This is a genomic window from Streptomyces sp. NPDC008086 (genome assembly GCF_042957325.1).
Classification (GTDB): Bacteria; Actinomycetota; Actinomycetes; order Streptomycetales; family Streptomycetaceae; genus Streptomyces.
The window spans coordinates 857,104-900,787 of sequence record NZ_JBIBIA010000003.1 but is presented as its reverse complement, the minus strand read 5'-3'; the positions used below and the strand labels follow the sequence as shown (position 1 = coordinate 900,787).

Below are 43,684 nucleotides of genomic sequence, written 5' to 3'. Positions count from 1 at the left end.
CGTGACCGAACTTCTCGTCGAAGGCCCGCTTCAGGTCGTAGCCGTGGCGCGGGCCGGTTTCCAGGAGCCCCAGGAGGGTGTGACCGATGGACATGCGCCGCACTCTACACGCCGTGTATACGTGATGTGTATACGTGGCGTGTATACGTGAAGTGCGCAGGGCGTGGCGGGGTGTGCGGCGGTGCAGGTGAGGGGGCCTGGCCGGCGAGGTGATGTTCCTCATAATCCATGGGCGAGGCGTGTCGGGGTAAGGTGACGGACGCCCTTGACCTGCACAAAGCAGGCAGGGAGCCGTCTTCCAGGAGTCCAGAATGCTGCGTACCCTGTTCAAGTCCAAGATCTAACGCTTGGTCATCTCTGCAAGTCAGAGGCGTGATAGCCGGGTTGAGGTCAGCGAATGGTCAGCATCGGGCGCAGTGGCGTCCTGGCGTTGCTGACTTTCATGATGGGCCGTCAGTTGGATGCGCGTGGTCGCATGCCTCTGATGTCAGGCTCTTCCGGCTAGTCCGGCGCGCTACGGCCGCGTCGAGGTTTGGCTGACGGCCTTTGCTCGATGGAACGCGGGTATGACTTCCTGGATGCACTTTCAGAGCCGCCCCACGACCACCCCCTGAATGTGCGAGGCTGGTTTTCTGATCACGAGGAAGAAGCTTTTCCGTGTCACGGCGTCGAGGCCACGACGTCAGCCGGGTGCACGCCCCCGGAGGCCCGATCTGTGTCGCGCCCGGTGACGCCCTGCCGTCGGCGCCGTTCCGAAGCTGGGAGCGGTGAGTGCAGATGAGCTTCGACGCCCCGAACCCCAAGCCGACCGGTGCCGACAACGGGCCGGCCGTCTCCCGCCGGGAGTTCGACGCGCTCTTCGACGCGGTTCGCGCATGGGGTCGCTGGTCCCCGGCCGACCGTGGCGCCTGGAACCGTGTCACCGCGGACCTTGTGCGGGAGGCCGCGGCTGGCGTGCGGTCAGGGATCGTCGTCCCGCTGGCGCTGCCCTGGAACACCCGACCCGGTCCCGGCAACCGCAAGCCCGCCCTGCACCACATGACCGACCTCGGTGACGTGGAGGCGCCGGAACCCTCCACCCACAAGGACTTCATCGCCGCCGACTACCACGGCAAGGGCATCACGCATCTCGACGCACTGTGTCACATCGCCTACCGGGGGCAGCTCTACGACGGGCGCCCGGCACACGAGCTCGTCGATGCCGCAGGCGCCCGCTTCGGTGCGGTGTCGACGCTCGGGCCCCTCGTCACGAGAGGCGTACTCCTCGACCTCCCCGCCGTGCTCGGGATCCCCTGGCTGGAGCCGGGGCAAGCGGTGCACGCCAAGGACATCGTTGCTGCGGAGAAGGCGCTCGATGTGACGATCGACGAGGGCGACGCAGTACTGCTGCGCTCCGGGCACGTCCGCCGCCGCGAGGAGCTCGGTGCCTGGGACCCCGACACGGCGAGCGCGGGATTTCACGTGGACGCCGTGCCGCTGCTGGCCGAACGTGGCATCGCGCTGCTCGGCGGAGACGGCGACAGCGATGTACGACCCTCGCCCGTGGACGGTGTGCACTCGCCGGTCCACGCCCTGGCCTTGGCCGCGATGGGGGTGCCGCTGCTGGACAACTTGGACCTGGAGGAGCTCTCCGCCGCCACTGCCGAGGCGGGGCGGCATGAGTTCCTGCTCGTCGTGGCGCCGCTGAACGTGCCGGGAGGGACGGGCTCGCCCGTCAACCCGGTCGCGGTCCTGTGACAGACCCGGTCCGGTTACCGTGCGTGAGGTAGCTTGCGAATCATGATTAGTGTCCTTGGTGCCACTAATGCCCGTATCCTCGTCAATGCCAGATATTTCCGAAGAGTGGATTGTCGAAGGCGTGAGACGAAGCGTGGATCGGTCCGGCGGCGAACCGAACCCGGCGGGGCGTGCGACAGGCGGCACTGGGCCCGCCCGTTTCCGCGAGCGGTTTCTGCAGGGTGATCCGGTCGGGGCGGGTGTGCGAACCTCGATCCTTAATTCCTGGCAGCGCTGCCGGACCCTGGGGCTGTCGCCGGACCAGACCGACCTTCCCTACCGGGCGGATTTCGATCCGTACGGACGGCTAGTCCACGCAGCCGGACCGGTGCTCGACCGCCTGCAGTCCACATTCGCCGGCAGCGCGATGAACATCTCCGTCGCTGATGCGAGCGGGACGGTGCTCCTGCGCCGTTTCGGAGAGGCGTCGCTGGCCAGAACTCTGCCGGCCATCCAGAGCGTCCCGGGGTTCGTGTTCGCCGAGCAGGTCGCCGGTACCAACGGCATCGGTCTCGCCCTGGCGGAGCGGCAGCTCATCCGGGTCTATGGTGCTGAGCACTTCGCCGAGCGCTCCCAAGGCAGCGCCTGCCGCGCGCTTCCCGTCCGCGACCCCCTCAGCGGCCGCATCGAGGGCGCTCTGTGCTTCGGCTATCCCCGCAGCGCCGATGACCCGGCGCTGGACGCCGTGATACGCACGGCGGCCGAAGCTATCGAGCGGCGGCTGCTGGCACAGAGTTCCGCACGTGAGCGCGCTCTGCTTCGAGCCTACTGGGCCACCGGAGCCGAGGCCGATGCGAGCCTCCAGCACCGCATCGGGGTGGAGGAACTGGCCCTGGAGCTGCACCCATGCGACCGGGCGATCCTCATGGAGAAGGCCGCCGAGTTGATCTCCCGCGCACAGCGGGCCGCCGTCGACGTGCCCCTGCCCGACGGCCGACGGGTCACGCTCGTGAGCCGCCTGATGACGAGTGTCTCCGGAGTGGAGGGCATCGCCGTCGAGGCCGTTCTCCCCGGCCCCGCACCGCGCGTGCCTCTCGCCATCCCGCACCGGGTCGACGAGCCGCTGGGCTGCCCCGCCGAGCCTGCCGTCGCCTCTGTCCTCCCACTCTCCGGGGCCGTTCCCATCGCCGTGGCATCCGGGCATCTCTCCCTCATCCCACCGTCCGGGCAGCATCCTCCCGAGACGGCACCCGGCCGGCCCGCCGCGGCCCGCGAGGGCCTCACCACCGCCGCCATCGACGGCGTGACGGACGATCAGCCCGACTCCCCGCCCTCCGCCAAAGGACTCGTGATGGTGGGGGAGCCGCACGTGGGGACGTACGCCCTGGCCGCGCGGCGTCGCCTGGAGCTGCTGTCCGAGGCCAGCGTCCACATCGGCACCACCCTGGACGTGCGCCGCACGGCCCGGGAACTCGCCGAGACCGCGGTGCCGCGACTGGCCGACTTCGTCACCATCGACCTGCCCGAGGCCGTACTGCGCGGCGAGGAGTCCGCCGATCCCCACAGTGACCTGCGCCGTGCGGTGGTTCACGGCATTCGCGACGGCTGTCCCTTCAGCCCGGTGGGCAAGCGCATCGACTACGGCCCGACGGCGCCGCAGATGCGGTGTCTGACGAGTGGGCAGGCAGTGCTGGAACCGGACCTGCAGGCCGCCGCGGGCTGGCTCGCACAGGACCCAGAGCACTCCGGACAACTGCTGAGTCACGTCCACTCCCTCATCGCGGTGCCCTTGGTCGCCCGCGGCGTCGTGCTGGGGGTCGCCGGTTTCTATCGGTCGGAGGATCCCGCCCCTTTCGGAGACGACGACCGCTCGCTGGCGCAGGAGCTCGCCACCCGCGCCGCGCTGTCCATCGACAACGCCCGCCGCTACACGCGCGAACGCACCATGGTCCTGGCCCTGCAGCGCAGCCTGCTCCCGCACGGACAGCCCGACCAGGACGCCGTCGAGGTCGCCCATCGCTACCTGCCCGCCGAATCCGATGTCGGGGGAGACTGGTACGACGTCATCCCCCTGTCCGGCACCCGCGTCGGCCTCTTCGTCGGTGACGTCGTCGGCCACGGTTTGTTGTCCGCCGCCACCATGGGCCGGGTGCGAACCGCCGCACGCAGCTTCGCCGAGCTCGACTTCCCCCCGGACGAGGTCCTCACCCACCTCGACAACCTCGTGGGACGCCTGGACCGGGAGGCGTCCGCTGCCGAGGGCGCCGGCATCATCGGCGCGACCTGTCTGTACGCGATCTACGACCCGACCTCGCAGCAGTGCACCATGGCCCGCGCCGGCCACCCCCCGCCCGCTCTGGTCCGTCCCGACGGCACGGTGTCGTTCCCCGACCTGCCCGCCGGGCCCCCGCTCGGCCTCGGAGGTCTGCCCTTCGAAGCAGCCGAGATCCACCTCCCCGAAGGCAGTCAGCTGGTCCTCTACACCGACGGACTCATCGAGGACCGGCACCGCGACGTCGACATGGTCCTCGACCAGCTGCGCGAGGTCCTGGCCCACTCGGAGCGCGGACCCGACGAGACCTGCCAGGCGGTCCTCGACACCGTGGCGCCGGCCCACCCCTACGACGACATAGCCCTTCTCGTGGCCCGCACCCACGCCCTGGACCCGGGGCGGATCGCCACCTGGGATCTGCCCGCGGATCCGGCCCTCGTCAGCGAGGTCCGCTCCTCCGCCACCCGGCAACTGGCCGACTGGGGGCTCGACGAGGTCGCGTTCGCCGCTGAACTCATGCTCAGTGAGCTGGTCACGAACGCCATCCGCCACGGCGCGGGGCCCATCCGGGTACGGCTGCTCCACGACCGCAGCCTGGTCTGCGAGGTCTCCGACACCAGCAACACCGCCCCACATCTGCGCAGGGCAGCCACCACCGATGAGGGCGGTCGCGGCCTGTTCCTCGTCGCCCAGCTGGCAGAGAGCTGGGGCACGCGCTACACACCGGAGGGCAAGGTCATCTGGGCCGAATGCGGGCTCGACGCCGTCTGAGGGACGGAAGTGCAGGGTGGCCCACTGGCCCGTTGGAGCCACAGAAAGCAGCAAAATGCCTGAAATGCCGTGATATTCCCGGCTAGGATCGCTGACGCAAGTCGGGAAGAACTCACCAGTCCGACCCCCGGAGATGTCCGTGCACGACGCTCACGACACCTCTGCGCGGGCGGTCCCACCCATCGGGGCGGAGCCCCTGGTCCGTATCCGCGGGCTCTCCAAGCGGTTCGGCGGGACCCTCGCGCTGGCCGGGGTCGACCTCGACGTCCACACCGGTAGCGTCCTCGCCCTCCTCGGTCCCAACGGAGCCGGAAAGTCCACGCTCATCAAGGTCCTCGCCGGCGTCCACCACGCCGACGCCGGGCAGATCACCGTGGCCGGGGAGCCGCTGGGCAGCCATGCCGCCGCCCGGAGCATGTCCTTCATCCACCAGGACCTCGGCCTCGTGGAATGGATGACGGTCGCCGAGAACATCGCCCTGAGCACCGGGTATCCGCGCCGCGCCGGACTGATCTCCTGGCGGCGGACCCGAGAGCGGTGCACCGAGACACTGGCGATCGTCGCCGGTCATCTCGATCCCGACGCCCCGATCGCCGGCCTTCCCCCGGCCGAGCGTTCCCTGGTCGCCATCGCACGAGCCCTGGCGGCACGGGCGCAGCTCATCGTCCTCGACGAACCGACCGCCCGCCTCCCGGCCGCCGACTGTGCCCGGCTGTTCCGCGTCCTGCACACCCTGCGCGACCGGGGGCACGGCATCCTCTACGTCAGCCACCGTCTGGACGAGGTGTACGAGGTCGCCGACACCTTCGCCGTCCTGCGCGACGGCCACCTCGTCAGCCACGGCTCGCTGGTGGACCGCACCCCGGCCCGCCTGGTGCACGACATCATCGGCGAGGAACTGCCCGACCTCCCCCACTCTCGGCTTCGCTCGAGCGGGGGGACCCCCATCCCTGCCCCGGCCGGCGGCCCGGCCGTCCTGACCCTCGACGGCGTACGGACAGCCGGTACAGGACCGGTGGACCTGGAGCTCAGGGTCGGAGAAGTCCTCGGTCTGGTCGGCCTCTCGGGCGCCGGACACTGGGCCCTGGGGCGAGCCCTCGCGGGTTGCCGGCCCCTTCTCGGCGGACGTGCCGTCCTCGGCGGCCGCCCGTACAGTCCGCGTACGGTCGCCGACGCCGTCGGGCTCGGTGTCGCCTTCGTGCCCGGCGACAGGCTACGTGAGGGCTGCCTCGCCGAGCTGACCGTACGGGAGAACCTCCTGGCCAACCTCCGCGCGGGAGGCCGGTCTGCGCCGCACTGGATCGGTCCCCGCCGCGAACGCGGCGAGGCCACCACTCTGATCGAACGGTTCACGGTGCGTCCCCGCGACAGCGAGGCGCCCATCGCCACCCTGTCGGGCGGAAACCAGCAGAAGGTCATGATCGGCCGGTGGCTCCGGGTGGAGCTGCGCCTGCTGATCCTCGAGGAACCGACGGCGAGCGTGGACATCGGTGCCAAGGCCGCGATCCACCGCCTGCTCGACGAGGCGCTGGCCGCCGGCCTCGCCGTCCTCCTCATCTCCACCGACTTCGAGGAGGTCGCGGGCATGTGCCGACGTGCCCTCGTCTTCATCCGCGGGTCCGTGACGGCCGAGCTGAGCGGTCCGGCCCTCACGGTTGCGGGGCTCACCCGGGCGGCCTCGGCCATGCCCCCCTCCGGAACTGCGACGAACCCGTGACCCCGCCCTCCCCGTCCTCGCCCCGGAGGCAACCACGCAGACCGGGCCTGCTGAGCCGACTCGGCCGACGGGCCGGGCCGGGCCGACCCGGCGGGCACCTCATCGGCGCATACGGCCTCCTGGCCCTCACCGCCCTGCTCTTCCTGATCTTCTCCCTCACTCTGCCGCGTACCTTTCCCACCCTGGACACCGTCGACTCGATCCTGTCCAACCAGTCGATCCCGGCCGTTCTCGCGCTCGCCGCCATGGTCCCCATCGTGACCGGCGCGTTCGACCTCTCCATCGGCTACGGCCTCGGCCTGGCGCACGTCATGGTGATGCAACTCGTCGCGCACAGCGGGTGGCCCTGGCCGCTCGCCTGCCTCGCGGTGATCGTCGGAGGGGGTGTCGTGGGTGTCCTCAACGGTGTCATCGTCGAGTTCGGGCGGATCGACTCGTTCATCGCCACGCTCGGGACCGGCAGCATGCTGTACGCGCTGACCGGCTGGATCACCGACGGCGGCCGGATCGTTCCCGGCCCGGGGGGCCTCCCGGCCGCCTTCACCGACATCTACGACTCCACGTTCCTCGGCCTTCCGGTCCCCGCCTTCTACGTGCTCGCGCTCGCGGTCGCCCTCTGGCTGATGCTGGAGCGGCTGCCGCTCGGCCGGTACCTGTACGTCATCGGGTCCAACCCGCGCGCCGCCGACCTCGTCGGCATCCCGATCCGCAAGTACACCGTCTACGCCTTCGCCGTATCGGGGCTGATCGTCGGCTTCGCCGGCGTGCTCCTCGCGGCCCAGCAGCAGATCGGCAATCCGAGCGTCGGCCTCGACTACCTGCTGCCCGCCTTCCTCGGCGCCCTCCTCGGCTCCACCACGATCAAACCCGGCCGTCCCAACGCCATGGGCACTGTGGTCGCCGTCGCTGTCCTCGCCGTCGGCCTCACCGGCATCGTGCAGATGGGCGCCGACTTCTGGACGATCCCGTTGTTCCACGGCGGCACCCTGCTCCTCGCCGTCGGCCTGGCCGGCTACGCCGCTCGCCGCCGGCTGCGCACCGGCGTCGTCACGGCCCGCGACGCGTCCGCAACGCCGCAGCCGCCGTCCTCCCCGACGCGGGACGACGGCACGTCGGGCAGCACTCCATGACCATGCCGCGGCGGCCGTCACGACCGCACCCGACCGCGTCCTCCCTCCTGCCCGTCCCCACGCGAGGAGCTTCCGTGCACGACCACCGCAAGGCCCGGTCCGGCGGCTTCAGGGCGAGGTCCGCCGCCACCGCCCTGCTGGCCGCGGTAACCCTCCTGGTCGGGTGCGAACGCGGCTCGTCGAAGGAACCCGGGGGCCCCACCTCGGGCCCGAGCGGCTGCCCCTCGGTCCAGGCCAGGGCCCAGGCGGCCGTGCAGCGGGCGGAGCAGACCGACGTTCCCTGGCACGGACCGACCAGCGGCCCCACGGCGGTGGCCGGCCACACCATCGTCTACGTCGCCCAGACCATGACCAACCCCGGAGTCGCGGGCGTCGCCGACGGCGTGCGCAGAGCAGCGCGGGTCATCGGCTGGAACGTCCGGGTGATCGACGGTGGCGGTACCCCCGCCGGCATCCAGGCGGCGATGAGCGATGCCGTGGCCCTCAGGCCCGCAGGCATCGTCATCGGAGGCTTCGACCCCAACTCGACCTCGCAGCAGGTGGCCCGGGCGAACACGGCACGCATCCCGCTCATCGGCTGGCACGCGGTCGCCACCCCCGGCCCCAGCCGACGGCCGGAGCTCTTCACCAACGTCACCACCAAAGTCGAGGACGTGGCCAGAGTCAGCGCGCAATGGGTCATCTCGCACTCCAACGGCACCGCCGGGGTCGTGGTCTTCACCGACGCCTCGATCCCCTTCGCCAAGAACAAGTCCGAGCTGATCCGGAAGGAACTCGCCACCTGCTCGGGCGTGAAGCTGCTGGCATACCAGAACATCCCCATTCCGGACGCGAGCAGCCGCACGCCCCGGGAAGTCTCCTCACTTCTCTCCCGCTTCCAGGACCGGTGGACGTACTCCGTCGCCATCAACGACCTCTACTTCGCCGATGCCGCCCCTGCATTCCGTGCGGCCGGCAGGAAAGGTTCCGGCCCGCCGTTCAACATCGGCGCCGGCGACGGTGACCCGTCCGCCTTCCAGCGCATCAACGGCGAGCAGTACCAGTCGGCCACCGTGCCCGAGCCGCTGTCCCAGCAGGGCTGGCAGATCGTCGACGAGTTCAACCGAGCCTTCTCCAGTCGTCCGGCCAGCGGTTATGTGGCCCCCGTCCACATCACCACGGCCGACAACAGCGACGGTGCCACGACCTGGGATCCCTCGGGTTACCAGGAGGCGTACCGGAAGATCTGGGGTAAGTGACAGCGGTGTCGGGGGCTAACGAGTTGGTGCGTGATAGCGGGTGAGGCGTCGTGCCTGGCTGGTGGCATGATCCGTCTGTGGCGATCATGGTCAATCGGGTGGTACTGGCGCATCGGCTGTTCACGGGGATCTCTCGACGTCATCTCGTGCTCTTGGGCGCGGAGTTGGCGGCGCCGTGGCAAGCCGGGGTCGAGGGTCGTCGCCATGCTGCACGAGGGGGGGCCAGGAAGCGGGCCGCGGGAGCCGGCGCCCGCCATCAACTGGTGTTCGTCGACCGGCTGGTGGCCACGTTGATCCATCTGCGGCACGACCTGCCGCATTCGGTGCTGGGGCTGCTGTTCGGTGTCGACCGCTCCACCATCACCCGTGCGATCGCAGAGATACGCACACTCCTGGCCGAGCGGGGGTGCGCGGTTCCCGACCGTCCCGGCCTGCGATTACGGACTCTGCCCGACGTGTTCGCCTACGCCCAGGCCGAAGGCATCGAGCTGCGGCTGGACGCCACCGAGATCCAGGTCCGCCGACCGCCGGCTGGCCGCGGCGGACGACGGGCGTTTGTTTCCGGGAAGAAGAAGCAGAACACGATGAAGGCCACCGTCATCGCTGACTGGCGGGGCCGCACGTTATGGACCGATGCCCTGCGACCTGGTCGTATGCACGATGCCACGGCCGCCCGCAACGAAGGCATCGCCGTCTGCTTCCAGCACTCCCCCGACGTCGAGGTCCTCCTGGACGACGGCTACCTCGGCCTGAGCCGCGACCACCGCGGGCAAGCGATCACACCGCCCAGGAAACCGCGTCCGGGAGCACTGCCCGGCAGAGTCCAACAGTGGGAACGCGACCGCCACGAACACTCCTCCGACCGCATCACCGTCGAACACGCCCTCGCCGACCACAAACGCTGGAAGCAGCTGACACGCTGGACCCACCGCCGCGACCGCCTGCCCGACACCTACCGCGCCATCGCCAGCCTCGTCTCCGACCGCACCACCACCTGAAAACAGACCACGACCAGGCCAAACACGCCTCACCCGCTATCACGCACCAACTCGTAAGAGGCTCCCTTGGCGGCCGTCTGCGGCGGGGCGTACTCGATGAGCAGGAGTGCGATGTCGTCGGCCCTGTCGGGGGAGGACCGACAGGCGTCCCTCAGCAGCCCGTCGGCCAGGTCCTCCAGTCGGCTCCCGCCCATGTGCGCCAGCGAGGCCCGGAGCCGGTCGATGTCGGAACCGATGTCCGAGTCGCGCCTCTCGATCAGCCCGTCCGTGTACAGGGCCAGGACCGATCCGGGTACGAGGCTCAGTTCCGACTCCGGAAAGCGTGCCGCCGCGTCGATGCCGAGCAGAGGGCCGCCGGGCACATCCAGGACTTCGGCCTGCCCGTCGGGCAGGCGCAGCAAGGGCGGGAGGTGGCCGGCACGGACGATGCGGACGATCCCCGAGCGGGGATGGAAGCAGGCGTAGCAGCAGCTGAAGCCCCGGGCTGCCGGGCGCGTTGAACGACTTCCAGGTCGATGCGGAGGGTGGCTCCGTGCTCGACGAAGCGCGTACCTGGCGCATCGTCAGGTAAGTCAGCATCTGGTCAGCATCAGTTCCCGAACATCCTGAAAAGGCTGTCCGAACAGGCGCCTGGTCGGTGGCGCTACAACAGCCTGGTTGGCGCGGAAGCCCAGGCAGGGGGCCTTGTCCTCGATGAGAAGCGATGTTCCTCACAATCGTCGACTCCGACGCGTGCCCGTGTAAAGTGAAGACCGCCCTTGACCTGCACAAAGCAGGCAGGGAGCCGTCTTCCAGGAGTCCAGAATGCTGCGTACCCTGTTCAAGTCCAAGATCCACCGTGCCACCGTCACCCAGGCCGACCTGCACTACGTGGGATCGGTGACCATCGACGCGGACCTCCTCGACGCCGCCGACCTGCTCCCCGGTGAGCTCGTCCACATCGTCGACATCACCAACGGCGCCCGTCTGGAGACGTACGTCATCGAGGGTGAGCGCGGCTCGGGGGTCGTGGGGATCAACGGTGCCGCCGCCCATCTCGTCCACCCCGGTGACCTGGTGATCATCATCAGCTACGCTCAGCTGACCGACGCCGAGGCGCGGGCGTTCGAGCCGCGGGTCGTGCACGTGGACGGCGCGAACCGGATCGTGGCCCTGGGCGCCGACCCGTCCGAGCCGGTGCCGGGCTCCGACCAGGAGCGCAGCCCACAGGCCGTGCCGGTGACCTGAGCGCACTCGTCGTCCCACCGAAGCCGGACCAGGAGCGTGCCATGAGCGACATCGAGATCCGCGACGACCGGGCGGCGGGCCGCCTGGAGGCCCTGCTGGGCGACGAAGTCACCGGCCGTATCGAGTACTTCGTCCTCGATTCCCCGGCACGCGCCCTCGTGCCCGTCCACACCGTCGTGGAACCGGCCCACGAGGGGAAGGGCATCGCCGGCTCCCTGGCACGCGAGCTGTACGGCATGGCGGCGCGCGAGGGAGTCGTCGTCGCGCCGCTGTGCCCGTACGTCGTGAAGTGGGCCGAGCGCCACCCCGACGAGGCCCCGGCGGCCGACCCCGAACTGGTGGAGGCGGCGAAGAGCTGGCTTCGGGAGCACCCCGAGCGGTTCTGACGAGGGGCGGCACCACAGGGGCGGTTCCGTCGGCCGCCCGCGACGGGCCACTTGGGCGCCCGCATTGACGCGGGTGAGTGACTGGTGGAGCGGCCATCGGGTACGCGGGGGAGTAGTCCAGAGCCGATGTCACGGACTGGCTGGAGGACGCCATGACCAACCCGTATACGGACCCGGTCCATCCGGGACCGACACCGGGCCCCGACCCGTCGGGCCCGGAGCCGCACCCGGTCCCGCCCCCGGAGCCCCCGCCGACCCCCGAGCCTCCCGCACCCGGACCGCCCCCGCCCCCGGGCCCCCTGCCCGGCCCGGAACCGACACCGCCAGCGCCGGTACCCCCGACCCCGCCGTCGCCCCCGGATCCCTCACCGTCACCGATCCCCCCGGGACCCGAGCCGGTACCGAACCCCGAGCCCGGCCCGCCGCTCAGCTGAGCACCCGACGCCCGCGGGCGGCGGTGGGCGGCCGGGCGGCGCCGCCCACTCCAGGTCCCCGTCCCCGGTTCGTCCCTACGCGCGATCCCGAACCGGGGGACGGCGGACAGCCCGGCCCGCTGACCTCTGCCGCCAGTTCTGGACACGAGTCCGCCCCGCGCCCGGGCCGACGGCCGGGCACGGGGCGGTCACATGACGACCGGACAGGTGTCAGCCCGCGACCTCCGAGCGGTCCCCGCCCCACAGCGTGTGGAACGAGCCGTCCCGGTCGGTGCGCCGGTACGTGTGCGCGCCGAAGAAGTCGCGCTGTCCCTGCGTCAGCGCCGCGGGCAGCCGCTCGGCGCGCAGGGCGTCGTAGTAGGCGAGGGCCGCCGCGAAGCCCGGCGTCGGCACACCCTGCCGGGTCGCCGCGACAATCACCTCACGCCAGTCGTCCTGCGCCGCGGCGATCTCCTGCGCGAAGGTGTCGTCGGACAGCAGGCTCGGCAGGTCGGCGCGGGCGTCGTAGGCCGCGCGGATCCGGTCCAGGAACGCCGCGCGGATGATGCAGCCGCCGCGCCAGATGGCCGAGACGGCACCCAGGTCGATGTCCCAGTCGTACTCGGCGCGCGCCGCGTCGATCTCGTGGAAGCCCTGCGTGTACGACACGATCTTCGACGCGTACAGCGCCTGCTCCACCTGGTCGGCGAACGCCCCCGCCTCCGCCTCGCTCAGCGGCGACGCCTTGGGGCCCGCCAGCCCGCGCGAGGCCTCGCGCAGTGCCGCGTGCCCGGACAGGGAGCGGGCGAAGACCGCCTCCGCGATGCCGGAGACCGGCACGCCCAGGTCCAGGGCGATCTGGACCGTCCAGCGGCCCGTGCCCTTCTGCTCGGCCTGGTCGACGACCACGTCCACGAACGGCTTGCCCGTCGCCGCGTCCACGTGCGACAGCACCTCGGCGGTGATCTCGATCAGGTAGGAGTCCAGCCGACCTGTGTTCCAGGTCCGGAAGATCTCCGCGATCTGCGCGGGCTCGTACCCGGCGACATCGCGCAGCAGCTGGTACGCCTCGCCGATGAGCTGCATGTCGGCGTACTCGATGCCGTTGTGCACCATCTTCACGAAGTGCCCGGCACCGTCCGGACCGACGTGGGTCACACAGGGCGCCCCGTCCGCCGCCTTCGCGGAGATCTTCTCCAGCATCGGGCCCAGCGAGTCGTACGACTCCTTCGGGCCACCCGGCATGATGCTCGGCCCGTGCAGCGCGCCCTCCTCGCCGCCCGAGACGCCCATGCCCACGAAGTGGATGCCCTGTTCGCGCAGGTCGCGCTCGCGGCGCCGGGTGTCGGCGAAGTGCGCGTTGCCACCGTCGATGATCATGTCGCCGGGCTCCAGGAGCGGCGCGAACTCCTGGATCACCGCGTCGGTCGGCTCACCGGCCTTCACCATGATGACCAGCCGCCGCGGCCGCTCCAGCGCCGCCACGAAGTCCTTGGCGGACTCGGCCGCGATGAACTCGCCCTCGCTCCCGAACTCCTCCACCAGCGCCCGCGTGCGCGCCGGCGTCCGGTTGTGGACCGCGACCGTGTAGCCGTTGCGGGCGAAGTTGCGGGCGAGATTGCGGCCCATGACCGCGAGACCCGTGACGCCGATCTGCGCCGAAGTGCTCATGCGTTGGCTCCTAGTGACCTCGATATATCAGCGGTGCCGGTCATGCCCGCCAGTATTGCCCCATCGTCCATCCTGACGTGCCGGTATCCCGACCGCACATCCGGGGTGGCGCGATGTCGCGCAGGCAGATACGCACGAAAGGCCCCCGCGCACTCAGCCGTCCCGAGCGCCGTCCGGGCGCCGTCCGGAGGTCGGGCAACGTGCGCCGGTTCCGCGCCACTTGGCGTGAAGAGGCGGCTGAATTGCCGTCTTGTCATGGCCTGTTCGCAGCGCTTACTTTTGCCCCTCCTGACGCATGTCAATGGGGGGCTCCGTCATGGCCGTACGCGGTCGGCACCGCCGGTACCAGCCGAACAGGATCAACCGCGCCTCGCTCACCGTCACCGCGGGCGGCGCCGGGATGGCGCTCCCCTTCATCGGCACCGGCACCGCGCAGGCGGCCGACGTGAGCACCTGGAACAAGGTCGCCGCGTGCGAGTCGACCAGCCGCTGGGACGTCAACACCGGCAACGGCTACTACGGCGGACTCCAGTTCGCCCAGTCGACGTGGGAGGCCTACGGCGGCCCGCGCTACGCGGCGCGCGCGGATCTGGCCACCAAGGACCAGCAGATAGCCGTGGCCGAGAAGGTCCTCGACGGCCAGGGCCCCGCTGCCTGGCCGGTGTGCTCGGTGAAGGCCGGGCTGACACGGGGCGGGGACACTCCCGACATCCACCCGGCGGGCACCCGCGACACCGGCCCCACGGGTCGCAGGACCTCCGTCCAGGACGTCCAGCCGCAGACCACGCCCCAGTCACGGGCGGGCACCGCCGAGATGTACACCGTGGTCCACGGCGACACCCTCTCCGGGATCGCCGAGTCGCAGCGGGTCCGGGGCGGTTGGCGGGGCCTGTACGCCGCGAACCGGAAGGCCGTCGGAGCCGACCCCGACCTGATCCTGCCGGGACAGCGGCTCGCGCTGCGCGGCAAGGCGCCCACGACGACGGACAGTCCGACGGCCACCCCGAAGCCGAAGTCCCAGCCCAAGCCCCAACCCAAGGCCAAGCCCCGGCCCAGGACGGCCCCCGAGAAGCCCTCTTCCGACCGTCAGGAACAGGCGACCACGAGCAGCCGCTCGCTGGTCTCCCCGGTGAGCGCGTCCACGGGCACCCCGTACCGCAAGGCCGGTGCCCTGTGGTCGAAGGGCTATCACACGGGCGTCGACTTCGCCGTGCCGACCGGCACCTCCGTGCGGGCCGTCGGCGCCGGGCGGGTCGTGAGCGCCGGGTGGGAGGGGTCGTTCGGCTACCAGGTGGTGATCCGGCACGCCGACGGCCGCTACAGCCAGTACGCCCATCTCTCGGCGATCTCCGTGAAGGACGGGCAGTCCGTGGGCGCCGGTCAGCGCATCGGCCGCTCCGGCTCCACGGGCAACAGCACGGGCCCGCATCTGCACTTCGAGGTGCGGACGGGGCCCGGTTTCGGTTCCGACATCGACCCGGTGGCCTACCTCCGGGCCGGCGGTGTCAGGATTTGACCCGCATCCGGTGCCGGTCGGAGACCGGCATCATCGGGACGTAAGGGCCGCCGTAGAAGGGGCCGTAGAGGTTCGGGGACTCCTGGAGGTCGTGGAGGCCGGGAACAGGCTGCTCCGCCTCCTCGTACGGCTCCTGCGCGACCTGCGCCGGAATGAGGATCCCCTCGATCCCGTCGGGTACGACGACGTCCTCGGGCTCCGTGGCCAAGGCCGGCTCGACCAGGGCCTCCTCGGTGTGCGCCGTCTCGGGCGGCGCCACCCCGGTCTCGGCCTCCGTACGCGCGATCCGCTCCGTCGTCAGCAGGATCAGGCCACCCGCAGCGACCACGCCGCAGCCCAGGGCGAGCAGGGTGCCCGTGGTGCCGTACCGGAAGGTCTCGCCGAACATCGTGATGCCGACCGCGGCCGCCACCACCGGGTTCACGACCGTCAGCGTGGCCAGCGGCGCCGCGAGCCCCGCGCCCCGGTAGGCGGCCTGGGACAGCAGCATGCCGGCCGTCGCGAAGACGCCTATCGTCGCCAGGGCGGGCACGTCGGCCGCCGACACCCCGCCGTTCCAGTCCACCGCGGCGACCTTCGTGAACACCGAGGACATGCCGAAGGCTATGCCGGAACCGGTCGCGAGCAGCATGCTGCGCACCGCCGGGTGACGGTGGGCCGCCCGGCCCGCGATCATCAGCGCCACGACGACGCCGCCCGTCACCAGGGCCACGCTCACCCGCTCGGCGGTGACCAGCGACTGCGACTGGGAGGAGCCGACCAGGGACAGCAGCGCGGCAAGGCCCACGGTCGCCATGATCGCGCCCCGCCAGGCCGTCGACCCGGCCCTGCGGCCCACGAACAGCGCCGCCATCGGCAGCGCGAACACGATCGTCAGCGCACCCAGCGGCTGCACCAGGCTCAGCGGACCGAAGGCCAGCGCCACCACGTGCAGCAGACCACCGAGGCCGTTCAGCGCGACCGCCGCCCACCAGCCCGCCCGACGCATCGGCGCGAACTGCTGCCCCGGGGAGGACACCGCGACACGCTCCTGCACGATCGCCCCGCCCGCGTACGCGACGGCGGAGACGAGCGACAGCAGCACGGACAACGCGAGGGCACTCATGAGCTGCTCCTCTGCGTGAGGCACGGGCGGTGACCCCGGCGCGGCGAACGGTCGGCTCTCATAGCCAACACGATGCCTCGAAAACCTCTTCCCGTCGTCGTACCAGAGCAGTCACTGTCTCCTACTGCCGATGGAGTACTGGGGCCCCGGCCTCATCCCCAAGGCGGGTGCCCCCGGACGGAACCCCGAGGTGATGTCCCCGCGCGGCCTTGGTACTACTGCTCTTCGTGGACCTCGACCCCGATCTCGCCGCCCTCCGGCCGCTCGGCGGCTTCTTCGTACTACACACGGCAGGGGAAACGCTTCGGCCACTGCCGACCCTGGCGGACACCTACGGAGCACCCCCGTCGGACCCTCAGGGGGATCCCCTGGGACTCCGCGTTCGGAAAGTCGCGAACGCCCTGCATGCCCCCGAGCCGCGGATCGCCGCGTCCATCGCCCAGCAGGGCCTCGCGGCGCGACTGTGGTCGGTGACGCTCGGCTGCGCCGCCCTGTACGGCCGCGTCCCCGACCTCGACCCGGCTCTGCTGCGCTGGGACCCGGAGGGCAGCGCCCCGGACGACCTGTGGCTCACCGACGTGCGCCCGCTCCCGGCCGACGCGGCCGCCCCGACGGGCCTCGCTGACGCGGTCCTGCACGCCCACCTGGAACCCCTGGCCGCCGCCCTGCACTCCCGCTACCGCGTCGCCACCGGACTCCTCTGGGGCAACGCGGGCTCGGCGCTCGCGGGCGCGGCCCGGCAGCTGGACCAGTGGGCGCGCGCCCACCGCCGTACGGACGCCGCCGCCCGGGCCCGTGCCCTGACCGAGGAACTCTTCGCCCACCCCCTCCTCGCCGACACCGGCACCCGCACCGGAACCGTCTTCCGCCGCCGCAGTTGCTGCCTCTACTACCGCGTGCCGGGCGGAGGCGTGTGCGGTGACTGTTGCTTCCCACGACCCCCGCGCTCTTCCCCACGCGCCACATCTGGGTGACCATGAAAGGGCAACCAGCCGCTGAGAACAGGGGGTTCCGGGTGCGTGTGGGACTGCTGACCCGGGAGTACCCGCCGGACGTGTACGGCGGCGCGGGTGTCCATGTCGAGTTCCTCGCCCGGGAGTTGAGGGACCTCGTCGACCTGGAGGTGCACTGCTGGGGCGAGGGCCGCGGGGTCGGCGTGCAGCGCCACCGCCCCTGGTCAGCGCTCGACACCGCCAACGACGCGCTGCGCACCTTCTCCGTGGACCTCGCCATGGCCGCCGGACTCGAGGGCCGCGAACTCGTCCACTCCCACACCTGGTACGCCAACCTCGCCGGCCACCTCGGCAAGCTCCAGTACGGCATCCCGCACGTGATGACCGCCCACTCCCTGGAGCCGCTGCGCCCCTGGAAGGCCGAGCAACTCGGCGGCGGATACGCCCTGTCCAGCTGGGCCGAGCGCACCGCCATCGAGTCGGCGGACGCCGTGGTCGCCGTCTCCGCCGCCATGCGCGAGGACATCCTCGGCTGCTACCCGGCGCTCGACCCGGGCCGCGTCCAGGTCGTGCACAACGGCATCGACACCACCCTCTACCGGCCCGACCACCGCACCGACGTCCTCGCGCGCTTCGGCCTCGACGCCGACCGCCCGTACGTCCTCTTCGTGGGCCGCATCACCCGTCAGAAGGGCGTACCGCATCTGCTGCGCGCGGTACGGGACATCGACCCGGCCGCACAGGTCGTACTGTGCGCCGGCGCCCCCGACACCCCGGAGATCGACCAGGAGTTCCGCGACCTCTACCAGGAGCTGAGCCGGGTCCGCGAGGGCGTGCACTGGATCCCGCAGATGCTGCCGCGCCCCGAGGTGATCCAACTCCTCACCCACGCCACCGTGTTCGTCTGTCCCTCGGTGTACGAGCCCCTCGGCATCGTCAACCTGGAGGCGATGGCCTGCGGAACTCCCGTGGTGGCCTCGCGGGTCGGCGGCATCCCCGAGGTCGTCGACGACGGCAAGAGCGGCCTGCTCGTCCCGCTGGACGACGACGCCGAGGCTTTCGAGGCCGGTCTCGCGCGGGCCCTGGACTCGGTGATCGGCGACCCGGAGACCGCCCGCCGGATGGGTGAGGCCGGACGGGAGCGGGCGGTGGGGGAGTTCGGCTGGGACGCGGTGGCCAGGCGGACGGCCCGGCTCTACGGGGAGACCCTCAAACAGGCTTAGCGCGCGCTGCTCAGGGGCAGGTTGGGACCAACCAGGGTGAGGGGAGCGGCCATGCGTCGTGGCGGACCTTCGGTGCTCGGCATCGTACTGGCGGGCGGAGAGGGCAAGCGCCTGATGCCCCTGACCACGGACCGCGCGAAACCAGCGGTCACCTTCGGAGGAACGTATCGCCTGGTCGACTTCGTCCTCTCCAACCTCGTCAACGCCGACATCCTGCGCATCTGCGTCCTCACGCAGTACAAGTCGCACTCCCTGGACCGGCACATCACCACGACCTGGCGGATGTCCAGCCTGCTCGGCAACTACGTCACCCCGGTCCCGGCCCAGCAGCGGCTCGGCCCGCGCTGGTACCTGGGCAGCGCGGACGCGATCCTGCAGTCCCTGAACCTCGTCTACGACGAACGCCCCGAGTACGTCGCGGTGTTCGGCGCCGACCACGTGTACCGCATGGACCCGCGCCAGATGCTCGCCCAGCACATCGAGAGCGGCGCGGGCGTGACGGTGGCGGGCATCCGCGTGCCGCGCGGCGAGTCGTCGTCGTTCGGCGTGATCAGCCCCGGCTCGGACGGCCTGACCGTGGAGCGCTTCCTGGAGAAGCCCGCCGACCCGCCGGGCCTCCCGGACGACCCGGAGTGCGTGTTCGCCTCGATGGGCAACTACATCTTCACCACCAAGGCCCTCATCGAGGCCCTCCAGCGGGACGCCGAGGACGAGAACTCCGTGCACGACATGGGCGGTTCGATCCTGCCCCAGCTCACCGACCGCGGCGAGGCCCAGCTGTACGACTTCAGCGCCAACCACGTCCCCGGCGAGACCAACCGCGACCGGGGCTACTGGCGCGACGTCGGCACCCTCGACGCCTACTACGACGCCCATATGGACCTGATCGCCGAACGCCCCGCCTTCAACCTCTACAACCGCAACTGGCCCATCTACACCCACTCGGGCCAGCTCTCCCCGGCCCGCTTCAACGCGGGCGGCATGGCGAGCGAGTCCATCATCAGCGCCGGCTGCCTCATACGCGGCCAGGTCACGCGGTCCGTCCTCTCGCCGGGCGTCGTGGTCGACCCGGGAGCCGTGGTCCAGGGCGCGGTGCTGCACGACAACGTGCGCATCGGGCGGGGCGCGGTGGTGCGGGGAGCCGTCCTGGACAAGAACGTCGAGGTGCCGCCGGGCGCGACGATCGGCGTCAACCCGCAGCGGGACGCGGAGCTGTACACGGTCTCCAAGGGCGGGGTGATCGCACTGGGGAAGGGGCAGCGGGTGCCCTAGGAAGGATTGACCTGTACCAACGCGGCAAGGTGCTCATCGCCCGGATGTCACGGAGGGGTGCCGTATGCGCGGTCCCAGCCCGCAGGCAGGACCACCAAGCCGGTGCCCCATCCCTGCCGGCGACGCAGAGGATCTCGACCGCGGTCAGTAGTTCTCCCACTCGTCCAGGACGTACTCCAGTACGGCCGGGTCCATCAGCGTGCTCGGCCGTACATCCTGGCGGCGGCGGTCCACGGGGAACACCGCGGCGGCCTTCAGGACCGCCTCGTCCAGGTAGCGCAGTCGCGGGGCGTCCGATGCCAGCCGCAGCGGTGGGGGCGTACTGCCGCGCGGGGCGGCCAGGACGTAGCCCCAGTTGCCGAAGCTCGGTACGTCGACCTGGAACTCGGTGGTCGAATAGCCCGCCGTCTCGATCGTCTTCGCGATCGACCAGTACGTCTTCGGCGCGAAGAACGGCGACCCGCTCTGCACCATCACCCTGCTCTGCGGCGTCAGGACCTGGCCGAGCAGGTGGTAGAACTCCACCGAGTACAGCTTGGCCAGCGCCGCCGAGTCCGGATCGGGGAAGTCGATCACGACGGCGTCGTACCGCTGCCGGGCGCCGCGCAGCCAGTTGAAGGCGTCGGCGTTGACCACCTCGACCCTCGGGTCGTCCAACGCCTTGTCGTTGAGGTCACGCAGGGGCCGGAAATCGCGCGCGAGCCGGGTCATCGCGGGGTCCAGTTCCACCAGAGTGACGTGCTGTACGTCGTCGTAGCGCAGCACTTCGCGCAGGGCGAGCCCGTCGCCGCCGCCCATGATCAGCACGTTGGCGCGGGAACCCGCGAGCGCGGGGTGGACGAGGGACTCGTGGTAGCGGTACTCGTCCACGGAGCTGAACTGGAGATCGCCGTTGAGGAAGAGCCGGATGTCCGGTTCGCCGGTGAACGCGGTGGAGCGGGTGACGACGATCTCCTGGTACGACGTCGTCTCCGCGTGGATGATCGGGTCCCGGTACATCTGCTGGCGCGCGGTCACCTCCAGGTCGTCCGCGAGCGCGTACGCCGTACCGAGCACGGCCAGCACCGCCGTGACCCCGGCCAACAGGGTGTTACGCACCCAGCGCCTGATCTGCCGGCGGAAGATGAACACCACCACGATGACGCCGGCCACCGCGTTGACCGCGCCGACCACCAGCGTGCCCTTGAGCTGGCCGAACGTCGGCAGGAGCCACAGCGGGAAGCCCAGGCCGCCCACCAGTGCTCCGATGTAGTCGACGGCGAACATGTCGGCGACCGCGCTGCCCGCCTCCTGCCGCCGGATCCGCTGGAGCAGGGTCATCAGCAGCGGGATCTCGGCGCCGATCAGCACACCGACGGCCACCGCGACCACGATCATCGCCGGGGTGTACAGCTGGAGCCAGGCGAACGCCGCGTACAGCACCAGCACCGACAGCCCGCCGACCAGCGCCAGCACGCCCTCCACGAGCGCGAACGCGCCCACCGCGCGGCGGCGCAGCGGCTTGGCGGCGAGCGAGCCGAGCCCCATGGCGCACACCATCACGGAGATCACCACGGAGGTCTGGAGCACCGAGTTGCCGATGAGGTAGCTGCCCAGCGCGGTCAGGGCCAGTTCGTAGACCAGGCCGCAGGCCGCGCAGAGGAAAACGGCGAAAAGCAGCAGGAAGCGAGCCCCCCGGGTGTGCTTGACGGCCAGGGGGCGGGAGGGTGCCGCGGTGGTGTCGCTGCCTTGCACGGTGGCGCTCATGGAGGGCGCCGTTACGAGATCGCCGCGCCGACCATGAAGCCGGTGCCCAGGTACATGCCGGCCTGGACCCATGCGGCGGGGTGCGGACGGCCGTCCTGGTCGTCGAGGACGACCGCGCCCATCTGGCCCGGCGTGAACACGCCGATCACGATGCCGACGACGGTCATCACCAGCACCCCGGCCAAGCCGTACAGCAGCGTGCTGACCAGGCCGTAACCGAGGCCCTGCTCGGACTCGCTCGCCTCGATGGCCTTCATGATGACCAGGCCCACGGCGACGGACTGGCTGCCCAGCAGGACGGCCGCGCCGCGGTTCCGGTCGGTCCATACCACGTGGTACAGCTTGCCCGGCGTGACGAGGTCGAGCGCGATGAAGCCGACGGCCATCACGACGAGGCCGACGACTCCGTAGAGCAGGGCCTGGCCGGTCGACTCGAAGATCTCGGTCACTGGGTTGCCTTTCTTGGGGGCGGGGTCAGGGCGTGATCGGGTGTGGTGCGGGAGGAGCGTGGGGAGGTGCCGGGGGGTGGTCCGGCCGGCCGGTCACCGGGCGTTACTGGCGCTATTTGCCCTCACCGGGGCCGCCGCCCCGGAAGCTCGCGCTGTTCGGGTCCGGCCAGTAGAGGAGGTGCTGCTTGTGGCGGCGGTAGCCGCCCCGGTAGTCCTCGATCTCGATCAGGCTGCCGCTCCGGTACGGCGAGACGGTGACCATGTCGTCGCCGTAGCGCAGGAACTCCATGGTGTCGCCGGAGGCACGGTCCAGGGCCGCGCGCTCGGTGTGTATCGCCTGGGCGACCTCGCTCGGGCTGCTGTCCGCGTCGAGCCAGTCCGCTCCGGTCTCGGTGTACGTCTTCCTGATCCAGTCGCGCGGCACCGCGTCGTCGTCCCCGTCGCTGGAGCAGGCGGTGAGCAGGGTCGCGGCCAGGGCGGCCGCCACCGCTGCGCGGACGAGTCGGGCGCTGTTCATCGGGCCTCCAGCCGGCTGTACGTCGATACGATCTGGCCGTTCTGCGGATACGTGTGCCAGGTGCGCCAGACGAGCCCGGCGCCGTGCGGTCCCTCGACCGTGTCGACGACCACCGCGGTGACCGCCTCCGGCGAACCGGGGAAGACCCCGCACAGGCTGTGCTCGGTGTCGGTGGCCTGCCTGAGGATCCGCGCCACCTCGGCACTGAACTCCCCGGGAGTCAGCCGGCGGGTGGTGGCGCCGAAGTCGTGGACCCAGCCCGGCAGATGACGGGTGCAGGTCTCGGGCAGACCCTTCACCGCGCCTCGCAGACAGGCCACCGTCTCCCGCACGGGACCGGCGAACACCTGGTGCGAGGCCCCGAGCAGCCGCAGCCGCACGTCCAGCCCGCCGAGCGACACCACACGTTCTGCCAGCGCCGGACGCTCCGCCAGGTCCAGCGAGAAGCAGAGCTGATCCGCATCCGTGTCCAGATAGGGGGCGTCCAGAGAGACGGCGTCCACACGGCCCCCCGGTCGTTTCTAGCCATGATCGGCGCCCGAGTATGACACATGCGTTCGTGGGACTTGAGGGGTGGGGGAGAGGTGGGGGGAGGGCCGCCCACCACCAGGGGGCATCCCGCGCACGGTTTCGCACAAGCGCCCCTGGCCGAGGGGCAGGACCGACATGGAAGCACCAACGAGGATGACCGCGCTGCGGCGGCTGCTGCCCCGCCTCCCAGCGCGGGCGAGAACATCGACTGAGGGGGGCGGCCAGGCGCGGCGGGGGACCGGGTTCCTCCAGGACTACATGGACTTCATGGCCGTGCACGGCGTCGGCGGGATCGGCGCGCAGGAGGAGATCGGCGAGCTCCAAAGCCTCGGGCCGTTTCCCACCGGGCGTCTTCCCTCTTCGCCCGTCATGGCTCGCAGACCTGCGAGGTCGCCCCCTGCGGCATGGTCGAGTGCCTGCGCAGACTGCTCGCCGACGAACTCCCCTCGTACCGCCGGGAGTTCATGCCTGAACCGCGCTCAGAGCACTGGCGCAAGGGGCGATGAGCCGCGAGGCGAACTCCAACCGGACCATGCTCTCCCGCAGTAGTTGGTTCATCGCCTGGCGGAGCCCCGGGGCGGCACGGAGGCGAAGGACGGTGAGGTGGTCCGGCAGGAGACCCGCTGGCCGTGGACCACGCCCGCGCCCTGCGCGTCTCGCGCTGCCGGGGCTCCTGCCCGTCGCGCCTGGCGGGCGATCCGGCGGAGGCGGTGCCCGGCGACCCGGCGGACGCGTCCCCGGCGATCCAGTGGACGCGTGCGTCGGCGATCCAGTTGATGCCCCGCCGGCGATCTGGCGGGTGGTCCCGGTGTGCTCCCGCACAGTCGCCGCCTCGCTCGCCGTCGTCCCGGCCCCCGGCTCGGCGCTCTTCCTCGCGAACCCGCGCCGGCCCGGCAGGATGGCGAGGACGATCAGTGTTCCGGCGGCCATGATGATCCCGCCGATGAGGCTGGTCTGGGCGACTCCGTGGGCGAAGGCCTGGTGGACGGCGTCCACGGCGGCCTGGGCCTGCTGGGGCCCGGCGGAGGGATCGCGACCCGACCCGACCCGCTCCGCGACGGCCAGGCCGGCGCCGACCGAGTCCTTGGCGGTCTCCATCGCCTCCGCCGGGACCCGGTTGCCCACCAGGTCGGTCAGCTCGTCCCGGTAGGCCGTGCCCAGCAGCGAGCCCAGCACCGCGATGCCCAGCGCCCCGCCCAGCTCCAGCGCGGTGTCGTTGACGCCGCCGCCGACGCCCAGCTCGGACTCGGGGAAGGAGCCCGTGATCGTGTCGGTCGCCGGGGAGACGCTCGGTCCGAGCGCGAGGCCCAGCATCATCAGCGGCGCCAGGAACACGCGGATCCCGGACGTCGAGGGTGAGCTGAACGGGCTCCTGACCTACGACCGCGCCGTGCTCGAACCGGACGCGGATCGGGTCAGGTCCGCGCACGAGGCGCTCATCCGTGAGGCCTCCCGGGTGACACCGTCGGGATGCCCGGTGCCGCTACCCGTGCTGAAGTGACCTCATATGCACCATGAGTCCCGCCCCTTTCACCAGGGGCGGGACTTAATCTGCCGTTAACTGAGCGTAGCTTGATCGTACTTGACTGTAATCGCCCGAGGGCGATTGACTGCTGGTCCACCCTTCGTCGACGCGAGGCAAGCCATTGACTTCTGACCTGCTCGCACCTCTCGACCTGGCGTTCTGGAACATCGAGTCCGCCGAACACCCCATGCACCTGGGCGCGCTCGGCGTCTTCGCGGCGCACTCGCCCACCGCCGGCGCCCACGCGGCCGACCTGCTCGCCGCCCGTGCCGCCGCCGTGCCGGGACTGCGGATGCGCATCCGGGACGCCTGGCAGCCGGTCAGCCTGCTGCAGCCGTTCTCGTTCGGCGGAGCCACCCGGGAACCCGCCCCGGACTTCGACCCGCTCGACCACGTCCGGCTGCACGCCCCGACCGCCGACTTCCAGGCGGTCGCGGGCCGGCTCATGGAGCGCCCGCTGGAGCGCGGCCGGCCGCCGTGGGAGGCGCATGTGCTGCCGGGAGAGGACGGCGTGTCCTTCGCCGTGCTGTTCAAGTTCCACCACGCCCTCGCCGACGGACTGCGCGCGCTGACCCTGGCCGCCGCCGTCCTCGACCCCATGGACATGCCCGCCCGCAAACCCCGCCCCGAGGAGCCCCGCGGCCGTGGCCTGACGGATGTGCGCAGGCTGCCCGGGCTGGTGCGTGGCGCCCTGTCGGACGTCGGCCGGGCCCTGGACATCGGCGCCTCCGTCGCCGTCTCCACGCTGGCCGTGCGCTCGTCGTCCGCGCTGGTCGCCGAGCCCAGCGGAACCCGCCGTACCGCCGGGGTCGTCGTGGACATCGACGATGTGCACGTGGTCCGCAAGGCCGTCGGCGGCACCGTCAACGACGTCCTGATCGCCGTCGTCGCGGGCGCCCTGCGACGCTGGCTCGACGAGCGCGGCGACGGCAGCGAGGGCGTCGCGCCCCGCGCCCTGATCCCCGTCTCCAAGCGCCGGCCCCGCACCGCGCACCCACAGGGCAACCGGCTCTCCGGTTACCTGATACGGCTTCCGGTCGACGACCCCGACCCGCTGCGCCGCCTCGCCACGGTCCGCACCGCCATGGACCGCAACAAGGACGCCGGCCCCAACCGGGGCGCGGGCGCCGTCGCCCTGCTCGCCGACCACGTCCCGGCGCTCGCCCACCGCATCGGCGGACCGCTGGTCAGCCAGGCCGCCCGGCTCTGGTTCGACATCCTGGTGACCAGCGTGCCGCTGCCCGGCATCGCCCTGAAGCTCGGTGGCCACCAGGTCACCGAGGTCTTCCCGTTCGCCCCGCTGGCCCGCGGCCAGTCCCTGGCCGTCGCGATCTCGACGTACCGGGGACGCGTCCACTACGGGCTCGTCGCCGACGCCGCGGCCGTATCGGATCTCGACGTGCTGGCCAGGGCCGTCTCCGAGGAGGTGGAGTCACTGATCGCCGCCTGCGCTCCCTGAGCCCCCGGTGCCCCGGGTCCCTTCGCCGGATTTTGGAGGAGTGACCCGGCGCTCCGTACAATTCCCCGTTCGAAAGCGGGCGCGGTCGGAGCGCCGCTCGGGTGACCAGGGAAACGGCAGCGCGATGACGGTGACAGAGGAAGGCTCGGCGACCGCGAACGAGGTCGTGCACGAGTCCGGTGACGAGGTCTACGGCCCCGGCATCGACCCGGAGCGGCTCGCCGTCTGCCTCAGCGTGCTGGAGGAACTCGACAAGCTGGAGGTCGACCACCCCGACGCGATCACCGTGCGCCGGGCCACCGCCGGGATCTACCGCACCGTCAAGCAGCGCCGTCGTCAGGAGCGCCGGGCCGCCAAGACCGCCCACGACAAGGCGGTCACGGAGGCGACGGCGACCGGCTCGGCGCAGCGCATCGACGACGAGACCGAGGGCATCCTGCCGTCGTCGGCCACCGAGGCCGGCAAGATCGCGGGGATACTCCAGCGCCCGCGCTCCTGCTACACCTGCAAGACCCGGTACGTGGAGGTCGACTACTTCTACCACCAGCTCTGTCCGGACTGCGCCGCCCTGAACCGCGCCAAGCGCGACGCCGGCGCCGACCTCACCGGCAAGCGTGCCCTGCTCACCGGCGGCCGCGCCAAGATCGGCATGTACATCGCGCTCCGGCTGCTCCGCGACGGCGCGCACACGACGATCACCACGCGCTTCCCGAAGGACGCCATCCGCCGCTTCAAGGCGATGGACGACTCCGGTGACTGGATGCACCGTCTGGAGGTCGTCGGCATCGACCTGCGCGACCCGGCCCAGGCCGTCGCCCTCGCCGACCAGGTCGCCGACGCCGGCCCCCTCGACATCCTCGTCAACAACGCGACGCAGACCGTACGCCGGCTGCCCTCCGCCTACGCCGCCCTGGTGGACGGCGAGAGCGCCCCGCTGCCCGCCGGTGAGCTCCCCGCCCACCATGTCATCGGCGCCTTCAACTCCGGCGCGGTCGACGGCCTCGCCGCGCTGCCGCTGGGTACCAGCGGCCTCGACGCCCAGAAGGTCGCCGACCTCGCCCTGGTCGCGGGCAACGCCAGCGTCGCCCGGCACCTGGACGGCACCGCGATCGACGCGGGCGGGCTCGTGCCCGACGTCGTCGACAGCAACACCTGGGTGCAGACCATCGAGCAGATCTCCCCGGTGGAGCTCCTCGAGACCCAGCTGTGCAACTACACCGCGCCGTTCATCCTGATCAGCAAGCTGCGGCCGGCGATGGCCGACGCCGCGAGGAAGGCGGCGAGCGGTCGGGCGTACGTCGTGAACGTCTCCGCGATGGAGGGTGTCTTCGGGCGCGGTTACAAGGGTGCGGGGCATCCGAACACGAATGCCGCCAAGGCCGCGATGAACATGGTCACGCGGACCAGCGCGCAGGAGATGTTCCAGAGCGACGGCATCCTCATGACGTCGGTCGACACCGGCTGGATCACCGACGAGCGGCCTCACTTCGACAAGTTGCGGCTTGCCGAGGAGGGGTTCCATGCGCCGCTCGACCTGGTGGACGGCGCGGCTCGGGTGTACGACCCGATCGTGCGGGGTGAGGGCGGGGAGGATGTGTACGGGGTCTTTCTGAAGGATTACGCGCCTGGCAAGTGGTAGGCGGGGGCGGTCGTGCGGCCGCCGGTGAGTGGGGGCTGGTCGCGCATTCCCCGCAGCCCTCAGGTGGGTCCAGTTCCCGGCGTTTGTAGGCGCTCGTGTATCTCGTACGCCGTCGCCGTGTGCGCCGCGCGTACCCGAGTGCCTCCGTCCACCACCAGGTCCGCCCCCGTCACCCACTCCGCCTGGTCCGACGCCAGCCACACCACCGCCCGTGCCACATCCTCCGGTTCCCCGATGCGCCCGAGCGGGAGTCCGGCGGCGACCTCCTCCTCGCCCGGCCCCCACACGAACCGTGCCATTTCCGTGCGGACCAGGCCGGGGGACACCGAGTTGACCCGCACCTTCGGGGCCAGTTCGCCCGCGAGCTGCTGGGTCAGGTGGAGGAGGGCCGCCTTGCTGGTGCCGTAGGCGCCGATCCGGGGGCCGACATGGGTGGCGCCCTCGGTGCAGACGTTGATCACCGAGCCACCGTGCTCCCGCATCCAGGCCCGCCAGGCACACTGGACGAGCCGGAGCGGGGCCTCGACGTTCACGGTGAAGGACTCGCGCCACGAGAGCGGGTCGACGTCCATGAGCGGGCCGTACGGCAGGTTGGTCGCCGCATTGTTCACCAGCACGTCGAGCCGGCCGAACTCGCGCAGGGCCAGGTCCACGACCGCCCGCGGATGGTGCGGGTCGGCCACGCTGCCGACCACCCCGATGCCGCTCAGCTCGGCGGCAGTCCGCCGTACCTCCGCCGCGTCCCGCGCGGTCACGCACACCAGCGCTCCGGCGTCGGCCAGGTGCCGGGCGACGGCGTGCCCGATGCCGCGTGTGGCGCCGGTGACGACGGCGGCCCTGCCCTGAAGTCCGTACGGCGACGTCATCGCCGTACCGTCTCATGACGGACCGTCAGTCAACAGCCCCGAGGCGCGAGTGCCGTGCCGCCACCAGCTCCAGGACCGTGCGCCAGTCCTCCAGGACCCCGGCGTCGAAATGGGTGGCCCGGCTCTCCTCGACCGCCAGGCGCAGGCGCAGCGCGTCTTCGTCCGTGCCGGGGTCGTGGCGGCCGACGAGGCGGTGGACGCGTTCGCCGAGCAGCTGCCGTACGGCTTCGGCCGCGTGCCCGGTACGGCGGGTCTCGTCGCCGGGGCACAGCAGCCGCCCGACGTCGTGGACCAGGCCCGCCACTTGGAGTTCCTTGTCGGCGGGGCGGCTGCGGCGCAGCAGCGCGGCGGCCCGCAGCGCGGGCTGGTGCGGGCAGGCGTACAGCAGATCCATCAGCTCCTCGACACTGCGCAGCTCCATGCGTCGGTCCTCCCGCCGGCCGGCCGTTGGCGTCCGTCAGCAGATCATGGCCGCCTTGCGATTCGGCCAACGGGACCTGAACTGCGCGGCGTGGTGGGGGCCGACACCGGGTGACGCGCTGCCGTTGAGCCGAACGAGTGACTGGTAAATGCCGTGATTCACGGCAAAACAGGAGATGACGGGCAGGTGAAATCCGGTCGACTCCGGATAGTTACCCCTTGTTTGCAGCCCCATCGAGCGGCCACCCGCTCATTTGGTTAGTCTGTAGCGGACGGACAGCATGACAGGGTCCCAACCCACACCCACGGTCCGTCCCGGGACAAGCCGGTGCACAACGGCCTGCTCTCACACCAGTACACCGGCGCCACCGCGTCCGAGCCGACTTTGAGTAAGACCCGAGCGGGCGTCAAGTACCGGACCGCAGACTGGACCGGCCCCGCCCCGAGGGTGATCCGACACAAAAGGAGTGCGCGGTGACACCTGAGCAGACGAATCGCGAACAGCGCCCCAAGGAACGTACGGAGCGCGCGGGCCGCCGGTCCAAGGAGATCGGCAGTCTCGATGTGTGGGCCAGGTCCGCCCCCATCCGCCTGGCGGGCTACGAGGAGGACCTCGCCGAGCCTCACATCCTGCCCAGCGTCGACTGACGGGTCGGCCGAAGCGGCAGAGCCCTTCGCGATTGCCGGACGCATGGGCGTGCGAGACTCACGCCCATGCTGATCAGAGAAGCCGCGGCCGGCGACTGGCCGCGGATTTGGTCTTTCTGGCACCGGATCGTCGCCGCCGCCGAGACCTACGCCTGGGACCCGGACACCTCCGAGGACGACGCGCGGGCCCTGTGGATGAACCCGGCCAAGAGCGTCCACGTCGTCGAGGACGACGCCGGAGTCGTCGTCGCCTCCGCCTATGTCACCCCCAACTACGGCGGCCCGGCCGCCGGTATCGCCAACGCCGGCTTCATGGTCGACCCCGGCCACGGCGGGCGCGGCATCGGCCGTGCCCTCGCCGAGCATGTGCTGGTCGTGGCCAAGGCCGAGGGCTATCGGGGCATGGTCTTCAACGCCGTCGTCGAGACCAACCCGGCCGTGCGCCTGTGGACCTCCCTCGGCTTCACGATTCTCGGCACGGTCCCGGAGGCGTTCGACCACCCCCGGCACGGGCGGGTGGGCCTGCACATCATGTACCGGGCGCTTTAGCTGGTCGCCTTCACTGCTCTCACGTTTGCCTAAGTGCTTTAGCTTTATGCATAATCGCTAAAGGTGAACGGGAGGGCTGTTGTGGCACGTGTGGGGCTGACCACGGAACGCCTGGTCCGGGCGGGTGCGGAGCTGGCCGACGAGATCGGGTTCGAGCAGGTGACCGCGTCCGAGCTGGCCCGGCGGTTCGACGTCAAGGTCGCGAGCCTGTACTCGCATGTGAAGAACTCCCAGGACCTCAAGACGCGGATCTCGCTCTTCGCGCTGGAGGAGCTGGCCGACCGGGCCGCCGACGCCATCGCGGGCCGGGCCGGCAAGGACGCCCTGGTCGCCTTCGCCGACGTCTACCGCGACTACGGTCGCGAGCACCCCGGCCGGGCCGCCGCCGCGCGGATGCGGCTCGACCCCGAGACGGCGGCGGCCGGCGCGGGCGTCCGGCACGCGCAGATGACGCGGGCGATCCTGCGCGGCTACGACTTGGCCGAGCCGGACGCGACCCACGCCGTGCGGCTGCTGGGCAGCGTCTTCCACGGCTACGCCAGCCTGGAGGTCGCGGGCGGCTTCAGCCACAGCGCCCCCGACTCCCAGGAGACCTGGACGCGGATCCTGGACGCCCTCGACGCCCTGCTGCGCAACTGGCCCACCGAGCCCACCCCTTGACCACAGGCGGAGGACACATGGACACCGAGCACGGCACACAGCACGGCCCGCGCCACGACTGGATCACCACGCCCGTCACCGCCGCCCTTCTGCGCGGCGCCCTCGACATCGAGCACACCGAGCGCGGCGTGCTGCCGCACCGGCTGCCCGCCCGGGCCCGCGCCCAGAACACCGACGGACAGCTGGCCATGGCCGAGTCGCAGCCCTCCGGCGTACGGCTGGCGTTCCGCACCCGGGCCACCGCCGTCGAACTGGACGCGCTGCGCACCAAGCGTGCCTACGTCGGCGCGCCACCCCGCCCCGACGGCATGTACGACCTGATCGTCGACGGCCGCCCCGCGGGACAGGGCAGTGTGACCGGCGGCAACGTGGTGACGGTCGACATGACCGCCGGAACCGCCGAGCACCAGCCCGGCCCGGCCGGCACCGTCCGCTTCGCCGGGCTGTCCGACGGCGACAAGGACGTCGAGATCTGGCTGCCGCACAACGAGACCACCGAACTGCTCGCCCTGCGCACCGACGCCCCCGTCGAGCCCGCCCGGGATCCGGGCCGCCGGGTGTGGCTGCACCACGGCAGTTCGATCAGTCACGGCTCCGACGCCGCGAGCCCCACCGGTATCTGGCCCGCGCTCGCCGCCTCGCTCGGCGGCGTGGAGCTGATCAACCTCGGCCTGGCCGGAAGCGCCCTGCTCGACCCGTTCACCGCGCGCACCCTGCGCGACACCCCCGCCGACCTCATCAGCCTCAAGCTGGGCATCAACGTGGTCAACCTCGACCTGATGCGGCTGCGCGCCTTCGGGCCCGCGGTCCACGGGTTCCTCGACACCATCCGTGAGGGCCACCCGACGACACCCCTGCTCGTCGTGTCGCCCATCCTGTGCCCGATGCACGAGGACACACCGGGACCCTGCGCCCCCGACTTCAGCGGCATGAGCGCCGGCCGTCTGCGCTTCGTCGCCATGGGCGACCCTTCAGAGCGCGCGAGCGGCAAGCTGACCCTGGGCATCATCCGGGACGAACTCTCCCGCATCGTGAAGCAGCGCGCGGCCGACGACCCGAACCTGCACTACCTCGACGGCCGCGACCTCTACGGCGAGTCCGACTCCGCCGAACTGCCCCTCCCCGACGGCCTCCACCCGGACGCCGCCACCCACCGCCGCATCGGAGAGCGCTTCGCACGGCTGGCCTTCACGGCGGACGGGCCGTTCGGGGCCGAGCCTGGCGTGGTGGCGTCCTAGGGGGTGTCGTTCGGACCACGTCGGCGCCGCGGGGCTACGGGACCGGGTCCAGCGGAGCCGTCCGCTGCCACGGTCGCAGCTTCTCGATCTGCTCCGCCAGGCCCAGCAGGTCGGCCTCCGAACCGGGACGGCCCACCAGTTGTACGGCGCTGGGGGCGCCGGAGGGGAGGGTGCCGAAGGGGATCGCCATCGCGGGCCAGCCGGTGAGGTTCCACGGGGGAGTCATCGGCGAGTAGTTGGTGTTGGCCAGGACGTTGCGCAGCCAGCCGCGCTCGTGCCAGGCCTCGGACTTGGGGGAGCGGCGGGCGAGGGCCGGGGTGAGCAGCACGTCGTACTCGGCGAAGAACGGCTCCAGGCGCCGGCGCAGCTGCTCCCGGCTGTCGCCGCCGCGCACCCGGTCCACGAAGCGCTTGCCGACGGTGGCGTGGACCCGGGTCCGGCGGGTGAGCTGCCGGAGGTCGAGCCCCCTGACGTCCTCGGCCGTGCCCGCCGTCCAGTGGGTCAGCGAGGTGACGCCCAGCGACATCGGGTACGGCGGATCGGCGCGCCGCACCTGGTGACCGGCCTTGATCAGCAGCCCGGCGGCCTCGCGGGCGGCGGTCGCGTACGGCTTGCTGATGGCGACCCCGGCGAGCGGGCTGCGCAGCGACACCGCGATGTTGTGGGTGCCGGGCGCGTCCGGCCGTACGACGTCGGTGCCGGCGAGGACCGACAGCATCAGGCGGGTGTCCTCGACCGTCGTGGCCAGCGGGCCGTTCTCCGACATGCCGAACCAGTCGCCGTCGCTGACGCCGGCCGGGACCATGCCGTGGCCGGGCTTGATGGTGATCAGGCCGCAGTTGGCGGCCGGGATGCGCAGCGAGCCCATGCCGTCGTTGCCGAGGGCGATCGGCACCATGCCCGCCGCGACCGCGGCCGCGCTGCCGCCGGACGAGCCGCCCGCCGTACGCGAGGTGTCCCACGGGTTGCGGGCGGTGCCGTGCACGCCCTCCGTGGTGCCGAAGACACACAGCTCCGGCACGTTCGTCAGGCCCACCACCACCGCGCCGGCCGCCCGCAGCCGGGCCACGGTCACATGGTCGTCGTCGGCCGGGGTGTCCGGTGTCGCCGCCGAGCCGATCCGCTTGGATTCGCCGCGCACCGCGAGATTGTCCTTGATCGCCACCGGCACGCCCGCCAGCGGCAGTTCGGCGAGGTCGCCGCGCGAGGCCACCTCGTCGGCCTCGGCGAGCGCCGCCTCGGCCCGTACCACCCGGAACGCGCCGACGCGGCCGTCGAGCCGCTCGATCCGGGCCAGGTGCTCGGCCACCACCTCACGGGGCGTGGCCCGCTTCTCGCGTACGGCGGCGGCGATCTCGGCGGCGGTCCTGCCGACCCAGCTGGTCACGGCTGCTCCTCGGGCTTACTGGCGAGTATGTAGGAGAACTCTGCCCCTCGGCGGGCCCGGCGTCGAGAGGCGCCACGCTTGGATATTCGGGCGGCTCTTCTTGGACTTTTCACGCCGCCCCTTCCCGGCTCCACCTCGCTGACCTGCGCATCATCCGATCAATGAGCCAACTTCGGTCGCTTCGCTTCCCATTGACAGCCCTTGGGGCCCGCCCAATCATCAGACATCCGATGAATAGGGGTGCCTCATGAGGAGACGCTGGAGATCGTCAGGTGTCCTGGCGGTGCTGACGCTGATGGTGCTGCTCGTGGCGCCGCTGCCCGCCCTCGCACAGCAGGCGCGTGCGGCAGCGCCGGTCACGGTGCCGGCCCTGGCCGACTGGACCCCGGCCTCCGGCAGCTACACCTACCGGCGCTCCACCCGACTCGTGGCCGACGGCGCCGGCGAACGGCGCGTCGCCGACACCCTCGCCGGTGATCTGCGCGACGCGGGACACGGCACACCCGCCGTGGTGCACTCCGGCGCCCGGCCCGGCGACATCGTCATCGACGTCCGGCCCTCCCGGACCACCCTCGGCGCGGACGGCTACGAACTCCGCGCGGGCGACCGGCTGTCCATCACCGCGGCGACCGAGACCGGCGCCTTCTACGGCACCCGCACGCTCCTCCAGCTCCTCGCGCAGGGCGACCGCGTCCCGGCCGGACGCACGGTCGACGTACCGCGCTACAAGGAGCGGGGTGTCGGTGTCTGCGCCTGCTACATCCACGTCTCGATGCCCTGGCTGGAGAACCTTGTCCGCGAGATGGCGTACCACAAGCTCAACCAGCTGCTCCTCGAACTGAAGGTGAAGAGCGACGCCCACCCCGAGGCCAACACCTGGGGCTACTACACCAAGGACGAGATCCGCCGCCTGGTCGCGCTCGGCAAGCGGTACCACGTCGAGATCATCCCCGAGATCAACTCACCGGGGCACATGGACCCGTGGATCGAGAGCCGCCCGGACCTCCAGCTGACCGACGCCGACGGCGCGAAGCAGCCCTCGCGGCTCGACATCACCAGGCCGGAGGCCTTCGCCTACTACACCAGCCTGATCGATGAGTACGCCGAGGTCTTCCCCGCCACCTCCTGGCACATGGGGGCCGACGAGTACATGCTGGGCTCCGACTTCGCCAAGTACCCGCAGATCCTGAAGTACGCCCAGGACAGGTACGGCCCCGACGCCACACCCCAGGACGCCTTCATCGACTTCGTCAACCGCGTCCACACCTACGCGGCCGGCAAGGGCAGGAAGCTGCGCATCTGGAACGACGGACTCACCGGCGCCAACACCGTCCCGGTGACCGCCGGCACGACGGTCGAGCACTGGCTGAACGTGGCGGTGAAGCCCAGCCGGCTCATCGCGCGGGGCTACCCGGTGATGAACGCCGCCTACGCCCTCTACCTGGTCCGCGGCGGCTTCCACAGCGACACCAAGGGGCTGTACGACCAGAGCTGGGACCCGCGCGGCTTCGAGGGCGAGAAGCTCGCCTCCGCCGACGGCGTCACCGGAGCGAAGATCAGCCTCTGGCCCGACAACGGCCGGGGCGAGACCGAGAACGAGGTCGCCGTCGCCCTGTGGCCGGCGCTGCGGCACATCGCCCAGGCGACCTGGGGCGACCCCCACCCGGACGCCACCTACGCCGGGTTCACGGCACGCGGCACGGCCGTCGGGCACGCCCCCGGGTGGCGGGACCTGACCCGCGTACCGGTGACGGACGGGTCGTACACCTTCCGGACGTCCGGCCGGTCCTTCACCGCCGAGCTGCGGCGCACGCCCGACGGCTACGTGACCTTGCGCACGGCGGACGGCTGCCTCGAGGTGCGCGGCGGAAAGCTCACGCTCAACGTGCCCCTGCAACCCGGGGTGGAGGCGGCCCCGCAGACCTGCGATCCCGCGAACACCCTCCAGCGCTGGCAGTTGGAGCCCACGGCCGGTGGCCACCGGCTCGTCAACGCCATCACCCGGATGACGGTGAGCGTCACGGACGACGGCCGGCTCGCCCAGTACCCGCCGGACCAGCACCCGCCCGCCGTATGGCAGCTGACCTGAGGAGCCTCCATGGCCGTATCCCGTCGCGTCTTCGTCGCGACAGCCGCCGTCCTCGCCGCGACCGGTGCCACCGGACCCGCCCTCGCCGAACCCGCGGCCGACACGGAGGACCGCTACCGCATCCCCGTCAGCCCCGACGACACCGAGGCCGACCTGGTCCGCAAGGCCTCCCAGGTCCGCCCCACCGCACGGCAGATCACCTGGCAGCGCCTGGAACGCACCGCGTTCCTGCACTTCGGCGTGAACACGTTCACCGGCCTCGAATGGGGCACCGGCGACGAGGACCCGAACGTCTTCCAGCCGACCGGCCTCGACACCGACCAGTGGGCGCGCGCCCTGCGCGACGGCGGCTTCAGGCTCGCCATCCTCACCGTCAAGCACCACGACGGCTTCGTCCTCCACCAGACCCGCTACACCAAGCACTCGGTGGCGTCGAGCAGTTGGCGGGGCGGCCGGGGCGACGTCCTGCGCTCCTTCGCCGACTCCATGCGCCGCCACGGCATCAAGGTCGGCGTCTACATCTCGCCTGCCGACGAGAACCAGTACCTGCACGGCGTCTACGCCAACGGCAGCGCCCGCATCGACCACACCATCCCCACCCTCGTCCAGGGCGACGACCGCACACCGTCACGGTCGTACACCCTCCCCGCCACCGACTACGGCGCCCACATGCTCAACCAGCTCTACGAGGTCCTCACCGAGTACGGCCCGATCGACGAGGTCTGGTTCGACGGCGCCCAGGGCCGCATCCCGCCGGACAAGGTCGAGAAGTACGACTGGGACAGCTGGTACACCCTCGTCCGCTCCCTCGCGCCCGAGGCCGTGATCGCCGTGTCCGGCCCGGACGTCCGCTGGGTCGGCAACGAGGGCGGGCTGGCCCGGGAGGACGAGTGGAGCGTCGTACCGGTCCAGGAGAAGGACTACGGGCGCACCGACTACGCCCTCTCCTACGACGCGCCCGACATGGGCAGCCGCGCCGCCCTGGTGAAGGCCCGGCCGGTCGCCGACCACCTCCAGTGGTGGCCCGCCGAGTGCGACGTGTCGATCCGCGACGGCTGGTTCTACCACGCCGACCAACAGCCCAAGGGTGTCGAGCAGTTGACGGACATCTACTTCCGGTCGGTGGGCCGCAACTCGGTGCTGCTCCTCAACATCCCGCCGGACACGGACGGCCTGCTGCCCGCCGCCGACGTGGCGCGGCTGCGGGAGTTCCGCGAGCGCGTCGACCGCGAGCTCCCCGAGGACCTGGCGCGCGACGCCCGGACCACCGCCGCACCGGGCCGTGTCACGGTCGACCTGGGCCGGGAGCGCGAGGTGGACCGGATCCGGCTCGCGGAGGACATCCGGTACGGGCAGCAGGTGGAGGGCTTCGTCGTGGAGGCACAGCGTGACGGGGCCTGGGCGGAGGTGACCCGGGCCGGGGCGATCGGCGCGAGCCGGATCCTGCTGCTGGCGGCACCGGTGCGGGCGCGGCGGTGGCGGGTGCGGGTGACCGGTTCGCGGGCGGCGGCGCGGATCGTGGAGTTCGGGCTGTACCGGTCACAGCTGTGAAATCCGGTTGACCGGGACGGGGCCGCACGGGCTGGATGAGGCCCATGGCCGACATCCAGGGCACCTACGACCGTCTGTTCCTCGCCGTGCCGAACGCGCTGGCCGACATGCTGGACGCGGGGACGCCGGCGGCTCCGTCGCCGTCTTCGTGGACGGCGAACCGGTCGTGGACGTCTGGGGCGGCTTCACGGACGCCGACCGCAGCGCGCCCTGGGAGCGCGACACCCTCGTCAACGTCTGGTCCGTGACCAAGACGATGACGGCGCTGTGCGCCCTGGTCCTCATCGACCGCGGCGCAATCGACCTGGACGCCCCGGTCGCCCGGTACTGGCCGGAGTTCGCGGCGGCCGGCAAGGACAAGGTGCTCGTACGGCACCTGCTCTCGCACACGGCCGGCCTGCCCGACTGGGACGGGACGGCCGACGAGCTCCACGACTGGCCGGCCGCCACGGCCCGGCTCGCCGCGCGCGCTCCCCGCTGGGAGCCGGGCACGGCCGCCGGATACCACTCCCTCACCCAGGGATTCCTGGTCGGCGAGCTCGTGCGCCGGGTCACCGGCCGCAGCGTGGGCGAGTTCCTCGCCGCGGAGGTGACGGGTCCGCTGGGCGCCGACTTCCACGTCGGACTGCCGCCCGCCCACGACCACCGGGTCGCCCCCACCATCCCGCCGACGGGCCGGGACGAGGACTACGCGGCGAGCGCCCCGGACAACCCGACGGGCTCCGAGGCAGGCAACGGCGTGCGCGTTCGCGACGGCAACAGCCCGGCCTGGCGCCGCGCGCAGATCCCCGCGGCGAGCGGATACGGCAACGCCCGCTCGGTCGCGCTGGTGCAGTCGCTTTTGGCCTGCGGGGGAGAGGTGAACGGCGTGCGCCTGCTGTCGCGGGCCGGCTGTGACCGCGCCCGGGAGGAGCAGTTCGACGGCGACGACCGGGTCCTGGGCATGCCGATGCGATGGGGCCTGGGCTACGGCCTGTTCGGCAACACGTACGGCTGGGGCGGCTGGGGCGGCTCCCTGGTGATGATCGACCCCGACAGCCGGATGGTCGTGGCGTATGTGACCCACCAGATGCGCGAACCCGCCGAGGACACCCGGGGTCTCGAGATCGTGACGACCGCCTACGAGGGGCTCCAGGGGCTGCGCCGCTAGAGCCGTACGGCGATTCAGGGGCGGCGAGCGTCAGGCGCCCCGCCCCACCTCCGTACTGTCCCGCGCCACCCCCGTACTGCCCCGCTCCACCAACCGTGGCACCGGCACCCGCACCGCCCGCGCCGACCCCCCGTCCAGGAGGGCGGTCAGCTCACGTGCCGCCGTGCGGCCGAACTCCACGCTGTCCCGGGACAGCGCCGACAGCCACGGTTTGACCATGCGGCACAGCGCCGAGTCCTCCCAGGACACCACCGAGACGTCCGCCGGTACCGAGAAGCCGAGTTCGGCCGCCGCGGCGGCGCCGGCGACGGCCATCACGTCGTTGTCGTAGATCAGGGCGGTCGGGGGAGTGGGACCCTCCAGCACCCGGCGCGTGACCGCCGCGCCCTCGGCGTCGGAGTAGTCGGTGGTCACGGACTTCACCTCGGACAGGCCGCGCCGCCCGGCCTCGGCACGCAGGGTGCGGATGCGGCGCTCGGTGTGGGCCAGCCCCGGCAGCCCGGCGATGTGCACGATCCGCCGGTGGCCGAGCGCGTACAGGCCGTCCACGACCGAGGCCATCGCGCCCGCGTCGTCCGCCCACACGGTCGACAGGCCGGGGTGCCGGTCGTCGGGTGCGCCGCCGATCACCACGGCGGGCAGGCCGAGTTCGTCGAGGAGACCGGGGCGGGGATCGTCCGTGCGCGGGTCGACCACGAGGACGCCGTCCACCCGGTGCTCGGCCCACCAGCGCCGGTAGACCGCGCACTCGTCGGCGACGTCCTCCACCACCTGGAACAGCAGCCCGAGATGGCGCTCCGCCAGCACCTCCTGGATACCGGAGACGAGTTGCAGGAAGAACGAATCCACGCCCAGGGTGTCCGCGGGCCGCGCCAGCACGAAGCCGACGGTCGCCGCGCCCTCCCCGGAGAGGGCGCGCGCCGCCGTGCTGGGCCGCCAGCCCAGCTCCTCGGCGACCCGCCGCACCCGGTCACGGGTGTCCTCCGAGACACCGGGGCGTCCGTTCAGGGCGAAGGAGACGGCGCTCTGCGAGACGCCGGCGTGCCGCGCTATGTCCTTCATCGTCGGCCGACGGGCCGGTGACCGCTTGCCTGACATGGTGCTTCCCCTGATTCCCCATTCCGGCGTCACATTCCCGGAGCAGTATGCACTAATGCGGTTCAGCTCCACGGCCCTAATGCGCATTAGTCACTAATGAAATTAGCTGTGCGAGAGCCATTGACGGGCTCGCGGAACGGCGTGCAGGGTCTGCCTCGTCGACCAACCCGCCCATAAAAGGAGGACGGTTCACGGTGTCCGTTTCCCGTAGAGCCCTCGCCGCCGCATTCGCCGTCTGTGTCGTCCTGCCGCTGAGCGCCTGCGGCTCGGGAGGGGGCGACGGTTCCACCGCCGACGCCTCCGGCAAGGTCGAGGGCGACATCACCTTCCAGACCTGGAATCTCCGCGCCAACTTCAAGGACTACTTCGAAGGCCTGATCGCCGACTTCGAGAAGAAGTACCCCGGCACCGACGTCAAGTGGGTCGACCAGCCCGCCGAGGGGTACGCCGACAAGATCAGCGCCGACGCCGCCGGCGGCACCCTCCCCGACGTCGTCAACGTCTCGCCCGACCTGGTCGCCCCGCTCGCCAAGGCCGGCCTCGCGCTCGACCTCGACAAGGCGGCGGCCCAGTACCGGAAGGAGTACCTGCCCGGCGCCTGGGCCAGCCACCGGATACCCGGCATGACCGGCACGTACGCCTTCCCCTGGTACCTCAACACCGGCCCGCTCTTCTACAACAAGACCCTCTTCAAGGAGGCCGGCCTCGACGCCGGGCAGCCGCCGAAGACGTACGACGAAGTCTTCGACGCCGCGCTGGAGATGGCGGAGAAGACCGACGGCAAGGTCGCCACCCTCGCCAACGTCCCCACCATCGAGGACTTCGGCCGCTACGGCGTCCGGCTCATGAACAAGGAAGGCGACGCCTTCACCTTCAATGACGCCAAGGGAGTCGAACTCCTCACCAGATACAAGGAGTTGTACGACGCCAAGGCCCTCGACCCGCAGGCCCTGACCGCCACCCCCGAGTCGTCCGGCAAGAAGTTCCTCACCGGTGCCGTCGCCATGAACCCGGGCAGCGCGCTCGACCTCGGCAACTTCAAGAAGCAGGCGCCGAACCTGTACAGGAACATCGGCATCACCGACCAGATCACCAGCACCGGCCACGTCAACATGTACGTCATGGGCGTGATGGTCAACGCCCGGACCAAGCGCGCCCCGGCCGCGGTCGCCTTCGCGCACTACGTCACCGACGCCGCGCACCAGATGTCGTTCGCCAAGCAGGTCGCCATCTTCCCCAGCACCGCCGGCTCGCTCGACGACCCGTACTTCACCAAGGAGGACGGCACCGACGAGACACGGGTGCGGGTCGCTGCCGCCAAGTCGCTGAAGAACGCCGTCAACTACACGCCCGTGCTGTTCAGCGAGCAGATGAAGACCGAGCTGCGCAACGAGGTCGCCAAGGCGCTGCAGGGCAAGGAGAGCCCGAAGGAAGCTCTTGACAACGCTGTCGAGGCCTGCAACCGGCTTCTTCAGCAGCAGGGATAGCGGGCGATGGCCAGTTCCGCCGTCTCCCGGGTGCGGCGCCCGGAGCGCCGGGTGCGGCGCCAACTTCCCACCAGCCCCTGGCTGTTCGCCGCGCCGGGGATGCTGATCATCGGCGCCTTCATCCTGTACCCGTTCGTCTCCACCCTGGTCAACGCCTTCACCGACCGGCGCACGCTGATCCCGGGCGAGTTCGTGGGCCTGGCGAACTTCCGCGAGCTGTTGCAGGACGACATGTTCTGGATCGGCCTGCGCAACAGCACGCTGTACGTCCTCGGAGTCGTCCCCGCACTGGTGATCCTGCCGCTGCTGCTCGCGCTGCTCGTGCAGAAGAACATCCCCGGCATCACCTTCTTCCGGTCCGCGTTCTACACCCCGGTCGTCGCCTCGATCGTGGTCGTCGGACTGATCTGGGTGTGGCTGCTCGACGAGCGCGGACTGGTGAACTCGCTGCTGGAGGCGATCGGCGTCGGCCGGGTCGGCTTCCTCAGCGACCAGTGGCTGCTCCTGCTGAGCGCGATGGCCGTGACGGTCTGGAAGGGCCTCGGCTACTACATGATCATTTATCTGGCGGCGCTGGCGAACGTGCCGCGCGAGCTGCACGAGGCGGCCGCCGTGGACGGCGCCGGCGCGATCCGCCGCTTCCTCACCGTCACCGTCCCGGCCGTCCGCTCCACCATGGTCCTGGTCGGGGCACTGTCCTCGGTCGCCGCCTTCAAGGTGTTCTCCGAGGTGTATCTGATGGCCGGCCCGAGCGGCGGACCGGCGGGCGAGGACACCACCCTCGTCATGCTCGTCCAGCGCACCGGCACCGGCCTCACCGGCCGCGTCGGCTACGCCTCGGCCATCTCCGTCGTCGTCTTCGTCGTCACCGTCGCCCTGATGCTGCTCGTGCTGCGCGCCGACCGGAGGGACGAGTCATGAGCGTGCTGGAGAAGGCGCGGCCCACCGCGTCGAGGTCCCCCGCCGCTGCCCGCGAACCGCGCGTCACCGATCAGAACGGCCGCCGCGTCAGGGTATGGGAACTCACCTTCCGCTACCTGCTGCTGCTCGCCGTCCTGGCCCTGACCGTCGGCCCGTTCCTCTGGCAGCTGTCGACCTCCCTCAAGGGGCCCACCGAGGACATCTTCAGCTCCCCGCCGAAGTTCCTGCCGGGCGACCCGACGCTGCACAACTACGAGCGCGTCGCCGACACCATCCCCGTCTGGGACTACGCCCTCAACTCGCTGAAGGTCGCCACCGCCAACGTCGTCACCAACTGCGTCGGCGCGGCCCTCGCCGGCTACGCGCTTGCCCGGCTCCGCTACCGGGGTCGCCGCGCGGCCACCCTCGCCTTCATCCTGGCGATGCTCGTGCCCGTGGAGGGCATCATCATCGCCCAGTTCACGACCATGCGGGAGCTCGGCCTCAACAACACCCTCGTCGGCGTCGTCCTGCCCGGCTCCATCAGCGCCCTGAACGTCCTGCTGATGCGCAACGCCTTCCTCAACCTGCCGTACGAGATCGAGGAGGCCGCCTATGTCGACGGTGCCAACGTCTGGCAGCGGTTCCTTCGGGTCGCGCTGCCGTCCGTGAAGGGGACCGTCGCCGTCGTCGCGATCTTCGCGTTCATGGGCGCCTGGGACGACTTCCTGTGGCCGCTGATCGTGCTGAGCGACCCGTCCAAGTTCACCCTGACCATCGGCCTCAACTATCTGCACGGCACCTTCGCCAACGACGAACGCCTCGTCGCCGTCGGCACGATCATCGCCGTGGCACCGCTGATCGCCCTGTTCGCCTGCCTCCAGCGGTACTTCTTCCGCGGCGTCGGCGAGGGCGCGGTGAAGGGCTGAACCCCCCACCCCCCGCGTAGCAAGGACACCGCATGCCTCCTGCCGTGCGCTTCGGCGTCAACTACACCCCGAGCGAAGGGTGGTTCCACCACTGGCTCGACTTCGACCTCGACTCCGTACGCGCCGACCTCGACTCCATCGCGGCGCTGGGCCTCGACCACATCCGGGTCTTCCCGATGTGGCCGTACTTCCAGCCCAACCGCACCCTGATCCGCGAGCGGGCCGTCGCGGACCTCGTACGGCTCGTCGACGCCGCCGCCGAACGCGGCCTCGACGTCAACGTGGACGGACTGCAGGGCCACTTGAGCAGCTTCGACTTCCTGCCGGCCTGGACCCGCACATGGCACCGGCGCAACCTCTTCACGGACCTGGAGGTCATCGAGGGCCAGGCCGCCTACCTGCGCACACTGGCGGCGGCCCTGCACGGCCGCCCCAACTTCATCGGCATGACCCTCGGCAACGAGGTCAACCAGTTCTCGGCGGGCCCGCACCCCGACCCCGACCGGGCCACGGCCGAGCAGATCGACGCCTGGCTCACCCGCATGCTCGCCGCCTGCGAGGAGGGCGCCCCCGGGCGGCTGCACCTGCACGCCGAGTACGACGCCACCTGGTACCAGGACGACCAGCCGTTCACGCCGGCCCAGGCGGCCCGGCACGGCGCCGTCACCGCCGTGCACTCGTGGGTCTTCAACGGCACCGCCCAGCGCCACGGCCGCGTCTCCGTGCCCACCGAGCACCACGCCGCCTACCTCGTCGAACTGAGCAAGGCCTGGGCCGACGACCCGCACCGCCCCGTCTGGCTCCAGGAGGTCGGCGCGCCGGCGCCACTGGTCCCGGCCGAGCACGCCGCCGCCTTCACCGAGGCGACCGTCGCGAACGCCCTGGACTGCCCCGACCTGTGGGGCATCACCTGGTGGTGCTCCCACGACGTGTCCCGCGAGCTGGCCGACTTCCCCCGACTCGAATACGGCCTGGGCCTGTTGACCAACGACCGCAAGCCGAAGGACATGGCACGGGTGCTGGAGCGGGCGGCCCAGGAGCCGCGCCGCACACCCGCAACGCGCGCCACGGCGCTGATCGTCCCCGCCGACCCGGCCGCCCGCTCGCTCTGCGCGCCCGGCGGCCCCGTCTTCGACGCCTACTTCCGGCTGGTCGCCGACGGCGCCCGCCCCACCACCGTCCTCGACACGCGCGCCGCCGACCGGGACCATCTCTCCGCACGCGGCATCACCGAGGTC

General features: G+C 71.2%; 34 protein-coding genes and 5 pseudogenes (1 of these 39 cut by a window edge). 26 read left to right on the top strand and 13 right to left on the bottom strand.

Annotation, left to right across the window (positions count from 1 at the left end; genetic code table 11):
- Window positions 1-94, bottom strand: a pseudogene (locus ACFZBP_RS14240) (PadR family transcriptional regulator); the annotation flags it as partial.
- Between the two features lie 683 nt (window positions 95-777).
- Between ACFZBP_RS14240 and ACFZBP_RS14235 the strand changes: the two are divergent.
- From ACFZBP_RS14235 to ACFZBP_RS14210, 6 genes are all read left to right on the top strand, one after another.
- A complete protein-coding gene (locus ACFZBP_RS14235; protein WP_391412978.1) occupies window positions 778-1,737 on the top strand; it encodes a cyclase family protein in 960 nt (319 codons plus the stop codon).
- A gap of 85 nt (window positions 1,738-1,822) precedes the next feature.
- Window positions 1,823-4,759 (top strand): SpoIIE family protein phosphatase, encoded by a 2,937-nt coding sequence (locus ACFZBP_RS14230; RefSeq protein WP_391412976.1) that lies wholly within the window; start codon window positions 1,823-1,825, stop codon window positions 4,757-4,759.
- A gap of 139 nt (window positions 4,760-4,898) precedes the next feature.
- Window positions 4,899-6,476: an ATP-binding cassette domain-containing protein gene (locus ACFZBP_RS14225; protein WP_391412974.1), complete on the top strand. Its 1,578-nt coding sequence runs from the start codon at window positions 4,899-4,901 to the stop codon at window positions 6,474-6,476.
- Entirely contained in the window at window positions 6,473-7,606 is a 1,134-nt protein-coding gene (locus tag ACFZBP_RS14220; protein WP_391412971.1) for an ABC transporter permease, read from the top strand. The genes ACFZBP_RS14225 and ACFZBP_RS14220 overlap by 4 nt, the downstream gene beginning before the upstream one ends.
- Before the next feature lie 74 nt (window positions 7,607-7,680).
- Entirely contained in the window at window positions 7,681-8,844 is a 1,164-nt protein-coding gene (locus ACFZBP_RS14215; protein ID WP_391412969.1) for a substrate-binding domain-containing protein, read from the top strand.
- A gap of 86 nt (window positions 8,845-8,930) precedes the next feature.
- Complete coding sequence (locus ACFZBP_RS14210; RefSeq protein ID WP_391413050.1) at window positions 8,931-9,842, top strand: transposase family protein; 912 nt, start codon at window positions 8,931-8,933, stop codon at window positions 9,840-9,842.
- A 29-nt stretch (window positions 9,843-9,871) separates the two neighbouring features.
- On the opposite strand, the pseudogene ACFZBP_RS14205 reads toward ACFZBP_RS14210, so the two are convergent.
- Window positions 9,872-10,315: pseudogene (locus tag ACFZBP_RS14205) on the bottom strand (PP2C family protein-serine/threonine phosphatase); the annotation flags it as partial.
- A 331-nt stretch (window positions 10,316-10,646) separates the two neighbouring features.
- Between ACFZBP_RS14205 and panD the strand changes: the two are divergent.
- Window positions 10,647-11,069 carry an aspartate 1-decarboxylase gene (panD, locus tag ACFZBP_RS14200; RefSeq protein ID WP_383442049.1) on the top strand — a complete coding sequence of 141 codons (423 nt, stop codon included), beginning with the start codon at window positions 10,647-10,649 and terminating at the stop codon, window positions 11,067-11,069.
- Between the two features lie 41 nt (window positions 11,070-11,110).
- Window positions 11,111-11,455: a GNAT family N-acetyltransferase gene (locus ACFZBP_RS14195; protein WP_383442052.1), complete on the top strand. Its 345-nt coding sequence runs from the start codon at window positions 11,111-11,113 to the stop codon at window positions 11,453-11,455.
- 644 nt (window positions 11,456-12,099) lie between these two features.
- On the opposite strand, the gene gndA is transcribed toward ACFZBP_RS14195, so the two are convergent.
- Entirely contained in the window at window positions 12,100-13,539 is a 1,440-nt protein-coding gene (gene gndA / locus ACFZBP_RS14190) for an NADP-dependent phosphogluconate dehydrogenase (RefSeq protein ID WP_383442055.1), read from the bottom strand.
- Window positions 13,540-13,855: 316 nt separating this feature from the next.
- On the opposite strand from gndA, the gene ACFZBP_RS14185 reads away from it, so the two are divergent.
- Window positions 13,856-15,055, top strand: coding sequence for a peptidoglycan DD-metalloendopeptidase family protein (locus ACFZBP_RS14185; RefSeq protein ID WP_391412966.1), 1,200 nt, complete (start codon window positions 13,856-13,858; stop codon window positions 15,053-15,055).
- Here ACFZBP_RS14185 and ACFZBP_RS14180 read toward each other — a convergent pair.
- A complete protein-coding gene (locus ACFZBP_RS14180; RefSeq protein ID WP_383442061.1) occupies window positions 15,045-16,160 on the bottom strand; it encodes a DMT family transporter in 1,116 nt (371 codons plus the stop codon). The genes ACFZBP_RS14185 and ACFZBP_RS14180 overlap by 11 nt on opposite strands.
- Window positions 16,161-16,369: 209 nt before the next feature.
- On the opposite strand from ACFZBP_RS14180, the gene ACFZBP_RS14175 reads away from it, so the two are divergent.
- The 3 genes from ACFZBP_RS14175 to glgC are packed head-to-tail and all read left to right on the top strand — an operon-like array spanning window position 16,370 to window position 19,608.
- Window positions 16,370-17,134: a (2Fe-2S)-binding protein gene (locus ACFZBP_RS14175; RefSeq protein WP_391412963.1), complete on the top strand. Its 765-nt coding sequence runs from the start codon at window positions 16,370-16,372 to the stop codon at window positions 17,132-17,134.
- A gap of 41 nt (window positions 17,135-17,175) precedes the next feature.
- Window positions 17,176-18,336 (top strand): glycogen synthase, encoded by a 1,161-nt coding sequence (gene glgA / locus ACFZBP_RS14170; protein ID WP_391412961.1) that lies wholly within the window; start codon window positions 17,176-17,178, stop codon window positions 18,334-18,336.
- A 51-nt stretch (window positions 18,337-18,387) separates the two neighbouring features.
- Complete coding sequence (gene glgC, locus ACFZBP_RS14165) at window positions 18,388-19,608, top strand: glucose-1-phosphate adenylyltransferase (RefSeq protein WP_383442070.1); 1,221 nt, start codon at window positions 18,388-18,390, stop codon at window positions 19,606-19,608.
- A 144-nt stretch (window positions 19,609-19,752) separates the two neighbouring features.
- Here the strand turns inward: glgC and ACFZBP_RS14160 are convergent, their stop codons facing one another.
- From ACFZBP_RS14160 to ACFZBP_RS14140, 5 genes and pseudogenes are all read right to left on the bottom strand, one after another.
- A complete protein-coding gene (locus ACFZBP_RS14160; protein ID WP_391412958.1) occupies window positions 19,753-21,354 on the bottom strand; it encodes a polyamine aminopropyltransferase in 1,602 nt (533 codons plus the stop codon).
- An 11-nt stretch (window positions 21,355-21,365) separates the two neighbouring features.
- The gene (locus tag ACFZBP_RS14155) at window positions 21,366-21,803 is read right to left on the bottom strand and encodes a DUF350 domain-containing protein (protein ID WP_383442076.1); all 438 of its coding nucleotides are present in this window, start codon (window positions 21,801-21,803) and stop codon (window positions 21,366-21,368) included.
- 112 nt (window positions 21,804-21,915) lie between these two features.
- The gene (locus ACFZBP_RS14150) at window positions 21,916-22,320 is read right to left on the bottom strand and encodes a DUF4247 domain-containing protein (RefSeq protein WP_383442079.1); all 405 of its coding nucleotides are present in this window, start codon (window positions 22,318-22,320) and stop codon (window positions 21,916-21,918) included.
- A complete protein-coding gene (locus ACFZBP_RS14145) occupies window positions 22,317-22,823 on the bottom strand; it encodes a DUF2617 family protein (protein ID WP_383442082.1) in 507 nt (168 codons plus the stop codon). Before ACFZBP_RS14145 ends, ACFZBP_RS14150 begins: the two co-directional genes overlap by 4 nt.
- Window positions 22,824-23,682: 859 nt before the next feature.
- Window positions 23,683-24,183: pseudogene (locus ACFZBP_RS14140) on the bottom strand (MFS transporter); the annotation flags it as partial.
- On the opposite strand from ACFZBP_RS14140, the pseudogene ACFZBP_RS14135 reads away from it, so the two are divergent.
- The 3 genes and pseudogenes from ACFZBP_RS14135 to ACFZBP_RS14125 form a co-directional block, all read left to right on the top strand.
- Window positions 24,170-24,352 (top strand): annotated as a pseudogene (locus tag ACFZBP_RS14135) (hypothetical protein); the annotation flags it as partial. The pseudogenes ACFZBP_RS14140 and ACFZBP_RS14135 overlap by 14 nt on opposite strands.
- Window positions 24,353-24,497: 145 nt before the next feature.
- Complete coding sequence (locus ACFZBP_RS14130; protein WP_391412953.1) at window positions 24,498-25,835, top strand: wax ester/triacylglycerol synthase family O-acyltransferase; 1,338 nt, start codon at window positions 24,498-24,500, stop codon at window positions 25,833-25,835.
- Window positions 25,836-25,959: 124 nt separating this feature from the next.
- The gene (locus ACFZBP_RS14125; protein ID WP_383442088.1) at window positions 25,960-27,474 is read left to right on the top strand and encodes an SDR family NAD(P)-dependent oxidoreductase; all 1,515 of its coding nucleotides are present in this window, start codon (window positions 25,960-25,962) and stop codon (window positions 27,472-27,474) included.
- A gap of 59 nt (window positions 27,475-27,533) precedes the next feature.
- Here the strand turns inward: ACFZBP_RS14125 and ACFZBP_RS14120 are convergent, their stop codons facing one another.
- Both ACFZBP_RS14120 and ACFZBP_RS14115 read right to left on the bottom strand, forming a co-directional pair.
- The gene (locus ACFZBP_RS14120; RefSeq protein ID WP_391412951.1) at window positions 27,534-28,340 is read right to left on the bottom strand and encodes a glucose 1-dehydrogenase; all 807 of its coding nucleotides are present in this window, start codon (window positions 28,338-28,340) and stop codon (window positions 27,534-27,536) included.
- Between the two features lie 25 nt (window positions 28,341-28,365).
- Window positions 28,366-28,761, bottom strand: coding sequence for a hypothetical protein (locus ACFZBP_RS14115; RefSeq protein WP_391412949.1), 396 nt, complete (start codon window positions 28,759-28,761; stop codon window positions 28,366-28,368).
- A 473-nt stretch (window positions 28,762-29,234) separates the two neighbouring features.
- Here ACFZBP_RS14115 and ACFZBP_RS14110 point away from each other — a divergent pair, with 473 nt between their 5' ends.
- From ACFZBP_RS14110 to ACFZBP_RS14095, 4 genes are all read left to right on the top strand, one after another.
- Window positions 29,235-29,408, top strand: a complete 174-nt coding sequence (locus ACFZBP_RS14110) for a hypothetical protein (RefSeq protein ID WP_383442097.1) — start codon at window positions 29,235-29,237, stop codon at window positions 29,406-29,408.
- Between the two features lie 66 nt (window positions 29,409-29,474).
- Window positions 29,475-29,957 (top strand): GNAT family N-acetyltransferase, encoded by a 483-nt coding sequence (locus ACFZBP_RS14105; RefSeq protein ID WP_391412946.1) that lies wholly within the window; start codon window positions 29,475-29,477, stop codon window positions 29,955-29,957.
- 81 nt (window positions 29,958-30,038) lie between these two features.
- Window positions 30,039-30,617, top strand: a complete 579-nt coding sequence (locus ACFZBP_RS14100; protein ID WP_383442103.1) for a TetR/AcrR family transcriptional regulator — start codon at window positions 30,039-30,041, stop codon at window positions 30,615-30,617.
- A gap of 17 nt (window positions 30,618-30,634) precedes the next feature.
- Window positions 30,635-31,855 (top strand): GDSL-type esterase/lipase family protein, encoded by a 1,221-nt coding sequence (locus ACFZBP_RS14095; RefSeq protein WP_391412944.1) that lies wholly within the window; start codon window positions 30,635-30,637, stop codon window positions 31,853-31,855.
- 34 nt (window positions 31,856-31,889) lie between these two features.
- On the opposite strand, the gene ACFZBP_RS14090 is transcribed toward ACFZBP_RS14095, so the two are convergent.
- Window positions 31,890-33,242: an amidase family protein gene (locus ACFZBP_RS14090; protein WP_391412942.1), complete on the bottom strand. Its 1,353-nt coding sequence runs from the start codon at window positions 33,240-33,242 to the stop codon at window positions 31,890-31,892.
- A gap of 247 nt (window positions 33,243-33,489) precedes the next feature.
- On the opposite strand from ACFZBP_RS14090, the gene ACFZBP_RS14085 reads away from it, so the two are divergent.
- The 3 genes and pseudogenes from ACFZBP_RS14085 to ACFZBP_RS14075 all read left to right on the top strand — a co-directional run bounded on the left by ACFZBP_RS14085 (window position 33,490) and on the right by ACFZBP_RS14075 (window position 38,032).
- Window positions 33,490-35,331, top strand: a complete 1,842-nt coding sequence (locus ACFZBP_RS14085) for a family 20 glycosylhydrolase (RefSeq protein WP_391412940.1) — start codon at window positions 33,490-33,492, stop codon at window positions 35,329-35,331.
- Between the two features lie 9 nt (window positions 35,332-35,340).
- Window positions 35,341-36,882, top strand: a complete 1,542-nt coding sequence (locus ACFZBP_RS14080) for an alpha-L-fucosidase (RefSeq protein ID WP_391412938.1) — start codon at window positions 35,341-35,343, stop codon at window positions 36,880-36,882.
- Between the two features lie 44 nt (window positions 36,883-36,926).
- A pseudogene (locus ACFZBP_RS14075) lies at window positions 36,927-38,032 on the top strand (serine hydrolase domain-containing protein).
- A 30-nt stretch (window positions 38,033-38,062) separates the two neighbouring features.
- On the opposite strand, the gene ACFZBP_RS14070 reads toward ACFZBP_RS14075, so the two are convergent.
- Window positions 38,063-39,130, bottom strand: coding sequence for a substrate-binding domain-containing protein (locus ACFZBP_RS14070; protein ID WP_391412936.1), 1,068 nt, complete (start codon window positions 39,128-39,130; stop codon window positions 38,063-38,065).
- Window positions 39,131-39,324: 194 nt separating this feature from the next.
- On the opposite strand from ACFZBP_RS14070, the gene ACFZBP_RS14065 reads away from it, so the two are divergent.
- The 4 genes in view from ACFZBP_RS14065 to ACFZBP_RS14050 are tightly spaced (at most 32 nt apart) and all read left to right on the top strand, a layout consistent with a single transcriptional unit that may run on beyond the window.
- Complete coding sequence (locus ACFZBP_RS14065; protein ID WP_391412933.1) at window positions 39,325-40,617, top strand: extracellular solute-binding protein; 1,293 nt, start codon at window positions 39,325-39,327, stop codon at window positions 40,615-40,617.
- Window positions 40,618-40,623: 6 nt separating this feature from the next.
- Window positions 40,624-41,538, top strand: a complete 915-nt coding sequence (locus tag ACFZBP_RS14060; protein WP_383442127.1) for a carbohydrate ABC transporter permease — start codon at window positions 40,624-40,626, stop codon at window positions 41,536-41,538.
- Entirely contained in the window at window positions 41,535-42,446 is a 912-nt protein-coding gene (locus ACFZBP_RS14055) for an ABC transporter permease subunit (protein WP_391412930.1), read from the top strand. The genes ACFZBP_RS14060 and ACFZBP_RS14055 overlap by 4 nt, the downstream gene beginning before the upstream one ends.
- Window positions 42,447-42,478: 32 nt before the next feature.
- Window positions 42,479-43,684, top strand: partial view of a glycosyl hydrolase gene (locus ACFZBP_RS14050; RefSeq protein WP_391412928.1) — the 5' portion only. The gene runs 51 nt beyond the window's last position; only the first 1,206 of its 1,257 coding nucleotides appear in the window; its start codon is at window positions 42,479-42,481; its stop codon lies off the right edge, out of view.

Bases quoted from the DNA above. Each gene is read 5' to 3' on its own strand.
- ACFZBP_RS14235 (WP_391412978.1), top strand. From the start codon at position 778: ATGAGCTTCGACGCCCCGAACCCCAAGCCGACCGGTGCCGACAACGGG.
- ACFZBP_RS14230 (WP_391412976.1), top strand. From the start codon at position 1,823: ATGCCAGATATTTCCGAAGAGTGGATTGTCGAAGGCGTGAGACGAAGC.
- ACFZBP_RS14210 (WP_391413050.1), top strand. From the start codon at position 8,931: ATGGTCAATCGGGTGGTACTGGCGCATCGGCTGTTCACGGGGATCTCT.
- panD (WP_383442049.1), top strand. From the start codon at position 10,647: ATGCTGCGTACCCTGTTCAAGTCCAAGATCCACCGTGCCACCGTCACC.
- ACFZBP_RS14195 (WP_383442052.1), top strand. From the start codon at position 11,111: ATGAGCGACATCGAGATCCGCGACGACCGGGCGGCGGGCCGCCTGGAG.
- gndA (WP_383442055.1), bottom strand. From the start codon at position 13,539: ATGAGCACTTCGGCGCAGATCGGCGTCACGGGTCTCGCGGTCATGGGC.
- ACFZBP_RS14185 (WP_391412966.1), top strand. From the start codon at position 13,856: ATGGCCGTACGCGGTCGGCACCGCCGGTACCAGCCGAACAGGATCAAC.
- ACFZBP_RS14180 (WP_383442061.1), bottom strand. From the start codon at position 16,160: ATGAGTGCCCTCGCGTTGTCCGTGCTGCTGTCGCTCGTCTCCGCCGTC.
- glgC (WP_383442070.1), top strand. From the start codon at position 18,388: ATGCGTCGTGGCGGACCTTCGGTGCTCGGCATCGTACTGGCGGGCGGA.
- ACFZBP_RS14160 (WP_391412958.1), bottom strand. From the start codon at position 21,354: ATGAGCGCCACCGTGCAAGGCAGCGACACCACCGCGGCACCCTCCCGC.
- ACFZBP_RS14150 (WP_383442079.1), bottom strand. From the start codon at position 22,320: ATGAACAGCGCCCGACTCGTCCGCGCAGCGGTGGCGGCCGCCCTGGCC.
- ACFZBP_RS14125 (WP_383442088.1), top strand. From the start codon at position 25,960: ATGACGGTGACAGAGGAAGGCTCGGCGACCGCGAACGAGGTCGTGCAC.
- ACFZBP_RS14120 (WP_391412951.1), bottom strand. From the start codon at position 28,340: ATGACGTCGCCGTACGGACTTCAGGGCAGGGCCGCCGTCGTCACCGGC.
- ACFZBP_RS14115 (WP_391412949.1), bottom strand. From the start codon at position 28,761: ATGGAGCTGCGCAGTGTCGAGGAGCTGATGGATCTGCTGTACGCCTGC.
- ACFZBP_RS14105 (WP_391412946.1), top strand. From the start codon at position 29,475: ATGCTGATCAGAGAAGCCGCGGCCGGCGACTGGCCGCGGATTTGGTCT.
- ACFZBP_RS14095 (WP_391412944.1), top strand. From the start codon at position 30,635: ATGGACACCGAGCACGGCACACAGCACGGCCCGCGCCACGACTGGATC.
- ACFZBP_RS14085 (WP_391412940.1), top strand. From the start codon at position 33,490: ATGAGGAGACGCTGGAGATCGTCAGGTGTCCTGGCGGTGCTGACGCTG.
- ACFZBP_RS14080 (WP_391412938.1), top strand. From the start codon at position 35,341: ATGGCCGTATCCCGTCGCGTCTTCGTCGCGACAGCCGCCGTCCTCGCC.
- ACFZBP_RS14070 (WP_391412936.1), bottom strand. From the start codon at position 39,130: ATGTCAGGCAAGCGGTCACCGGCCCGTCGGCCGACGATGAAGGACATA.
- ACFZBP_RS14060 (WP_383442127.1), top strand. From the start codon at position 40,624: ATGGCCAGTTCCGCCGTCTCCCGGGTGCGGCGCCCGGAGCGCCGGGTG.
- ACFZBP_RS14055 (WP_391412930.1), top strand. From the start codon at position 41,535: ATGAGCGTGCTGGAGAAGGCGCGGCCCACCGCGTCGAGGTCCCCCGCC.